Source organism: Halostella sp. PRR32 (genome assembly GCF_034808085.1).
GTDB classification, from domain to species: domain Archaea; phylum Halobacteriota; class Halobacteria; order Halobacteriales; family Natronoarchaeaceae; genus Halostella; species Halostella pelagica.
On the sequence record NZ_JAXHGL010000002.1, the window covers coordinates 502589 to 558549 of the forward strand.

General features: G+C 65.7%; 58 protein-coding genes and 1 tRNA gene (2 of these 59 running past the window's edge). 37 read left to right on the plus strand and 22 right to left on the minus strand.

Annotated features, from left to right (window positions below):
• Together SM753_RS07800 and SM753_RS07805 are read left to right on the plus strand one after the other, a co-directional pair.
• Positions 1-966: the 3' portion of a prepilin peptidase gene (locus tag SM753_RS07800; protein ID WP_323191159.1), read on the plus strand. 108 nt of this gene lie to the left of the window's left edge; the window shows 966 of its 1074 coding nt (coding positions 109-1074); its start codon lies beyond the left edge, outside the window; it ends in the stop codon at positions 964-966.
• A gap of 123 nt (positions 967-1089) precedes the next feature.
• The gene (locus tag SM753_RS07805; protein WP_323191160.1) at positions 1090-1608 is read left to right on the plus strand and encodes a DUF6789 family protein; all 519 of its coding nucleotides are present in this window, start codon (positions 1090-1092) and stop codon (positions 1606-1608) included.
• A gap of 46 nt (positions 1609-1654) precedes the next feature.
• On the opposite strand, the gene SM753_RS07810 is transcribed toward SM753_RS07805, so the two are convergent.
• Positions 1655-1924 carry a hypothetical protein gene (locus SM753_RS07810; RefSeq protein ID WP_202613859.1) on the minus strand — a complete coding sequence of 90 codons (270 nt, stop codon included), beginning with the start codon at positions 1922-1924 and terminating at the stop codon, positions 1655-1657.
• An 88-nt stretch (positions 1925-2012) separates the two neighbouring features.
• On the opposite strand from SM753_RS07810, the gene hisI reads away from it, so the two are divergent.
• Together hisI and SM753_RS07820 are read left to right on the plus strand one after the other, a co-directional pair.
• Complete coding sequence (gene hisI / locus SM753_RS07815) at positions 2013-2387, plus strand: phosphoribosyl-AMP cyclohydrolase (RefSeq protein WP_135535024.1); 375 nt, start codon at positions 2013-2015, stop codon at positions 2385-2387.
• A 9-nt stretch (positions 2388-2396) separates the two neighbouring features.
• On the plus strand, positions 2397-3512 hold the full coding sequence (locus SM753_RS07820; protein ID WP_323191161.1) for a hypothetical protein: 1116 nt from the start codon (positions 2397-2399) through the stop codon (positions 3510-3512).
• A 121-nt stretch (positions 3513-3633) separates the two neighbouring features.
• On the opposite strand, the gene glmM is transcribed toward SM753_RS07820, so the two are convergent.
• Positions 3634-4998: a phosphoglucosamine mutase gene (glmM, locus tag SM753_RS07825; protein WP_323191162.1), complete on the minus strand. Its 1365-nt coding sequence runs from the start codon at positions 4996-4998 to the stop codon at positions 3634-3636.
• 84 nt (positions 4999-5082) lie between these two features.
• Here glmM and SM753_RS07830 point away from each other — a divergent pair, with 84 nt between their 5' ends.
• The 3 genes from SM753_RS07830 to SM753_RS07840 all read left to right on the plus strand — a co-directional run bounded on the left by SM753_RS07830 (position 5083) and on the right by SM753_RS07840 (position 7434).
• Positions 5083-5892: a hypothetical protein gene (locus tag SM753_RS07830; RefSeq protein ID WP_323191163.1), complete on the plus strand. Its 810-nt coding sequence runs from the start codon at positions 5083-5085 to the stop codon at positions 5890-5892.
• A gap of 66 nt (positions 5893-5958) precedes the next feature.
• Positions 5959-6807 carry a ribose-phosphate diphosphokinase gene (locus SM753_RS07835; RefSeq protein ID WP_323191164.1) on the plus strand — a complete coding sequence of 283 codons (849 nt, stop codon included), beginning with the start codon at positions 5959-5961 and terminating at the stop codon, positions 6805-6807.
• A gap of 90 nt (positions 6808-6897) precedes the next feature.
• The gene (locus tag SM753_RS07840) at positions 6898-7434 is read left to right on the plus strand and encodes a heme NO-binding domain-containing protein (RefSeq protein WP_135535029.1); all 537 of its coding nucleotides are present in this window, start codon (positions 6898-6900) and stop codon (positions 7432-7434) included.
• Between the two features lie 63 nt (positions 7435-7497).
• On the opposite strand, the gene SM753_RS07845 is transcribed toward SM753_RS07840, so the two are convergent.
• From SM753_RS07845 to SM753_RS07855, 3 genes are all read right to left on the minus strand, one after another.
• A complete protein-coding gene (locus SM753_RS07845) occupies positions 7498-9678 on the minus strand; it encodes a PGF-CTERM sorting domain-containing protein (RefSeq protein ID WP_323191165.1) in 2181 nt (726 codons plus the stop codon).
• A gap of 151 nt (positions 9679-9829) precedes the next feature.
• On the minus strand, positions 9830-13051 hold the full coding sequence (gene ileS, locus SM753_RS07850; RefSeq protein ID WP_323191166.1) for an isoleucine--tRNA ligase: 3222 nt from the start codon (positions 13049-13051) through the stop codon (positions 9830-9832).
• A 274-nt stretch (positions 13052-13325) separates the two neighbouring features.
• Positions 13326-13538 (minus strand): hypothetical protein, encoded by a 213-nt coding sequence (locus tag SM753_RS07855; protein ID WP_135535032.1) that lies wholly within the window; start codon positions 13536-13538, stop codon positions 13326-13328.
• An 87-nt stretch (positions 13539-13625) separates the two neighbouring features.
• Between SM753_RS07855 and SM753_RS07860 the strand changes: the two genes are divergently transcribed.
• Together SM753_RS07860 and SM753_RS07865 are read left to right on the plus strand one after the other, a co-directional pair.
• Positions 13626-13853, plus strand: coding sequence for a hypothetical protein (locus SM753_RS07860; protein ID WP_323191167.1), 228 nt, complete (start codon positions 13626-13628; stop codon positions 13851-13853).
• Positions 13853-14470: a uracil-DNA glycosylase family protein gene (locus tag SM753_RS07865; protein WP_369335332.1), complete on the plus strand. Its 618-nt coding sequence runs from the start codon at positions 13853-13855 to the stop codon at positions 14468-14470. The genes SM753_RS07860 and SM753_RS07865 overlap by 1 nt, the downstream gene beginning before the upstream one ends.
• 7 nt (positions 14471-14477) lie before the next feature.
• On the opposite strand, the gene SM753_RS07870 is transcribed toward SM753_RS07865, so the two are convergent.
• A complete protein-coding gene (locus SM753_RS07870; protein WP_323191169.1) occupies positions 14478-15122 on the minus strand; it encodes a hypothetical protein in 645 nt (214 codons plus the stop codon).
• A gap of 147 nt (positions 15123-15269) precedes the next feature.
• Between SM753_RS07870 and SM753_RS07875 the strand changes: the two genes are divergently transcribed.
• Together SM753_RS07875 and SM753_RS07880 are read left to right on the plus strand one after the other, a co-directional pair.
• Entirely contained in the window at positions 15270-15698 is a 429-nt protein-coding gene (locus SM753_RS07875; RefSeq protein ID WP_323191170.1) for an HIT family protein, read from the plus strand.
• 98 nt (positions 15699-15796) lie between these two features.
• Entirely contained in the window at positions 15797-16528 is a 732-nt protein-coding gene (locus SM753_RS07880) for an AAA family ATPase (RefSeq protein ID WP_323191171.1), read from the plus strand.
• 86 nt (positions 16529-16614) lie between these two features.
• Here SM753_RS07880 and SM753_RS07885 read toward each other — a convergent pair whose 3' ends face one another.
• Complete coding sequence (locus SM753_RS07885; protein ID WP_323191172.1) at positions 16615-17118, minus strand: hypothetical protein; 504 nt, start codon at positions 17116-17118, stop codon at positions 16615-16617.
• Positions 17119-17288: 170 nt separating this feature from the next.
• Between SM753_RS07885 and SM753_RS07890 the strand changes: the two genes are divergently transcribed.
• Complete coding sequence (locus tag SM753_RS07890) at positions 17289-18176, plus strand: transcription initiation factor IIB family protein (protein ID WP_135535039.1); 888 nt, start codon at positions 17289-17291, stop codon at positions 18174-18176.
• Here the strand turns inward: SM753_RS07890 and SM753_RS07895 are convergent, their stop codons facing one another.
• Positions 18177-18602: an RNA-binding domain-containing protein gene (locus SM753_RS07895; RefSeq protein ID WP_135535040.1), complete on the minus strand. Its 426-nt coding sequence runs from the start codon at positions 18600-18602 to the stop codon at positions 18177-18179.
• Positions 18599-19168, minus strand: coding sequence for an AAA family ATPase (locus SM753_RS07900; RefSeq protein WP_135535041.1), 570 nt, complete (start codon positions 19166-19168; stop codon positions 18599-18601). Before SM753_RS07900 ends, SM753_RS07895 begins: the two co-directional genes overlap by 4 nt.
• A 98-nt stretch (positions 19169-19266) precedes the next feature.
• On the opposite strand from SM753_RS07900, the gene SM753_RS07905 reads away from it, so the two are divergent.
• Positions 19267-19370: transfer RNA gene (locus tag SM753_RS07905), tRNA-Arg, on the plus strand.
• 244 nt (positions 19371-19614) lie between these two features.
• Here SM753_RS07905 and SM753_RS07910 read toward each other — a convergent pair.
• Positions 19615-21081 (minus strand): S8 family serine peptidase, encoded by a 1467-nt coding sequence (locus SM753_RS07910; RefSeq protein ID WP_323191173.1) that lies wholly within the window; start codon positions 21079-21081, stop codon positions 19615-19617.
• Positions 21082-21572: 491 nt separating this feature from the next.
• A complete protein-coding gene (locus SM753_RS07915; RefSeq protein ID WP_323191174.1) occupies positions 21573-22667 on the minus strand; it encodes an aminopeptidase in 1095 nt (364 codons plus the stop codon).
• Between the two features lie 230 nt (positions 22668-22897).
• Here SM753_RS07915 and SM753_RS07920 point away from each other — a divergent pair, with 230 nt between their 5' ends.
• Positions 22898-23917 (plus strand): low specificity L-threonine aldolase, encoded by a 1020-nt coding sequence (locus tag SM753_RS07920; RefSeq protein WP_323191175.1) that lies wholly within the window; start codon positions 22898-22900, stop codon positions 23915-23917.
• A gap of 32 nt (positions 23918-23949) precedes the next feature.
• On the opposite strand, the gene SM753_RS07925 is transcribed toward SM753_RS07920, so the two are convergent.
• Positions 23950-24078: a hypothetical protein gene (locus tag SM753_RS07925; protein ID WP_259371287.1), complete on the minus strand. Its 129-nt coding sequence runs from the start codon at positions 24076-24078 to the stop codon at positions 23950-23952.
• Positions 24079-24159: 81 nt separating this feature from the next.
• On the opposite strand from SM753_RS07925, the gene SM753_RS21355 reads away from it, so the two are divergent.
• Positions 24160-25053 (plus strand): ArsR/SmtB family transcription factor, encoded by an 894-nt coding sequence (locus tag SM753_RS21355; RefSeq protein ID WP_369335333.1) that lies wholly within the window; start codon positions 24160-24162, stop codon positions 25051-25053.
• A 290-nt stretch (positions 25054-25343) separates the two neighbouring features.
• On the opposite strand, the gene SM753_RS07935 is transcribed toward SM753_RS21355, so the two are convergent.
• Positions 25344-25874: a metallophosphoesterase gene (locus tag SM753_RS07935; RefSeq protein WP_323191176.1), complete on the minus strand. Its 531-nt coding sequence runs from the start codon at positions 25872-25874 to the stop codon at positions 25344-25346.
• 78 nt (positions 25875-25952) lie between these two features.
• On the opposite strand from SM753_RS07935, the gene SM753_RS07940 reads away from it, so the two are divergent.
• The 4 genes from SM753_RS07940 to SM753_RS07955 all read left to right on the plus strand — a co-directional run bounded on the left by SM753_RS07940 (position 25953) and on the right by SM753_RS07955 (position 31382).
• Positions 25953-26549 (plus strand): hypothetical protein, encoded by a 597-nt coding sequence (locus SM753_RS07940; protein WP_323191177.1) that lies wholly within the window; start codon positions 25953-25955, stop codon positions 26547-26549.
• 40 nt (positions 26550-26589) lie between these two features.
• Positions 26590-27543 carry a cation diffusion facilitator family transporter gene (locus SM753_RS07945; RefSeq protein ID WP_323191178.1) on the plus strand — a complete coding sequence of 318 codons (954 nt, stop codon included), beginning with the start codon at positions 26590-26592 and terminating at the stop codon, positions 27541-27543.
• Between the two features lie 197 nt (positions 27544-27740).
• Positions 27741-28958 (plus strand): threonine ammonia-lyase, encoded by a 1218-nt coding sequence (gene ilvA, locus SM753_RS07950; RefSeq protein ID WP_323191179.1) that lies wholly within the window; start codon positions 27741-27743, stop codon positions 28956-28958.
• A gap of 204 nt (positions 28959-29162) precedes the next feature.
• Entirely contained in the window at positions 29163-31382 is a 2220-nt protein-coding gene (locus SM753_RS07955) for an ATP-dependent DNA helicase (protein ID WP_369335334.1), read from the plus strand.
• Between the two features lie 73 nt (positions 31383-31455).
• Here SM753_RS07955 and SM753_RS07960 read toward each other — a convergent pair whose 3' ends face one another.
• Positions 31456-31953 carry a 2'-5' RNA ligase family protein gene (locus SM753_RS07960; protein ID WP_323191180.1) on the minus strand — a complete coding sequence of 166 codons (498 nt, stop codon included), beginning with the start codon at positions 31951-31953 and terminating at the stop codon, positions 31456-31458.
• Between the two features lie 62 nt (positions 31954-32015).
• Positions 32016-32210 carry a hypothetical protein gene (locus SM753_RS07965; protein WP_323191181.1) on the minus strand — a complete coding sequence of 65 codons (195 nt, stop codon included), beginning with the start codon at positions 32208-32210 and terminating at the stop codon, positions 32016-32018.
• A 101-nt stretch (positions 32211-32311) separates the two neighbouring features.
• Here SM753_RS07965 and SM753_RS07970 point away from each other — a divergent pair, with 101 nt between their 5' ends.
• The 11 genes from SM753_RS07970 to argF all read left to right on the plus strand — a co-directional run bounded on the left by SM753_RS07970 (position 32312) and on the right by argF (position 44091).
• Positions 32312-33472, plus strand: a complete 1161-nt coding sequence (locus tag SM753_RS07970) for a hypothetical protein (RefSeq protein ID WP_323191182.1) — start codon at positions 32312-32314, stop codon at positions 33470-33472.
• 154 nt (positions 33473-33626) lie between these two features.
• Positions 33627-34607 (plus strand): hypothetical protein, encoded by a 981-nt coding sequence (locus SM753_RS07975; protein WP_323191183.1) that lies wholly within the window; start codon positions 33627-33629, stop codon positions 34605-34607.
• Positions 34608-34903: 296 nt separating this feature from the next.
• On the plus strand, positions 34904-36142 hold the full coding sequence (locus tag SM753_RS07980) for an argininosuccinate synthase (protein WP_323191184.1): 1239 nt from the start codon (positions 34904-34906) through the stop codon (positions 36140-36142).
• Between the two features lies 1 nt (position 36143).
• On the plus strand, positions 36144-37595 hold the full coding sequence (argH, locus tag SM753_RS07985) for an argininosuccinate lyase (RefSeq protein ID WP_323191185.1): 1452 nt from the start codon (positions 36144-36146) through the stop codon (positions 37593-37595).
• A 246-nt stretch (positions 37596-37841) separates the two neighbouring features.
• Positions 37842-38006, plus strand: coding sequence for a lysine biosynthesis protein LysW (gene lysW, locus SM753_RS07990; RefSeq protein ID WP_135535056.1), 165 nt, complete (start codon positions 37842-37844; stop codon positions 38004-38006).
• Between the two features lie 93 nt (positions 38007-38099).
• Positions 38100-38972, plus strand: a complete 873-nt coding sequence (gene lysX, locus SM753_RS07995) for a lysine biosynthesis protein LysX (RefSeq protein WP_138798421.1) — start codon at positions 38100-38102, stop codon at positions 38970-38972.
• Positions 38972-40018, plus strand: coding sequence for an N-acetyl-gamma-glutamyl-phosphate reductase (argC, locus tag SM753_RS08000; RefSeq protein ID WP_138798422.1), 1047 nt, complete (start codon positions 38972-38974; stop codon positions 40016-40018). The genes lysX and argC overlap by 1 nt, the downstream gene beginning before the upstream one ends.
• Before the next feature lie 47 nt (positions 40019-40065).
• Complete coding sequence (locus SM753_RS08005; protein WP_323191186.1) at positions 40066-40920, plus strand: acetylglutamate/acetylaminoadipate kinase; 855 nt, start codon at positions 40066-40068, stop codon at positions 40918-40920.
• Entirely contained in the window at positions 40917-42044 is a 1128-nt protein-coding gene (locus SM753_RS08010) for an aspartate aminotransferase family protein (protein WP_323191187.1), read from the plus strand. The genes SM753_RS08005 and SM753_RS08010 overlap by 4 nt, the downstream gene beginning before the upstream one ends.
• A complete protein-coding gene (locus tag SM753_RS08015) occupies positions 42041-43183 on the plus strand; it encodes a [LysW]-lysine hydrolase (RefSeq protein ID WP_323191188.1) in 1143 nt (380 codons plus the stop codon). Before SM753_RS08010 ends, SM753_RS08015 begins: the two co-directional genes overlap by 4 nt.
• Positions 43180-44091 carry an ornithine carbamoyltransferase gene (gene argF / locus SM753_RS08020; protein ID WP_323191189.1) on the plus strand — a complete coding sequence of 304 codons (912 nt, stop codon included), beginning with the start codon at positions 43180-43182 and terminating at the stop codon, positions 44089-44091. The genes SM753_RS08015 and argF overlap by 4 nt, the downstream gene beginning before the upstream one ends.
• Positions 44092-44144: 53 nt before the next feature.
• Here the strand turns inward: argF and SM753_RS08025 are convergent, their stop codons facing one another.
• The 3 genes from SM753_RS08025 to SM753_RS08035 form a co-directional block, all read right to left on the minus strand.
• Positions 44145-44345, minus strand: a complete 201-nt coding sequence (locus SM753_RS08025) for a hypothetical protein (RefSeq protein ID WP_323191190.1) — start codon at positions 44343-44345, stop codon at positions 44145-44147.
• A gap of 28 nt (positions 44346-44373) precedes the next feature.
• A complete protein-coding gene (locus SM753_RS08030; RefSeq protein ID WP_323191191.1) occupies positions 44374-44883 on the minus strand; it encodes a hypothetical protein in 510 nt (169 codons plus the stop codon).
• Between the two features lie 89 nt (positions 44884-44972).
• Positions 44973-45446 carry a histidine kinase gene (locus SM753_RS08035; RefSeq protein ID WP_323191192.1) on the minus strand — a complete coding sequence of 158 codons (474 nt, stop codon included), beginning with the start codon at positions 45444-45446 and terminating at the stop codon, positions 44973-44975.
• A gap of 148 nt (positions 45447-45594) precedes the next feature.
• On the opposite strand from SM753_RS08035, the gene SM753_RS08040 reads away from it, so the two are divergent.
• From SM753_RS08040 to SM753_RS08065, 6 genes are all read left to right on the plus strand, one after another.
• Complete coding sequence (locus SM753_RS08040) at positions 45595-45837, plus strand: hypothetical protein (protein WP_135535065.1); 243 nt, start codon at positions 45595-45597, stop codon at positions 45835-45837.
• A gap of 116 nt (positions 45838-45953) precedes the next feature.
• A complete protein-coding gene (locus SM753_RS08045) occupies positions 45954-46334 on the plus strand; it encodes a helix-turn-helix domain-containing protein (RefSeq protein WP_135535066.1) in 381 nt (126 codons plus the stop codon).
• Between the two features lie 77 nt (positions 46335-46411).
• The gene (locus SM753_RS08050) at positions 46412-47269 is read left to right on the plus strand and encodes a DUF5694 domain-containing protein (RefSeq protein WP_323191193.1); all 858 of its coding nucleotides are present in this window, start codon (positions 46412-46414) and stop codon (positions 47267-47269) included.
• 76 nt (positions 47270-47345) lie between these two features.
• Positions 47346-48599 (plus strand): threonine synthase, encoded by a 1254-nt coding sequence (gene thrC, locus SM753_RS08055; protein WP_369335345.1) that lies wholly within the window; start codon positions 47346-47348, stop codon positions 48597-48599.
• Between the two features lie 72 nt (positions 48600-48671).
• Complete coding sequence (locus tag SM753_RS08060; protein ID WP_323191195.1) at positions 48672-48947, plus strand: hypothetical protein; 276 nt, start codon at positions 48672-48674, stop codon at positions 48945-48947.
• A 476-nt stretch (positions 48948-49423) separates the two neighbouring features.
• Entirely contained in the window at positions 49424-51259 is a 1836-nt protein-coding gene (locus tag SM753_RS08065) for a hypothetical protein (RefSeq protein WP_323191196.1), read from the plus strand.
• 132 nt (positions 51260-51391) lie between these two features.
• Here the strand turns inward: SM753_RS08065 and serA are convergent, their stop codons facing one another.
• Entirely contained in the window at positions 51392-52981 is a 1590-nt protein-coding gene (serA, locus tag SM753_RS08070) for a phosphoglycerate dehydrogenase (RefSeq protein WP_138798431.1), read from the minus strand.
• 148 nt (positions 52982-53129) lie between these two features.
• On the opposite strand from serA, the gene serB reads away from it, so the two are divergent.
• A complete protein-coding gene (gene serB, locus SM753_RS08075) occupies positions 53130-53765 on the plus strand; it encodes a phosphoserine phosphatase SerB (RefSeq protein ID WP_323191197.1) in 636 nt (211 codons plus the stop codon).
• Positions 53766-53781: 16 nt separating this feature from the next.
• On the opposite strand, the gene SM753_RS08080 is transcribed toward serB, so the two are convergent.
• The 3 genes from SM753_RS08080 to metX form a co-directional block, all read right to left on the minus strand.
• Complete coding sequence (locus tag SM753_RS08080) at positions 53782-54558, minus strand: hypothetical protein (RefSeq protein ID WP_138798433.1); 777 nt, start codon at positions 54556-54558, stop codon at positions 53782-53784.
• A 248-nt stretch (positions 54559-54806) separates the two neighbouring features.
• On the minus strand, positions 54807-55541 hold the full coding sequence (locus tag SM753_RS08085) for a hypothetical protein (protein ID WP_323191198.1): 735 nt from the start codon (positions 55539-55541) through the stop codon (positions 54807-54809).
• Positions 55542-55736: 195 nt separating this feature from the next.
• On the minus strand, positions 55737-55961 hold the final stretch of the coding sequence (metX, locus tag SM753_RS08090) for a homoserine O-acetyltransferase (RefSeq protein WP_323191199.1). Its footprint extends 1035 nt past the window's final position; the window shows 225 of its 1260 coding nt (coding positions 1036-1260); its start codon lies off the right edge, out of view; the stop codon is at positions 55737-55739.

Sequence of the window (55961 nt, forward strand, 5' to 3'; positions counted from 1 at the left end):
CGCCGAGTCCCGAACTGGACGTGGGCACCGCTCGCGCTCCTCGCGCTGGCGTTGCTGGGCTGGGACGCCTGGACAGCCTGGACCGCGAGCGAGTTCGCCTGGCGGCGCTTTCTCGTCCCGGCGGCGGTAAGTGCCGGCCTCGTGATCCCGATAGCCTACCTGTTCTGGCGCACGGGCGGGTTCGGCGGGGCCGACGCCAAGGCGCTGATGGTGATCGCCTTGCTCTTTCCCGTCTATCCGGTCTATCTGCTGCCGAGTGGCACGCTCCCGCTTCAGGCGACGAACATCCGGGTGTTTTCGTTCACGGTGCTTACGAACACGGTGCTTTTCGGCCTCGCCGCACCGCTCCTGCTCGCCGCGCGGAACGCCGCCGCCGGGCGAGTGTCGTCGGTGATGTTCGTCGGCCGTCCCGTCGCTGTCGGGAACATCCCCGAGACTCACGGCCGACTGCTCGACGGCCCGGCGGGCGCGACTCGGCGCGGGCTCGACCTGGACGCTCTCAGGATGTATCTCCGGTGGCGTGGGATCGACTTCGAGACGCTCCGGTCCCGCGCCGACGCGTTACGCGACCCGGCGACGCTCCCGGACGAACCGAACCCGCCGACGGACGGCGCAGTCAGCGCCGTACCGACCGACGACCCGGCGGCTAGTGACGACCCGCTCGACGGTGCCGCCGACGGTGCGACGCGTGACGGCGCGGCTGAAGACTCCGGGGGCGATAGCCCCGAAGATGCCGACGCGTTCGACGACCCGTGGGGCGCAGAGGCGTTCCTGACGGACGTCGACAGCGCGTACGGTGCGACGGCCGAGGACCTGCGCGACGGCCTCGACGTTCTCGCGGCCGAGGACTCGGTGTGGGTGTCGCCCGGCATCCCGTTTATCGTCCCAATGTTCGTCGGCCTCGTGGTGGCACTGACCTACGGTGACGTGCTGTTCGGCCTGTTCGCGCTCGTCGGTACCGTGTAGCGAGCGGATCGGCTCGGTACCCACTGTGTCGTCTCTTTCTGATCCTCCAAACAGCGAGAGCGTCGCGGCCGCCCCGATAACCATCATGGTTTATTGTGATCGAGAGGCTACGTTAGGGAAGTCATGAGCAGTGAACGACCATCCGAAACCGGAACGTTACCTGCCGAGGAAATGGGGGTCGCAGCGGAGATCCCGATCACGCTCCGTCTGATCGGGACGGCCATGTTCAGCGGATTAGTCGGGATGGTTCTGATGATCCCCGTACTGGTCGGACTGCCGGTGGCGCTCGACCTGTTCCAGACCGAACCGATCGTGCGGTTCGCGTCGTTCGCGTCCTTCCTCGGGTTCGAACCGAGCCTGGCGGTGGGCGTCGCGCTATTCGTCCTCGGTGGGACGCTGTTCCTCCCGGTCCAGTTCCTCGTCGTCGGCGCGTTCCTCCCGCCGGAATCGCCTCGGTACGCCCGCGGCGCTAGCTTCGGACTCATCTACTGGATCGGCTTCCTGATGGCGTTCTGGCCCCCCGGTGGTACGCTCGCGGTCGGACTGTTCGTCGTGGTTTCGTTCCTCTATCACCTGTTCTACGGCCTCGCGCTGGGCTACCTGATCGACAGGTGGGCTGAGATACCGCAACACGGGGTGTGACCGCCACGTTCCCGGCCGCGATAGAATTCGCGCGGGGGCACCGATATTATAACGCGTCGTAGACGGGATAGACGAGGGTCCAGAGCGCCGCGAACGCCGCGCCGACGACCACGACGGCGGCCAAGATGTCCGTCGACGCGCGGGGACCGGAGAGGAGCGCCCAAAACGTCGCGATGGGGAGACAGACCGTGACGGCGAGACTCCCGAGTTCGACCGCCGCGATCGTCGGGTTCGCCCGCAGTTCCGCCAGGATCCCGTCAGTGTCGGCCGCGCCGTCGTCGGCCGTCCCGTCCGCCGCGCTCGCCTCGTCGTCCATATCGTCCCGTGCGCGCCAGACCACTAAAACAGTCCCGGCGTCGGCACGAACAAAAGACCTATTCGCCGCAACGACGTGTTTCCCGGATATGACCGCCGCCACCGCCGTGGAGATGGATTTCGGCGAGAACGGCCGTATTCCGGCCGTCGCCCAGGACGCCGAAACGCGCGAGGTGTTGATGCTCGCGTACGTCACGCCCGAGGCCCTCGAACGCACCCGCGAGACGGGGCGCGCTCACTACTACTCGCGGAGCAGGGACGAACTCTGGGAGAAAGGGGCGACCAGCGGCCACGTGCAACGCGTCGAGGAGGTACGTGTCGACTGCGACGGGGACAGCGTCCTCTATCTCGTCGAACAGGAGGGCGGCGCGTGCCACACCGGCTTCGCCTCGTGTTTCTACCGCACCGCCGACGGCGAGCGCGTCGGCGAGAAGGTGTTCGACCCCGACGATGTCTACGAGTAACACTTGTTCATGAGTGAGAACCCCATCGCCGCGCTCGAATCCGCCGACGAAACGGTTCGGTCCGTGGAGCGAGAGATCGAAGCGTTCGGCGAATCGAGCGTGACGACCGTCGCGGACGCGTACGGCGACATGGTCGACCTGTTCGAGCGCTACGAGGACCGCGCGACCGGCACCGGCGACTTCCAGGCGTTCGTGGAGTTTCAGGACGCCGTTGCCCAACTGGTCGAAGGGCTCCCGGACGACATGACCCACCGCGACGCCTTCGAGGAGACGCTCGACGTGCTCGACAAGCGCCGCCTGAGCGAGAGCGATTTCGCCGCCGCGCGCGAGACGCTCGCCGACGTCGGGTCCGTCGCGGAACTGCCGGAAGAGCGCGCGAACGCGCTCGAAACGTACCGCGACGCCCGAAAGGCGGCGGCCCGCAGGAAAGGGACAGTCGAAGACCGGATCGACCACCTCGAACGCCTGCTCGAACTCGGCGACGCCGACCTCGACGCGCCCGTCGACACGCTCCGAGACCCGATCGAGGCGTACAACGAGGCCGTCCGCGACGCGTTCCGGACGTTCCGGAACGAGGAGAGCGCCCGCACGGTGCTCGGTCTCGCCGTCGACGCCGACAAGTACCCGCTGGTCGACCTCGACCCGCCGCCGTCGGACCTTCTCGACTACGTCCGCGAATCACCGGCCGGCGAGGAGCCGATACCGACGCTGCTCTCGTACGCCGACTACTCGAAGTCGAAACTCGACCACTACGTCGACGACGCCGCGACGCTCAAACGGCAGGTCGCAACGCGCCAGACCTACCTCGAACGCTTCGACGCTGACCCGCTCACGGTGGAGTGGCCGCCGACGGACGCCGACCGACTATGGTGGCGTACCCGGGAACTGATCTCGCTCGTCTCGCGGTTCGCATCCGAAGAGGTCGTGGCGCGGCTCCGCGACGTGCGTACACTGACCCGCGAGGACGACTACGAACGCCTCCGGAACGCCGCCGTCGCACGAGAACGACTCGGCCCCGAGGAACGCGACCGCCTCGCCTCCGGCGACGTCGCTGACGAACTGGATGACCTGCGCGAGGAACGCGACCGCCTCGCCGACGCGCTCGGCGAGTATCCGGACCGCTAGTCCTCGCTACGCCGGGGCAGTTCAAACGCGCCGCACTCCACGCCTCTGGCCTCCTACGCCTCAGCCTTCGCTGTGTCGAGCGCTCTGGCACGCACTCCGCTCCACTACTCGAACACGACGCTCACGCGTCGGTTCTCGCTGCGTCGAGTGCGGCGCGCATCCCCTCTGCCAACTCCTCCGCTCGCGCCTGCTCGCGGGCTTCAGCGTATATCCGGACCAGCGGTTCGGTGCCGCTCGGGCGGGCGAGCACCCAGGCGTCGCCGTAGTCGAGGCGGTATCCGTCGGTCGCGTCGAGCGCCGCTTCGGACCCCTGAGCGCGGGCCTCGGCGGCCGTTAGCATCGCACGGCACTCGTCGTCGGTGTCGTACTCGATGTTCAGCCGGACGTTGTAGTAGTCGTCGTAGGGTGAAACGAGTTCACTCAACGGGCGCTCCGCGACGAGTTCGAGAAATCGCGCGCCGATGTACGCGCCGTCGCGGGCAAGGCGGTAATCCGGGAAGAAGACGCCGCCGTTGCCCTCCCCCGCGATGGGCACCGTTGCGCCCTCGGCGCGCAGGTCGCGGATGCGCGAGATGATGTTCGTCGAACCGATGGGCGTGAGTTCGAGATTCGCGCCGACCGACTGAACCACGTCGACGAGGCGCTGGGAGACGTTGACCGCCGACACCGTCGTGTCGTCCTGAGAGAGCTCCGCAGCGGCCAGCGCGGCGAAGGTCGCGTCGCCCTCGACGTACTCGCCGCGTTCGTCGTAGAAGATGGCGCGGTCCGCGTCGCCGTCGTGAGCGATTCCGATGTCGGCGTCCGTCGACGCGACGAGGCGGCCGAGGTCGTCCAGGTTCTCCGGCACCGGTTCGGGGTCGCGTCCCGGAAAGTGCCCGTCCGGCTGCGAGTTGACCGTGACGACGCGACAGCCCAGTTCGCGGAAGAACTCCGGGCTGGTGAGTGCACCTGCACCGTGGCCCGGGTCGAGGGCGACGGTCAGGTCGGCGTCGGCGATCAGGTCGCCGTCGACGGCGGCGTGGAGTTGGTCGATGTACTCGCGCTGAGCGCCGTCGACGGACCGCGCTCGGCCGGTCCGGTCCCACGACACCGTCTCGAAGCGCTCGGCGAGGAGGTGTTCCTCGACGCGTTCGAGGTCGGCGACCGATAGCTCGACGCCGTCGGGACCGATCAGTTTCATGCCGTTGAACTCTGGCGGGTTGTGCGAGGCCGTGATCATCAGCGCCGGAACGCCCTCCCGCTCCGCGTACGCCTGCAGTCCCGGCGTCGGGACGATACCGAGACGGTCGACGTCAGTGCCGACACTCGCCAGGCCGCTGGCGGCGGCGTCTGCGAGCATCCGCCCCGTCTTCCGCGTGTCCCGAGCGATAGCGACCCTGTCAGCGTTCCAAACCGTCCCCGCCGCTTTGGCGACCCGAAGGAGGAACTCGGGCCCCAGCGACTCGTTGACCACGCCCCGCGTTCCGCTCGACCCGAACACTTCCATTACCTGTATCTATCTGTATGCGTTCCCAAAGTGGTTCCGAAGAACGCCGGAACGCTTTCCGTGGTGGCACGCCACGCCACCCACATGGTCAGCATCGACGAGAAGCGGGTGTACGGCGACAAGACCGGGCAGACGACGGCCTACGTCGCCGCCGGCCAGGGGGTCGCCAGCGTGTCCGTCTCCGCCGACCGGGTCGGACAGTACGGCATCGACCACGAGTGTACCGCGCTCGACGTTGCCGCGACGGACGGCCAACTCGCCGTCGCCACCCCCGGAGACGTACTCGTCAAGGACGAGGAGAGCTACGATCCGGTCGGCTTCGGACCCGCCGTCGCAGTGGGGTTCGACGGCGACGCGCTGGTCGCGGTCGCGCCGGACTGGTCCGTCGCGCGCGCCACCGAAACGGACGAGTGGACGACCGTCGGGACCGTCGGCAGCCCCGTCCGCGCCGTCGACGGCGACCTGATCGCCGCGGAGGACGGCGTCTACCGTCTCGCAGACGGCGAACTCGCACACTCGGGCCTCGACGACGCCCGCGACGTCTCCGCCGCCGGCACGCCGCTGGCCGGGACGGGCGAAGGGCTGTTCGAACTCGGTGCCGGATGGATGAAGCAGATCCGCGGCGAGTGCGCGCTGGTCGGCGCGGCCCGCGACACGCCCCCCGGCGAACTGGACCGCGCCCACGCCGCGACGGCGGAGACGTGTTACGTCCACAGCGACGGCGAGTGGACTCCGATATCCGTACCCGCCGACGGCGCGGTAGCCGACGTCGGCTACGGTGACGAGGCGGTGTACTTCGTGACCGGCGACGGGACCTTCCTCGCGGACGCCGGCGACGGCTGGCGGTCGCAGCCGCTCGGACTGACGGAGGTCGGCGGCGTCGCGGTCCCGTAGCGGTCGGGGACCTGACGCCACTCGCATAACGAAAACGGGTTTAAGCAGGCTCGCGGATACCCGACCATGATAGTCAGCGGGTCCACGTCGCAGTCGCTCGCGGCCGCACTGGCCGACGAGTTAGACGAACCGCTCGCTCCGGTCGAGTTCGAACGATTTCCGGACGGCGAACAGCTCGCCAGCATCGGCGAGGTCTCCCCGGACCGGGCGGTGATCGTCGCGTCGACGCCGACCAGCGACGCCCACGTCGAACTGCTCCAGTTGCAAGACGCGGCGCGCGAAGCCGGGGCACGGGAGGTCGTCACCGTCATCCCGTACATGGGCTACGCACGTCAGGACGACGCGTTCAACCCCGGCGAGCCCGTCTCAGCGCGGGCGATGGCGCGGGCCATCAGCGCCGGGTCGGACCGAACGCTGGTCGTCAACCCGCACGAGGACGCAGTGTGTGACTTCTTCGACCCGCAGGCGACGGCCGTCGACGCCGCGGCGCGACTCGCGGACCCGCTTCCCGATGCCCTCACGGACCCGCTCTTTCTCTCGCCGGACGAGGGCGCGCTCGCTATCGCGACGACGGTGCGGGACGCATACGGAACGGGCGAGACGGACTTCTTCGAGAAGACGCGCCACTCCGGGTCCGAGGTCGAAGTTTCGCCCAGTGACGCCGCGGTCGACGGGCGAGACGTGGTCGTCACCGACGACATCATCGCCACCGGGTCGACGATGAGCGAGGCCGTCGGAATTCTGGACGAACGCGGTGCGGCGCGGGTGTTCGTCACCTGCGTACACCCGCTCCTTGCTCGAAACGCACCGACGAAACTCGCGCGGGCGGGCGTCGAGGCGGTCTACGGGACAGACACGCTCGAACGCGCGTCCAGCGCGGTCAGCGTCGCGCCGGTTATCGCGGGCGAGTTATAGCCGGACGAACCTCTCAGCCGGGGGTTTTAAGAACCGGTCCGCATTGGTAAGTGTGTGGACAGTACGCGTGCGTGGGGGGCGAAGTGAGATATGCACGGGATCATTCACAAGTCGCTGAAAGGGTTCGTCGAAGACCGGATGACTGACGGCGCCTGGGAGGTGATCATGGACGAGTCGGGTATCGAACCGAAGCTCTACCTCCCGGTGTCGCACTATCCTGACGAGGAGTTAGACGCCATCTTCGATACCATCGCCGACCGGACGGACCAAACTGAGGCGTCGCTCCAGCGCACCTTCGGCGAGCATCTCGCACCGGCGCTGCTCGACACGTTCAAGGCCCACGTCCGGGACGACTGGACGACGCTCGACCTTCTCAGCAACCTGGAGACGATCTACGAACAGATACGGACCGGCAACGACGAAACGGATCCGCCGGCGGTCGACACCGAACGCGTCGACGAGGAGACGGTGACGGTCACGTACCGATCTGACCGCGAGATGTGTCCGCTTGCGAAAGGGATCGTTCTCGGCATCGCCGGCGAGTACGACGAGACGGTCACCATCGAGGAAGACGCGTGCCTGCTCGACGGCGACGACCGCTGTGACCTGACCGTCGTCCGCGAGTGAGTGTCACTTCGGCGACCGTCGAGTGACGGCGGGCCGCGCCCGGATATACGGCCGCACGCCGTTCTATCGGACGCTACGACCGAGTAAGAGCGCAGTCGCGAGTATCGCAAGCGCCGCGAGCATCGCGCCGAATCCGGGTGTGTCGACGGTGCGTTTCCCCGCGACGTCGACCGTTCGCTCCGCGTCGCCGGCGCTCACTCGCACCTCTCCGGACGGGAGAGTGACGTTCGCCGTCACGGTATCTTCCTCGTCGACATCGAGCGCGACCGAACGCAGCGCGACCCGTTGACCGTCGACGCGGAAAGCAACGTCCCCGTCGGCGGGGCGGTCGGCACCGTTCGACACGGTCGCGATCAGTCGGACTGACTCGCCAGCCGTGGGTGACGCAGGGTCGACCCGGATATCGGTGACAGCGGGCGTCGCCGACTCTCGGACCTCGACGGTCCGTTCGGTGCCTTCGACCTCGATACGATACGTTCCAGGTCGGTCGAACACGGTCGCCAGAACGACCGCCGCGCGCTCACCCGGGTCCAGCGTGACGTGTCTGGCGGCGACGCGCTCCCCGTCGACGGTCATCGCGACGGCGAACTCGCCCGTCCGGCCGCCGTCGTTTTCGACGGATACGGTCGCGGTGAGGCGCTCGCCGGGGACGAGCGTCGGGGGCGCGGTCACGGTCCGGTTTCGCGACGGGCCGTCGACCCGGAACGAGTCGATAGACGCCGAGAGGATCGCCGGCGAAGAGTCGAACGTCGCGGCGTGATCCGCTGCGCTCCAGACTGTCGGAACTGCGTCCGTCTCGACGAACTCGCGAGTCCGCTCTCGAACCGCGGGGCCGCCGGAGGCATTCACCGCGTCGTAGAAGTCGCCAGACGTGACCCGCTCGTACTCGTTGAGTCTGCGAAACACCACGCCGAAGTTCCGGCGTCGGTCGCTTGCAACGCGAGCGTGGTAATCGACCGCGCCGACCGCGAGCGCCCCCTTCACGTAGTTCGCGTTGGTTCGCTGCCAGGTCGTCGGGTCCGCGAGCACGGATCCGGCGTACGGGCTCCGTTCGCCGTTCCGCAAGTGGTCGCGGAACGTCCGGAAATCGATGCGGCCCTGCTCGAACGCGTAGAGCGCGGCGTAGTACTCTGCGCCGCCCTCGATCAGCCACTGCGTCTCCGCCGTTGTCTGGTACGCCTGCCGGGTGTGGACGTACTCGTGGATCCAGACGTTGTCCGGCGAGGCGAGTCGCGAGTCCGCGAGCACCCAGGCGTCGTCCGGGCCGAACTGGAGGCCGCGGGCCGCCCAGTTCGTAGTCGTCGGAGCCGCGACGAAAAACGGCTCCTCGTCGCGCGCGCCGACGCGGAGGCGGCCGCTGGCGTCGTCGAGCGAGTCGAGAACGGCCCCTGGCGACTCGGCCATCGACGCCGCCTCGGGAACGATCAGCCGGATCCGCTGACCGTCCACCTCGCGGACGTACTCCTCGGACGGACCGAGAAAGGCGACTTCTCCGCCGGTCGCGCCGTCGCCGTCGACGACAGTTCGCCTGTCGAGCGTCACGTCCTCGCCGCGGTAGTTCCAGCCCGTCCGCAGTTGGGGTACCCGCACCACGGCCCAGTCGCCGGTGTCGACGAACACGTATCCCGCGTCGGCGAGGTCTCCGTCGAGGTGTGTGTGGGTCGCCACGCGCGAGCGGTCGGCGGTGCGTGTCCTTTCGCCTTCCTCGTAGTGGCCCGACCCGTCCACGTGGTTGCCCCCGCCGTCACCGCCCTCGCTCCCTGTGACGTTTATCGCGCGCCGCGTCTCGCCCGTCTCGTTCGCCGGGTGGTCGAAGGTGACCGCGGGGCGAGATGTCCTCCCGTCCCACTCGTACTCGTTGCCCTCGGCCCGACTGAATCCGCGGGTCGACGTCACCGTGGCCTCGTCCGGGATCGCGACCGTGACGCCGCTCACCCGGTCGGGCACTTGAAACCGAACCCTCGCTTCGATGCTCCCTGGGTCCGCCGGCGTGAGGCCGAGCGAGAGCGTCCGAACGAGTGGATCGGCGGCCGAGGCGTTCCGCGCATTCGACGCGTTCGACGCGGTACTCGCACTCGCCGGACTCCGAACGTTCCCGGCGGACGACGGGGCAGCGTCCGCCGTCGCGGCGGGCGACGCGTCCGCGGCCGGCACGTCCGCACGGGCTGACGGCGCACCCCCTGCGGCGACAGTTGCCGGCAGTGAAACGAGCAGCAGGAAGACGACGACGCCTCTCAGATACACGTACGTATACGAAAACGGATAGAACAAGGGCTTTGTGGACGAGCGTTTCCCGCTCGTACGACACTCACGGCGAACTACTCGACCGCAGTGAAAGGCCGGCGACACCGCCGTCCGTTTAGTCCGACGCTTCCGCGGTCGCCAGCGGCTCCCGTCAGTCGCCGCTCGCCCGTTCCGAGGCCTCGCGCTGGTCGGCCTCGCACGGCTCGATCGCTATCTCCATCTCTACGCCTTCCACGTCCCATTCCTTGCGGTGGCCGTCCTCGACGGGACCGAGTTCGTCGGCGCGGACCTCCTCTCGAACGAGGTCCTCGCGGCGTTCGATCAGGTCGGCGACGCGGGCGTCGTCGACGGCGAAGTCGAGGCGGATGCGCTCCTCGATGTCGAGTTCGAGGTCTTTGCGCATCTCCTGAACCCGGCGGATAACCTCGCGCGCGTAGCCCTCGCTCTCGATGTCCTCGGTGAGTGCGGTGTCTACGTAGACGACGCCGCGCTCGTCGCCGTCGTCCTCGACCGCCGTTCCGGTGACGCCGTCCGGCGTCTCGGTGACGAACTCGACCATCTCCGCGGTGAGTTCCTCGCCCTCCAGCACGTCGCTGACGGCGGATTGGAGCGCGTCTAACGAGGGGTCGTCGATGCGGGCCTCGTTAAGCGCGTTCATCACCTCGCCGGCGCGGTCGCCGAAGGCGGGGCCGAGTTCGCTCATATCGGCGCGGGCGCTGTACTCCAGTTCGCCCCACTCCTCGTCGGCACGGACGAGTTCGACCGCGCGAGCGTTCAGACGGTCGGCGAGCAGGTCGCGGTGGCGGGAAACGGCCTCGGCGAGGCGGTCGTCGTCCGCCGCGACGACGATCCGCTGGACGGGCCAGCGGAGTTTTCGCTCGGCCTGCTGACGGGCGTTCGACCCCGCCTCCTCGACGGCGCGCAGGAGACCGACGTCAGTCTCTAACTGTTCGTCGTGCCAGCGCTCGTCGACCTCGGGCCAGTCGGACATGTGAACGGTGTCGTGGCCGTCGTCGCCCGTGAGCGTGCCGTATATCTCCTCGGCGGCAAAGGGCGCGTACGGCGCGAGCAGTTTGACCACCGTCGACAGCACCTCGTAGAAGGTGGCGTACGCCGCCTGCTTCGAGGCGCTGTCCTCTTCTTCCCACATCCGTTCGCGGACGACCTGGATGTAGAACCGGGAGACGTCGTCGACGACGAACTCCAGGAGCGCGTCGAGCGCCTTGTCCTGCTGGTAGTCCTCCCAGTGGTCGCTCATCTCGGCGACGACCGACTGGAGGCGAGCGAGCACCCACTCGTCGACAAGGTGGAGGTCGTCCCCGACCGAGTCGAGCGTGGTCACCTCGGGGTCGAAGCCGTCGAGGCGCATGTACGGTAGCGGGAACCGGAACACGTTCCAGAGGATGTTGAGGTCCCGCTGCATGTTCTCGGTCTCGTCCCACGAGAAGCGCATGTCGTCGCCCTGCGGGTTGACCGACAGGAGGAACAACCGCATCGGGTCCGCGCCGTACTCCTCGATGACCTCGTTCGGTTCGACGGTGATGCCCTTGGACTTGGACATGCCGCGGCCGTCGGGCATGTTGGCGTAGCCGTGCATCAGCACTTCCTTGTACGGGATCTCGCCCATCGCTGCGGTGGCCATCCCGAGTTGCGACCAGAACCAGCCGCGGGTCTGGTCGTGGGCCTCCATGATGAGGTCGGCGGGCCACAGTTCCTCGAAGTCGTCCTCGTTCGACGGGTAGTCGAGGGTGCCCCACGTCGCCACCGAGGAGTCCAGCCACACGTCGAACACGTCGCCGACGCGGCTGTAGGTGGTGCCGTTCTCCGAGATGGTGAGGTCGTCGACGGTACCTTTGTGGAGGTCCACGTCCTCGGGGTCGACGGACTGGTCGACGCGCTCGGCGAGTTCCTCGCGGTCGCCGACAACGACCACGTCGTTCATGCTGCCGTCCCAGTCCTCGGGCGTCCAGATCGGGATCGGGATCCCCCAGTAGCGCTGACGGGAGACGTTCCAGTCGGGAGCGTCCTCGACGAAGTCCCGGAAGCGGTTGTCCCGCGCCCACTGCGGGTGCCACTCGCTGTCCTCGATGTTAGAAAGCAGTTCGTCCTTGATGTCGGTGATCGTGATGAACCACTGGTCGGTGACGATCTGGATGATGCCGGTGTCACAGCGCCAGCAGTGGCCGTAGCTGTGGTGGGTCGTCCCGGCGTCGAGCATCAGCCCCTTCTCCTGCAGGTCGGCGATGATGTCGTCGTCGGCGTCTTTGACGAACTGGCCGGCGTAGTCGCCGCCGCTGCCGTCGTACACGCCGTCGCCGTCGACCGGACAGAAGATGTCGAGGCCGAGTTCGCGGCCGCGCTCGAAGTCCTCCTCACCGTGGCCCGGCGCGGAGTGGACGAGGCCGGTCCGGTCGACCTCGACGTAGTCGGCGGTGTACACCTGTAGCGCGTCCTCGCCCGATGGGTGGTCGGGCACCTCGTCGGCGAGCGGGTGGTCGTACTCCCAGCCGACCATCTCCTCGCCGGTGACCTCCTCGACGACCTCGTAGTCGTCGTAACGGCCCTGACGGAGCACGTCCTCGACGCAGTCCTCGGCCAGATAGAGGACCTCCTCCTCGCCGTCCTTCTCGGCGCGGACGCCCTGGTACGTCACGTCGCCGTCGACCGCGACGAACGTGTTCGCCGGGATGGTCCACGGCGTCGTCGTCCAGATGACGAGCGACCCGTCGCGGTCTTTCAGCGGGAACTTCACGTAGACTGAGGGGTCCTCGACGTCGTCGTATTCGACCTCGTTGTTGGCGATAGCGGTTTCACAGCGCGGACACTGCGAGATGGAGCGCTGGCCCTGCTCGACGAGACCACGCTCGTGGGCCTGCTTGAACCCCCACCACGCGGCCTCCATGTACTCGGGGTTTACCGTCTTGTACGGATCGTCCCAATCCATCCAGACGCCGAAGGACTTGAAGTCGTTCTGGAGGCCTTCGAGTTGCTCGTTCGCGTACTCCTTGCACTCCTGGATGAAGTTCTCCTCGCCGAACTCCTCGATGTCTTTCTTGTTCTCGAAGCCGAGTCGCTCCTCGACTTTCGTCTCGATGGGGAGGCCGTGCATGTCGTAGCCCGGCCGGTCCGTCACGTCGTACCCCTGCATCCGCAGGTAGCGGATGTAGGCGTCTTTCAGGGTCTTGTTCCAGGTCGTTCCCATATGCGCCGCCCCGGAGGTGTACGGCGGGCCGTCGACGAAGAAGAACGGCTCCTCGCCCGCTCGGTGCTCAGTTGTTTGCTCGTACGCGTCGACCTCGTCCCAGTAATCGAAGACGCGGTCCTCGACCACGTCGGGGTCGTACTGGTCGTCTACCGCCGCGAACCTGCTCATGGATCAGACGTGCGCCTCCACTGATAAAGGCAAACCGGTTCCACAGAAAGCCCTTGCTCGACTCTGGCGAGTCTCGCTGCGCCCTTTCAATGACCGCCAGGTCCGCTAGTTTGCGCGGCGCTGACGGTCGTCAGCGCACGCTCCGAGGGCCTGCCCTCCCCCGTTCGCTGGCGATGGCTCACTGTCGCTCGCCACGCAAGCGTGGCCGTTTCAAGAAATGGAATACAGCGAGAAATCAAACGGACATCGTTCGAGTCGTCGTATGCGGTCGGTCTTACGCGCCGACGGCTTCTTTCAGCACCTTCTCGTAGCCCAGCAGGTACGTCCCGCCGTACAGCAGGATGAGGCCGAATCCGGCGAACCAGAGGCCGAGGATGGGTTCGCCGCCGGTGAGATGCTGGAGACCGCTGTACTCGGCCAGAACGCCGAGAACCGTCAGGACGCTCGCGCCGAGAACGTACGCGAGCAGTTCGAGGAGTATTTGCATGTCTCCCAGAAGACTACTGGTCGTTATGGGCTTTTCGCTCTCGGGCGTGACGCAATCCTTTTGTTCGTTTTCGGCGACAACAGAGTCATGGGACGATACGGAACAACTGACTACCCCCGCTACGCCAAACTCGGATTCTTCGCCGGCGTCGCCATGTTTCTCATCGGCGGCATCGGGTCGGCCGCCGGGAACGCCTTCTTCGGACCGCTCCCCGCCTGGGAAACGACGCTGCTTTTCGACCTCGAACTGTTCGGGATCCTGACCGCGCTGTTCAGTCCGCTCGTTTTCGGTATCGTCATGCCGCTCACGGAGTGATGCAGTTCCCCGACTCCCGGAACGTTCTCGAACCGAACTGTGCGCGCTGTCCCGCGCTCGCGGAGAGCCGAGAGCGCATCTCGTGGGGGACGGGACCACTCGACGCGACGCTGATGGTCGTCGGCGAAGCCCCGGGAGCGGGCGATCCGGACGCCGACGAGTGGCGCGGCGGCAACTGGACGGGCAAAGCGTACACGACGCACCACTCCGGGCGGCGCGTGCGCGAACTGATCGCCGAGATCGGCTACGCGAACGACTATTACTTCACCAACGCCGTCAAGTGCTTCCCGGCGGGCGAGGACGGAGCCAATCGCGAACCGACGCCCGACGAGCGAGCGAACTGTCGGACCCACCTCGAAGCGGAGATCGAACAGGTAGACCCCGAGGTCGTTCTCGCGACGGGAAAGCACGCGACCCAGACGATGCTCGCGTTCGACGGCGGCGGCCTCGACGGGTTCGTCGACAGCGTGCTCGATCCGATACACTGCGACTCGCTCGGGGTCACTGTCCTCCCGCTTTTGCACCCCTCGTATCAGGACATCTGGATCGCCAGACTCGGCTACGACCCCGACGAGTACGTCGACGCCGCGGCCGACGCGCTGGACGACGCTGTGTGACGCGGTATCAGGTGCTGGCGAGTTCTCCCACCAGTGCACCGGCGTAGACGCCCACGAACGATGGGATTATCAGGTACAACAGCGCCAGAAGCCCCACGGCGATGATGACGACGAACGCGCCGGTCGCGATGGCGACGATGACAGCCGCGATGACGAGGTAGATAGTCGCGGTGATGAGGTCGCCGGCGAGTGCGAAGTGGACTGTCGGCCAGAACACCGCAACGAGAACGAGTAGCGCCATCAGCGCGCCGGTCGGGAGTACGAGTCCGATCGCCATCTCCGATTTGTATCCGTCGTACCGCTCCTTGTTAGACATCGGGTACGCGAGGCCGGTCGCCAGTCCGACGAGCAGCGTGGTCCCCGAGATGTAGGGTATCGGACCGTACCCGCTGTCCTGGAGGGTGTCGAACAACATCTCCCCGCCCAGCGAGAGTTCGAACATCGGCGACGGCCCGACGAACAGCAGTCCGACCGCGACGACCGCCAGCGGCGCGCCGAACTTGAGGCCGAACGTCTCCGCTGGACCGCTCTCGTCGTCCTCGTCTTCGACGGAGTCGTCCGCCACGGTACCGTCGTCCGTGTCGATGACCTCCTGAAACTCCTCGAGAGAGTCGTCAGCCCGTTCGTCGGAGCCCCTGTCGCTAGTTCTCATTAGATATCAGTTATAACTCATGCTGATAAATTTATGGGATATATCATCACGTCCGACGCGCTGTGGTCCCGACCAACGGGGTTTCGGCGGCCGCTCGACGGTTTCGGGCGGGAAACTTTCATGGCCACTGCGGGTGATCGTTCGCCCATGTCCAACGACTGTATCTTCTGTCAGATCGTCTCCGGGGACATCCCCAGTCGAACCGTCTACGAGGACGACGATATCGTCGCCTTCCTCGACGCGAACCCGCTCGCTCCGGGCCACACGCTCGTCATCCCGAAAGACCACTACGAGACGCTGGGCGACCTGCCCGACGGCGAAGCCGAGGGCGTCTTCGGGGTGCTCCACGCTCTCACGCCCGTCGTCGAGGACGCCGTCGACGCCGACGCCTCGAACGTCGCGTTCAACAACGGCGAGGCGGCCGGTCAGGAGGTTCCGCACGTTCACGGCCACGTCATCCCGCGGTTCGAGGACGACGGCGGCAAACCCATCCACGCCGTCGCCGGTCCCAGACCGGACCTCTCCGACGACGAACTCGACGATATCGCGGACGACATAGCGGCCGGCGCGGAGTAAGCGGGACCGCGCCGCCTGCCCGACGCCGATCTGTACCACCGGACTGACGCCGATCCGCACCGCGTATTTTTTATACGATACCGGGAGGAATTATTCCCATGCCTACCGAGACGGCCGCACTTGTCGGCGCGACTGGCGGCGCAGGGTCGACCCGACTCTCAGTCGAAGTCGCCGCGACGCTCTCCCGCGACGACCGCGACGTCGCGGTGTTCGACGCGGCGTTCGCTACGCAGGGACTCGCACACTACGTCGACGACCGGGTCGAGCCGGACGTAACGACGCTCGTAACTGACGAAGACACGGCGCTCGACGACGCGCTGGTCGAGATAGACACGCCTCAATCCGGTCGGGTCGCCGTCTGTCCGGCCCGTGCCGCGTTCGCCGCTCTGGCCCGAGCGAAAACCGCCGGCGCGGCCGAGCGGTTCGGCGACGTAATCGACGCCGCCGCCGAGACGTTCGACCACGTGCTGGTCGACGCGCCGCCGGTGTCGACCAACCCGGCGGTCGCCGCAGTTACCGACGTGAACAACGTCGGCGTCGTGATCCCCGCCTCGCACCGCGGCGTCGATTCGCTGCAGCGTCTCCGTGGACGACTGGCCGACGTCGGTACCGACGCTGACCTCGTCGTCTCGAACCGCGGACGCGACCCGGTCGGCGAGGCGGACATCGCAGTACCCGAAAGCGAGGTCGTCCGCGCCGAGAACGCCCCGGCGTGTGCGGATCCCGACCACGAGTTCGGCCCCGCAGTCGCCGATGTCGCCGAGGAACTGTTCGAGGTGATGCTACATCTCGATTTCCCCGAGGAGTCGATGCTGTCGGACGTACTGTGAGCCCAGTACTGTCGAATGCGCCGTGATCGCTGTGGGGAAAACTGCTGTGAGCAAGCGACGGCGGCCCGGAACGCCTACGAGAACCGCTACAGGAGGTCGTCGACCGAACTCATCGTCTCGTCGAGCGGATCGTCGCCGCACCCGCTGTCCGAGAGAACGCCCTCGACCGCGTCAGCGGCCGCCGGTATCGGGTCGTGGGTTTCGATGTATGCGGCCAGTGCGAACTCCGTCTCCGACCCTCCAGTGAGCGTCAGCGCGTCCGCGCGGGGTAGCTCTGCGGCGATCCAGTCCCGGACCACGTCGCGCTGGCGCGGCGTGAGCGGCGACACCCCCTGTACCCCGAGGCGGTGGAGCGCCTTCGCCGCCGTCATCGGCGCGATGCCAGCAGATCGTCCCGCCGACCCGACGCTCGCCCCGTCGGCGTACGCTTCGACGACGGCCGCCGCCGCGGCGGGATCACACGGGAGTTCGGCCTCGTAGTCCGACAACTGCGCCGCCAACGTGTCCCCGGTGTCGTCGACAGTGGCCACGCCGCGGTCCCGCTGCTCGGCGGTGACCTCTATCCCGGCGGCGATATCCGACAGCGCCATAGCCGAACTGCTCGCCCCAGCCGTTAAAAATCACCGATCGACCTTCCGGAATCTACCGCCCGGCGCACCAGAACGTACCGGTAACCGGTACGTTCAACTCGCCGATATCCAGGTTCGTTCCCGTGATAGTCGTTCTTTAAATAAGTCATCCGAACGAAGTTCCGACTGTAATGAGCACCACAGGTTCGACGCGAGGCTGTCCGGAGTGCGACGGGCGGTTGAACGAGAGCGGCGACGAGACGGTGTGTGACGAGTGCGGACTGGTAGTCGCGGCCGACCGGATCGACCGCGGGCCGGAGTGGCGGTCGTTCAGCGACGACGAGACGAACCGCAAGCGGACGGGCGCGCCGCTGACCCGCTCCAGACACGACCGCGGCCTCTCGACCGAGATCGGCTACGGGACGGGGTCGAGCACGCGACTGACCGGTCGGAAGCGCCGGCAGGTCGCCCGGATGCGCCGGGAGCACAACCGGGCGCGGATCCCGTCGAAGTCCGACCGCAACCAGGTGTACGGATTCACCGAGATCCGACATCTGGTCAGCGCGCTCTCGCTTCCCGACAGCGTCCGCGACCGCGCGTGCACGCTGTTCGAATCCGCCCAGTCCGAGGACCTACTTCAGGGGCGTTCTATCGAGGGGTTTGCGGCCGCGGCGGTGTACGCGACCTGCCGTGTCGAGGCGGTCTCGCGTACGCTCGCCGAGGTAGTGGCCGACGCCCGCGCTGACGAGGACGAACTCAAAGCCGCATACGACGCACTGAACCGCGACTTAGGGCTACCGACCGGACCGATCGACCCCCGCGAGTACCTCCCGCGGTTCGCCAGCGAACTCGGCTGCTCGCGCGCCGTCGAGCGCCGCGCACGGGAGTTCGCGGACGACGCTCGCGACCGCGGCGTCGTCGGCGGGCGCAATCCAGGCGGCGTCGCGGCGGCCTGCCTCTACGCCGCCGACCGCGAACGTCACGCTAGTCTAACCCAGGCCGAGGCCGCCGAGGCGGGCGGCGTCTCGCCCGTGACCCTTCGCTCGGCGTACTACGCTGTGACCGGAAAAGAGAACTAACTACTTCTCGAATTCCTCGGTTATCGGCTCGCCTTCCTCCGTCGGCGGGGCGACGTGGTCGACGTACTCCTCGGGAGTTGGCTGGGTGACGGTGACTCGTACCTCGATGTCGCCGAGTTCGTCCGGGCTACCGACGGAGAAGTTGATGACGCCCTGGAACGCCGCCTGTTTCTTCAGCGAGAACGAGAAGCTGTCGCCCTGCAAGGTGTCGAAAAACTCCCGCCGCGCCGTGTCGAGTATCTCCTGCCGGTGAAGCAGTTCGGAGAAGTGCTCCATCGAATGCCCCGTGCCGACGACCTCGCCGGGCCGGGACTCGGTCTCGGCCTCGGGAAAGAGGTTCGTCACCGCGTCCGTGACGCGGTCGGTGACCTCGGTGTCGTTGACGGGCGCGACGATACGGACGTCGACGCTGTACACCGTGCTCATGCTTCCCCCCGAGTCGCTTCGGCACCGTCGGTGAGGAGGGACCGTACCTTCCGGTGGAACGACGCCAGCGAGTCCGTGTTCTCGATGAGCACGTCCGCGCGCTCCATCGCCTCGCCCATGCCGAAGCCGAGTTCGCGCTCGTCGCGCGCTTCGAGGCTCTCGCCGCCCTCGTCCGCGCTCTTGTCGCGGCCGCGCTCCTCGATACGCTCGGCGCGAACGTCGAACGGGGCCTCGATGCTTACAAGCGTGAAGTCGTCCCCGAACGCCTCCTCGAAGCGGTCGACCTCGACGCCCGACCGGATCCCGTCGACGACCACGGTGTCGCTGTCGTTCAGAGCCTCCTCGACGACCGGCAGCGACCGTTCGACGATGGCGTCTGGCCCATTTTCCTCGCGTAACGCTTTCGCGACCGCGCCGTGGTGCGTGGCGGGGTCGAGTCCGCGGTCCCGACACTCCTGACGGATGACATCACCCATCGTGACGACGGGGACGTTTAGCTCTTCGGCGACGGTCGCGGCCTCGTTCTTGCCGCTTCCGGGCAGGCCGACGGTCCCGATAACTCTCATTGTACCGTGATACTCCTGTGGCGCGCTTAAGAGCTTTGAAGCGCGGTATCGACGCGAAACACAACATACTTTGAACGCTGTGCCGGAGACGTATCCGAGGGCACGTAGCTCAGTCTGGATAGAGCGTCGGACTTCTATCCCCGAGACGACAGTGTCGGGGGAAGACATCCGACGGTCGTGGGTTCGAATCCCATCGTGCCCGTCTGCGACGAACGGACGTGAGGAGCGACGGGTGGTGGATTCGAGCCCTGCGAGACGAGCGGAGCGAGTCTCGCTTTGGTTCGAATCCCATCGTGCCCGCTCCTACGAACGACAGTTAGTTCGAACTCTCATCGTGCCCGTTATCTCCGAGCGTAGCGACCGGGTCCATCTTCGCGTCGGACGGACTCGCCTCGGACCAGCGCACAACAGAAAAGCGCGTTTGCGAAAGCGGCGAAAGGTCGCCGTTACCGGGCGCGCTTGACGAGTCGGCGGAGGTCGAGATGGCCCGCGCCGTGGTACGTTTCGCCTTCCTCCGGCATGCGTGCGGTCTCCTGGATGAGCGACTCGATTTCGTCGACGCTCGCGTCCGGGCGGAGCGACCGTACGAGCGCGACTGCCCCGGTGACCTGCGGTGCGGCCATCGACGTGCCGGCTTTCCACCCGTACGACGGTTCGGTATCGACGATTTCGCTGGGTTTGCTCCCTTCGTCGTCGTCGTCCGGCCCGTCCTCGTAGTGGGTCGTTACGGTCGTCGAGTAGACGAGGTCGTTGTACGCACCGTCGACGCTCCCTATCGCGTCGAGGTCCGCGTTGCCGCCTGCCGCGCTGACGTCCACGGCGTCGCCGTAGTTCGTGTAGAACGCCGGCTGAGTGGTCGGCTCTTCGAGGCGGTCCCCGGTGAGCCACTTCTCCTCGTTGTCGGAGTGTTTGTCCCCCCAACCGCAGCCGATGGGTCCGGTCGCGGAGACGCCGAAGACGCCTTCGGCCTCCGTCGGGAGGCTGAGAACGTCGTCCGGACTCATATCCAGGCTGTCGTTTCCGGCGGAGTTCACGAAGACCATCCCCTTCTCGCGGGCGTACGCGGCGACGCGTTCGTACGACGCCTTGATGTCGAGCAGCCACGGGAACTGTTCCGGGTCGACGTACGGGAGCGGGTAGCCGACGCTGAAGTTCGCGGCGTCACAGCCCTTGTCCGCGGCGGCGGCGAGTGCGGCGAGCGAGTCGCCCGTCGCTCCCTCTACGCCGGAGAACACGCGGTGGGCGACGATTTCGGTCTCGGGCGCGGTACCGAGTACGCCGCCGTCTGGCCCGTCGTTGTCGTTCGTCGCCGCGATAGTGCCGGCCACGTGCGTTCCGTGGTCGCCCGCCCCGTTCGGCCGGAAGTCGTAGGGGTCCGTGGTGAAGTTCTCGGATAGCTCCGCGTTGACCACGCCTTCGAGGTCCGGGTGTGCGTCGTAGACGCCGGAGTCGACGACCGCGATGCGCGTCCCCTCGCCTTTCGTCGTGTCGTGGACCGTCCGTCCGTTATCGGGCTGATCGGTCAGGTTTTCGACGTCCTGAACGCGCTTGTCCCACTGGAGTTCGGCGTTCGACGCTGCACCGTCGTGGTTGTGGCTGTTCGCCCGCGGCCCGGCCTGTTCCACGGCCGGTCCGCTGTCGTCCTGATACACGGCGACATCCGGCGTCGTCGACGATGCTCCCGGCACTGCCTCGGGATCACCCCGCGCCGCGAGGATGTCGATCTGCGAGATGTCGTGGATGATCTCTACGTCGCTCGGTACCTCACTGCGTGAGACCTCGCGAAGATCGACGAGGAATCGCTCGTTCGTCTTCCCACCCCCACCGGCAGTAGCCGGTCCGCTTACGAGCGCCGCACCGCCGACCACACACCCTGTCGCTTTGAGGAACGATCGTCTGTTATGGTTTGACATTGCATACGATTTGTATACAACTTTACCCATAAATATTTCCCAACTTACACCCGGGTATAGTTGGATTAACTAGGTTTATTAACCAGTGATTTCAAAAAACCAACTTTTGAGTGGGTGGGAAGACTCTTCTAGGGACTGGTTTATGCCGATAGCTACGCTCGGATGATGCGTCAGAAAAAACCCCACAGCGACCGCTCTACACCATGTTATCGTTGATATCGTCGAAATCAGCACGACAGAACGGACAGCGGTAGTTCGTGGCGAATCCGGATGTCTGGGTGACGGTCCGGGCTTCGATCTCGTGCATGGCGATGTTTTGACCGCAATCCGGACAGGCAACCTTCGGCATACTTCACGAACAATCAATCCATATACTTAAGGTAATCGATGTATGATACCACATATCACAGCAGAAGGAAGCGGTTATCCTGTACGAATCCAGAAACAAAAGTCGACCGCCTCAGCCGAAACCGAATCAAAAAGCGGCTAACTCAACCGTCGAACCCGTCTTCGAACCGGAACGTCCCGTTTCGCTGAACTACTTCCCCGTCGACTTCGATGTAGGAGTCCTCGCTCATGTCGACGATCATGTCGACGTGAACGGCGCTTTGGTTCTGAACGTTTTCCTCGCCGACGTTGGCCTCGTAGGCGCGGCCGACAGCCATGTGAACGGTGTCGCCCATCTTCTCGTCGAACAACATGTTGTAGGTGAACCGGTCGATGTCGCGGTTCATTCCGATGCCGAGTTCGCCGAGGCGGCGCGCTCCCTCGTCAGTGTCGAGTACTTCCCTGAGAGTGTCCTCGTTCTTGCTCGCCGAGTGGTCGACGACTTCCCCGCCCTCGAATTTGAGGTAGGCGTCGAGCACTTCGCGGCCCTGATGGTAGAGCGGCTTGTCGAACACTACCTCGCCCTCGACGGTGTCGGGGACGGGCGCGGTGAACACTTCGCCGCCGGGGACGTTGTTGGTGCAGGTGTCGTTGATCGTATGGTTACCGGCGATGCTCATCGAGATATCGGTCGTCTCGCCGCTGACGATGCGGACCTCGTCGGCATCGTCTAGGATCTCGACCATCTGCTCTTGGAACTCGTGCTGTTCGTCCCAGTCCTTGTTGACCGCGTCCCAGACGAAGTTCTGGTAGGCCTCGGTGCTCATCTCGGCGAGCTGGGCGTTGGCTGGCGCGGGGTACTGCGTGAGAGTCCAGTTGTCGGTCAGACGCTCGTTGAGGATGGGCCGCTGGGCCTGCTCGTAGGCGGCGTTCTGTTCGGGATCGACGTCGCTTTTCTCGGTAACGTTCTCGTTGGCGCGGATGTGAACGTGCGCGTCGGCCGCCTCGACCATCGCCTGTTCGTGGTCGGGCGTCTCGAAATCGCCGTCGTGAGAGCGGAGATACGCGCGGAGGGCGCGGCCGTCACGGTTGGTGTACTGGGCGAGCGGGTTCGCCCCGACATCGCCGATAACCTCGTGGAGCGCGACGACGAGGTCTTCGGCGACGGGCGGAGCCTTGATCACCACGTCGTCTCCCTCGTCGAGTTCGAGCGCCTGATGAACGATGAGCGAAGCGTGCTCGCGGATCCGTGGATCCATACCACCGTCTGGTAGCGGTGTGTCCAAAACCGTTTGGTTTCCGAACCGGACGAGCGCCACACGTTCAGTTTCTCGCGGATCGTGGAGACGAACCAGAACATCGGCCATCCTACCGGTTCGGGGACTGCTTCGGCGTAGTATCGGCAACGCTTCGAAGAGCAAAGCGAACTCGTGCGGTCCGTTCGCTGCCGACCACGACGTATTTCCCCACCGGCCTCCAATCTCGCGCCGTGATAGATCTTCGCAGCGATACGGTGACGAAACCCGGGGAATCGATGCGGGAGGCCGCGGCGAACGCGGCGGTCGGCGACGACGTGTACGGCGAGGACCCGACGGTGAACGAACTCGAACGTCGCGCGGCCGAGGCAACGGGAATGGCGGACGCGCTGTACGTCCCGACGGGGACGATGGGGAATCAGATCGCCGCTCGCACGCACACTGACCGCGGCGAAGAAGTTCTCGTCGAGCGCGAGAGCCACGTGTACAAGTGGGAAGTCGGCGGCCTCGCACAGCTATCGTCCCTCCAGGTTCGCACGATAGACGGAGGCGACAGGGGCGTTCCGACGCCCGAGCAGATCCGCGATGGTTTCGTCGAGGAAGACCTTCACCGGCCGGGGACGGGACTGCTCACGCTGGAGAACACCCACAACAGCAAGGGCGGCATCGCTATCGATCCCGAGACCATCGACGCCGCGGCCGAGGCCGCCCACGGTTTAGACGTTCCCGTCCATCTCGACGGCGCGCGACTGTTCAACGCGGCCGTCGCGCTCGACGTACCGGCGTCTCGGATCGTCGACTCTGTCGACTCCGTCATGTTCTGTCTCTCGAAGGGACTCGGCGCGCCGGTCGGGTCGATGCTAGCGGGGAGCGAGGAGTTCATCGAGCGCGCGCGCCGGAACCGCAAGCTGTTCGGCGGGGGAATGCGGCAGGCGGGTATCGTTGCGGCCCCCGGGATCGAAGCTCTGGAAAGCGTCGACCGCCTAGCCGACGACCACGAGAACGCCCGCCGGCTCGCGGAAGGACTGGACGCGCTCGACGGGCTCTCAGTCCAGCCGCCCGAGACGAACATCGTTCTGGTCGACACGTCGGACGCGGAGATGACCGCCGAGGAGTTCTGCGGGGCCTGCGAGACGGAGGACGTGCTGTGTTCCGAGTTCGGCGAGACTGTCGCGCGCTTTTGCACGCACCGGAACATCGACGGCGAGGACATCGAGGAGACGATAGCGCGGGTCGAGGCGGCGCTCGCGTAGTCGAGCGGAAAGCGACCGGGACCGCGCCGCGCTTACTGTCGGCCGTCTTCCATCCCCTCCTGAAAGCCGTGGAGGGTTCGACGGACCATCAGATAGAGAAAGAAGATGAGCGTCAGCAACGCGCCGACGATGAGGACGATGAAGGGGTCGACCGAAGCCATGTCGCGGCCTACTCGCGGGGGGCGCAAATACGTTTCGCCGCCGATCAACTGAGAGATTCCCGCTGCCGAGGGAGAAAGTTCATGCCGACCGACAGGGATCAGGGGTATATGGCCGACCTCCTGCCCTCCACCTCGGACGCGACGCCGGCCGAGGACTCCGAACCCAGGGTCGTCGGCGTCGACAGCGACGCGGCGGACGACGTCCTCGCCGCGCTCTCCTCGACGACGGCCCGGGAACTGCTCGCCGCCCTCCACGAGGAGCCCGCGACCCCGTCGGAGCTGTCTGACGCTGTCGACACCTCGCTCCAGAACACCCAGTATCACCTCGGCAACCTCGAAGACGCGGAGGTCGTCGAGGTCGCGGATACGATCTACTCCGAGAAGGGTCGCGAGATGAAAGTGTACGCTCCGGCGGACCAGCCGCTTGTCCTGTTCGCCGGACAGGAAGAGGAGACATCGACGCTGAAGACGGCTCTGTCCAGACTGCTCGGGGGCGTCGGTATCGTTGGGGCCGCGAGCCTCGCACTCCACAGCATCGTCGGAGAGACGGCCGTGGCACCGCCGACGAGCGGCGGTGGCGAAAGCGACCAGGGCGGTGGGGCTGTCGCCGGCGATGCAGACGACGCTGGTGGCGGTCTAAACGGCAGCGAGGACACCTACACGGTCGAAGGCGGAGACAGCGAGACTTCCGTGGAGTTCACGACCGAAAACGACGTCTCGATCAACAGCAACGGGGGGAACGAAACGACGGAAACGGTTCAAACCACGACCGATGCAGAATCCATCCAGGACTCGGTGACCGATGCTGACCTGACCACCACTGTCGCCAACGAGACGGTCGAAGCCGCGAACGACAGCGCGTCCTCCGCGGTCGACCTGGGGACGAACGCCGGTCTGCCGCCTGGACTCTTGCTGTTCGTCGTGGGAACGATCCTCGTGACAGTGTGGGTCTTCTTCCGCTACGTCGACCGATGACGCGGGCCGCCTCGAACTCTTTTATCCGCGGATAGGTAAAACAGGGATTTGAGTTTACGTTGCGTATATTGGGTGTCCATCCGAAGGTGTAGATGCGGTATCCGGGATTGCCTCCCTGGCACCCCTACCCGAAGTCCGAGCCCTCCAGCCCTCCACCAGCCTGCTTCGGCCCTCCAGTCGCCTGCCGTCCACCGTCGTCAGTGGGATGTGGCGGCACCGTCATTCTCCGAGACCTATTCAGTCGACGCCAGTCGAGAGACGGATCAGTAGCGTCGATCCGCGGACAGCGATCAGCTATCGCCCGCGTCCCCGCCTCTTCTGACCTCGAAACTGTCGACGACCGTGCCGCCCGGGTCCAGCAGCCGACCGCGGACGACGTTGTCCCCTGGGACGAGTTCCGCGTACCCCGGACGCGAGCCGCGCGGGTCAGCGTGACTTCCGGGGTTCAACAGCGTCACGTCGTCGGCGTGCGTAACGGACGGACGGTGGGTGTGACCCGAAACGACGAGCGACGCGCCCCGCGAGCGACCGAACATCGCCAGCGCGGTCGCCCCGCCGTGCTGACGATGGGTCAGTGCCGTCGTCACGCCGCCCACGTCGAACGTCCGGGCCGACGGGAGGTGTTCACGGACCTCTGCGTCGTCAGCGTTGCCGTGAACCGCGAACAGTCGGTCGCTCTCGGCCCGGAACGCCGACAGCGCGGCAGTCGTGGTGAAATCGCCGGCGTGGACGACCAGGTCGGCCTCGCGGACGGCTTTTAGCATGTGCTCCGACAGTTCGTGTCCCGTCCGGCTGTGCGTGTCCGAGCAGACGACGATCATGGAATCCCGTTCACACTCCCGGGCCACCACTCTTTCGGCAGGGCAACACCCTTCAGGGACCCCTTCCTACGGGCGAGCATGAGCGAGGAGGCGAGCGACGACGCCGGCGCGTCCGAAGCGGGAGGCGTCGGCGGTGCGTCCGGGGCCGACAGTGCAGAGAGGAGCGACGTCACCCCGGAGTCAGTCCGCGACGCGTTCGTGGACGCCGCCCCACGAACGGCGGCGGACGTGGCCACCGCAGTCGGGGCACCTCGGGACGCCGTCACCGATGCGCTCACTTCACTCGAAGCGGCGGGCGACCTTCGCCGGAAGGAACTCGGAGACGACGATCCGACGACGCTCTGGTATCTGCCGGCGGCGACGCTTCGCGACCGGGAGACGGAGGGGATCGCCGAAGCGGACGACGACATTGACAGAGCGCTCGCCAGAATGACCGTTCCCGGAGCCAGCAGAATGATGCGGGACTGGCGGCGCGACGCCGTCCGCGCCGTCGTCGAACACCTGCGCGAGGGCGGGCCGGCGGTCTCCGACGAGATCACGGAGAACGTCTACCCGTCCCATTCGGCGGGATACGACGACCCCGAATCCTGGTGGGGTTGCGTTCGACCCCGCCTGCTCTCGGTGCCTGGCGTCGTCCACGAGGACGGAGCGTGGCGATACGAATCTGACAGCTGATCCCGTACTTCTTTCATAGCCGCGAACGCGGGTGTGTACAATGGCAAGTAGCAAATCGGTCGTCATCGCCGCGCTTATCGCCAACGGCGCTATCGCGGTGCTGAAGTTCGTCGGCTACCTGCTGACGGGTAGCCCGTCGATGCTCTCAGAAACGTACCACTCCATCTCCGACACCGGGAACCAGGTGTTTCTGCTCGTCGGGATCCGCTACGGCGGCCGCGAGGCGACCAGAACTCATCCGTTCGGATACGGGAAGGCGCAGTTCTTCTACAGTTTCCTCGTCAGCGTGTTGCTGTTCGGGATCGCTGGATGGGAGAGCGCCACCCACGGTTACAACGCGCTCCAGCACGGCGTTCACCGCGCCAGCGAACCGACCAGTCTGCTCGGCGTCACGTTCGACCCCATCTACGTCAACTACGCCGTGTTGGTGGGGGCTATCCTCTTCGAGTCGTACGCGTTCAAGAAGGCGTACGAGGCGATCACGAAGCAGATGGAACAGCACGGCTGGAACAGTTTCCGCGAGGCGTTCCGGAAGACGAGCGACGTGACGACGCTGACGGCGCTGACCGAGGACTTCATCGCCCTCGCCGGTGCCGGTATCGCGCTGTTCGGCATCTACCTGAGCCGGGTGACCGGAAACCACATTTACGACGCCGCGGGCGCGCTGATCATCGGGCTCATGCTGATGGGCTTCGCCCTCGCGCTGGCCTGGGAGAACAAGCGCCTGCTTCTGGGCGAAAGCGTACCGAAAGAAGAGGAGCGCGAACTCCGCGAGATCGTCGAAAACGGCCGGGACGTCAAAGATATCGTCGACTTCCGGACGGTGTATTTCGGCACCGAGCAGATCCTCGTGGCCGCGGACATCGCCTTCGACGCATCGCTGGACACCGAGGAGATAGACACACGGATAACCCAACTGGAGGACGAACTCATCGCGCACAATCCGGGTGTGAAGAAGGTGTACATCGAACCGGAGACGATAGCGTCCGCGTAAGGACACGCCTTTTCTGCCGGGGACGCGTTCGAAGGAACTGACGCGCGAAACGCCCGTTCGAGCGGGAACAGCGCCGGAACTATCGAACGAAAGTAACCGAACAGAGACACCGACGGATATAATACGTGCGGTAGAGTCGCACATATAAGCAAAGTTTCGCCGGCGCGGTGCGATGAATACACAGACCCAACGGAACCATGACCATTTCAGTGTCCGACATACGGGAAGCGCGCGATAGATTCGACGACGAGGCGGTCGTTCGGGAAACGCCGATCGAGACGAGCCGGTCGCTCGAAGCGGAGACCGGAGCGACGGTCCGACTCAAGATGGAACACCTGCAGCGGACGGGGTCGTTCAAGACCCGAGGGGCGTACAACAAGTTACAGCAGGTCAAATCCTCGTCGAACGACGCGACCAGAGCGGTCGCGGCGAGCGCGGGAAACCACGCGCAAGGGGTCGCGCTCGCCGCCTCGAAGACCGGGCTCGAATCGACTATCGTCATGCCGAAGAACGCGCCGCAGACGAAAATCGACGCGACGGCGGGCTACGGCGCGGACGTGGAACTGCACGGGCACAACTTCCGCGAGGCGATGGCACACGCGAAATCGATCGTCGGCGACGACAGCGTTTTCGTCCACGCGTACGACGATCCGGAGATCGCCGCCGGACAGGGAACGCTGGGGCTCGAAGTCGCCTCGCAGGTCCCCGACGCGGACACGGTGATCGTCCCGATCGGCGGCGGCGGACTCATCGGCGGCGTCGCAACGGCGCTCGCCGAGACTTCGCCAGATACCCGGGTCGTCGGCGTGCAGGCAGAGGACGCTGCAACCGTCCCCCGGAGTCTAGAGAAAGGGGAACCGCACACGATAGATTCGGTGCAGACGATCGCCGACGGGATCGCGACCGGCGGGATCTCGGAACTCACTCACGGGTTGATAGAGGAGTACGTGGACGAGGTCATCACGGTTTCGGACACCGAGATCGCCGAGAGCGTCCTGTTCATGCTGGAACGAACCAAACAGATGGTAGAGGGCGCGGGTGCGACCTCGGTCGCGGCGATGCGAAGCGACCGACTCGACGTCAGCGACGAGGTCGTCGTCCCGGTCCTGTCCGGCGGCAACCTGAGCATGACTGACCTGCGGACGGTGCTTACACACGGACTCACCCACCGCGGGCAGGTCGTTCGACTGCGGGTTCACATCGTCGACCAGCCGGGCGAGATGAACCGCGTTTCGGAGATCATCGCCGACTGCGGCGCGAACATCTACGAGGTGAACCACGAGCGGTCGGTCGAGGAACTCGACGTCGGCAACGCGTACCTGCAGTTCCGTATCGAGACGAGCGGGACGGACCAGACGGACCGCATCGTCGAAGCTATCCGCGACGCCGGCTACTCCGTCACTCGGGTCAGTTGAGGCGGGAGGTTATCCTTCTCTCGGAAGCAGAGCTCCGGTCGACGCCGAAACGAGCGGACGAGGAGCGGCGCGCCCAAGCCGTGCCTCGTCCCGGAACGTCCCCCACGAAACGACTTACAACAGCCCCTATGAAACGGGGATCCCGACAGTCCACTTTCACCGCGGTGGCCGAGACTTTTTGTCGGGCCGAGCGAAAGAACGGATGTGCCAGAGACGAACGGGTACATGCGGTTCTTCCCGTACGACGAGCCGTACGGCGCACAGCAGGAGGCGATGGACCGCATCTACAACGGGCTATCGCGCCAGCAGGACGTCCTCTTCGAGGGGGCCTGTGGCACCGGCAAGACGCTGTCGGCGCTCGTCCCGGCGCTGGAGTACGCCCGCGAGGAGGACAAGACGGTCGTCATCACGACGAACGTCCACCAGCAGATGCGCCAGTTCGTTACCGAGGCGCGCCAGATCACCCGTCAAGAGCCCATTCAGGCCGTCGTGTTCAAGGGGAAATCGTCGATGTGTCACATCGACGTCGGCTTCGAGGAGTGTCAGGTGCTCCGGGACAACACCTACGAACTCGTCGACGCCGAACGCGACATAGAGCAACTGGAGCGCCGCCAGGAGGAACTACTCGAAGAGAGCCAGGAGGGCGACGAACGCGCGACCGAGGCGCGCTCCGCGGTGATGGACGAACTCGAAAGCGTCGAGGCAGAGGTCGAGGACCTAGAGGAGCAAAACACCTGCGAGCACTACTACAACAACCTCACGCGGGACGACGACGAGTTCTACGGGTGGCTGTTCGAGGACGTGCGCACCCCCGAGGAGATCTACGAGTACGCCCACGAGCGGACGCTCTGCGGCTACGAACTCCTCAAGGACGGCATCGAGGGCGTCGATCTGGTCGTCTGTAACTACCACCACCTGCTCGACCCGGCCATCCGCGAGCAGTTCTTCCGGTGGCTGGACCGCGACCCGGAGGACGTGATCACCGTCTTCGACGAGGCGCACAACATCGAAGGGGCCGCGCGCGACCACGCGACGCGCACGCTCACGGAGAACACTCTCGATCAGGCGCTCGACGAACTCGACGACTGCGACGACGCGCGAGCGCCGGGCGCGGAAAACGTCATCCGGGCGTTCCGGGACGCGCTCGTCGAGACGTACGAGGACTCGTTCGGCTTCGGCAGCGAGGGACGAAGCGCCTCGGGCAACGCGAGCGGGCAGGGCCCGCGAGCGCGGGAGCGCGTCGGTGAGGACTGGGAAGACGTCCCCGTCGCTAACGACGAGGGGCGCGACGATCTCACGCGGGCGTTCCTCCAGCAGTACACCGGCCCGGGCATCGACTCGGACCTGGAGGCCGCCGCGAACCTCGGCCTCGAACTCGACGAGGAGTACGAGGAGGCGTACAAGCGCGGCGAGACGACCACGCGCACCGAGTGCCAGACGCTACAGGCGGCCTCGTTCGTCTCCTCGTGGATCGACGAGGGGACCGAACTCGGCCAGTTCCCCGTGGTCTCGGTCCGCCGCGACTCGGGGACGGAGGAGGTGTACGGTCGCGCGGAACTGTACACCTGCATCCCGCGGGAGGTGACGGGGCAGTTGTTCGACGAGGTGTACGCGAGCGTCCTGATGAGCGCCACGCTTCGCCCGTTCGACGTGAGCGAGGACGTGCTGGGGCTGGAGAGCCCCGTGAGCCTGGCCTACGGACTCCAGTTCCCCGAGGAGAACCGCCGGACGTTCGCCGCCGGGACGCCCGCGCTGTTCGCCAGCGAGCGGGACGACCCCGAGACGCAAGCCACCATCGCGAGCACGCTGTCCGACGCGGTCCGCTTTACGCCGGGCAACACGCTCGCCTTCTTTCCGAGTTACGCCGAGGCCGAGCGGTACGAGGAGTTACTCGACGTGGACGCGACGGTGCTCCGGGACCGGCCGGGCGACTCCGTAGAGGACCTCAGACAGCGGTTCACCGACAGCGACGACGCCGTTTTGCTGACCTCGCTGTGGGGGACGCTCGCCGAGGGCGTGAGCTTCGACGGGGACGACGCACGGACCGTCGCGGTCGTCGGCGTCCCCTACCCGCGCCTCGACGACCGCGCGAAGGCAGTCCAGGACGCCTACGGCGCGGCCTTCGCCGACCGCGGCGAGAACGCGGGCTGGGAGTACGCCGTCGAGATTCCGACCATCCGAAAGACGCGTCAGGCCATCGGCCGAGTCATCCGCTCGCCCGATGACTTCGGCGTCCGCGTGTTGCTCGACAAGCGCTACACCGCCGCTGCGGAGGGGGAGATGGGCAAGTACAGCGTCCACGGAACGTTCCCGAAGGGGGAGCGTGATGAGATGGTCGACGTCACCGCCGAGAAACTAAAATTCGCGATGCTGAACTTCTATCAGGGGCAGGACGCGTACGAGGGCGGGCCGCCGTCTCCGTGATCGGTTGGTGGCCAGCGCGAGAGCGCGACGCTCCGACGCGTCGCGTGCGAGCGGCCGGAACGAAAAAAGGTCGCTACGGAAGACTGACCGTACTCACGGACTCGCCGTACGTTCCGTCCCAGAACTGTAGTTCGGAGACGGTCCATGTCACGGGCTCTATCTCGCGTTCCGCGAGGCGTCGAGCGTCCGCCTCGCTGCCGTCGCGGGCAAGCGTCACGTGCGGGGTGTAGTCGTCGCCTTCGAGCATGTCGACTGCGCCGAATCGCTCGACGAGACGGTCGTGGATCTGGCGGAGACCGGGGCTCTCGACGGTCAGATACACGACCGGAGCCGATCCCTCCGGCGGATCTGAGAAGTAGTCCACGCCGGTCACTGCCGCCTCGAACGCCGGGGCGTCGTTCATCGCGCGCCGGGCCTCGTGCTGCAGGGAGGCGACGTGGTCAGGATCGCCGAAGCGTTTCACCAGCAGCGAGTGGTGTTCCCGGATGCGGTCGAACCCGACGAGGGAGGGATGCAGGTCGGACGCGATCCGGGCAACTCGCCCGGGGACCGGGGCGTTGATGCTGAACACGGCGGTGCTAGGGGGCGGCGTGGCAAGAGGATGGCGGTCGATCTCGACACCAGTGCCGCGCGTTAGAGTCGGTCGAGCAACCAGAGTACGATCAGCGCCAGGATGACCAGACTGACCAGCGGGCGGAGGGGACCGAGGAGAGACATGACACCGTCGACGATGAGCCCCAGGATTTCCAGAACGAGCAGCAGCGCCACTAGAACGAGCACCACCTTCAGGAGCGTCTCCACCCCGAGGTCACCACGGTTGTCGAACATATTTGATTAAATCAGAGCACGCGCATAAATATCCTGTGGCTTCTGCGGGGACACGACTCGGTGGTAAGACCTTTCACCCCTAGGAGCCACCGTTCGGCAGAATGCGAGAGAGGACACGAGGGGCACTCGCGGTCAGTCTCGTTGCCCTGCTGATCACGGTTTCCCTCGCTTCCAGCGCCGGAGCCGCCGGTTCCGCCTCGGGTGCCGTCGGGACTGTCGCGGGCGGCGCTGGCTCCGAGCACCAGTCAGCCAACCCGGACCCGGAGGTCGCCGCCGCCCAGGAGGTCGAAACCGATGAGATACGCCTGCTCGTTTCGGTCGACGAGAACGGGACGGCGACGTGGGAGATGCAGTACTGGACGCGCCTCGACGACGACAACACGACGCAGGCGTTCGAGGACCTGCAACGGGACGTGGAGGCGAACCCCGACAACTACACCGCGCGCTTTCGCGACCGGATAACACGCACCGTCCGGTCGGCCGAAAACGAAACCGGTCGCGAAATGGCGGTACGCGACGTGAGAATCGGCACCGAGACGCGCTCGATCCCGCAGGAGTACGGCGTGATAACGTACACGTTCGACTGGGAGAACTTCGCCGCCGTCGACGGCGACCGGATCCTGGTCGGCGACGCGATCCGCGGGTTCTTCCTGAGCAGCGAAACCCGTCTGACTGTCGAGTGGCCCGACGGCTACGAGGTCGAGTCCATCTCGCCGGATACCGACAACAGCGGCGACACCTCGGTCGGCTGGCGCGGGACCCAGACCGACTTCACTTCCGACGAACCGAGCCTGGTTCTCGCGCCCGCGGACGGCGGCCAAGGCGGCAGTGGCGACGGGGACGGGTCCGCCGGTTCCGGAAACGGGACCGACCCGCTGCTCGCGGCGCTCGTCGTCGTCGGTGTCGCCGCGATAGCGGGTCTGGCGTATTGGGCACGGAGTCGCGGAAGCGGTGCGGCCGGGGCGGCAGAGACGAGCGACGGGTCGACCGAGGAGGCTGGCGCGACGGCCGGTCAGGCCGGCGGCGATGCGGACGACGACGGTCCGCCGCCGGAACTGCTGAGCAACGAAGAGCGCGTCCTGCGGCTGCTCGAACAGCGCGACGGACGGATGAAACAGCAGGAGGTGGTCACGGCGCTCGACTGGACGGAGGCCAAAACCAGCCAGGTGGTCGGCGACCTGCGAGACGAGGGGAAAATAGAGAGCTTCCGCCTCGGCCGGGAGAACGTTCTCTCGCTCCCCGACGAAACCGACGAAATATGACCGGGCAGGGCAGTCACGCGATTCGCACCCGTACCTTCGGAGGAACCGCACGACGTAGCCGGGATCGAAACCGCGTGAATTCGAATTAATCGTCGTTGATCGGGATTGAGAGCCTATCGTTTATATGAGAGTAGAGCGGTACAGTAGTGATACGATGCGTCGCAAGACCCTGGTTGCACTCGCCCTCCTCGTCCTCGCTCTGGTGGTAGCTCCGGCCGCCGCCATGGCCGGTGGAAGCGCTGGCACACCGGTTCAGAGCAACGAATCGAACGATTCGGTCGCACCCGGCGAACGACTCGCCGGCGTCGTCGGCGTTCAGGCCGCCGAAATCGACGGCGAGATGGAAGAGCGGACCTTTCAGCTCCGCGTCAGCGGCGCGGGGAGCAATACCGCCCGTGCCGCAGTCGTTACCGGGCGGATAACCGACATCGAGACCCGCCTCGAAGAACTCGAAGAGCGTCGCTCCGAACTCCGGAAAGCACGGGCGAACGGGTCCATAACCGAAGGCGAATACCGTGCACGGATGGCCCAGATCGTCGCGGAGGCCCGGACGGTCGAGCGGATGGCGAACGCGAGCGAGAACGCCCGCACTGACGACACCATCGGCGTACTCGATCAGAACGGCGGAGACGCGGTTCAGTCGCTCCGTACCCGAGCCAAGGACCTGAGCGGCGGCGAGGCGGCCGATATGGCACGCTCTATCGCCGGCGAGAACGCTGGCAAACCGATAGCCGCCGACCGCGGTTTTAGCGCAACGAACGGCTCCGATAGCCGCAGTACCGACGCCGCGAACGGTTCTAACGGACGCGACGCTGACGGGACGAACGACAGTGACCCCGAAGCCGTAAATGTGACCGGGAGCGTTGAAACGGCCGGCGAAGACCACGTGACGGATGCGACGAACAGTTCCGAACAAGGAGTCGTTGACGCGGAAAACACCGCTGAGGAACGCGCCGACGGTGCCGCAAACGACAGCGACCGCGGAAGCAGTGTAGACGTAAACGGCGACGCTGAGGCGGCTGGCAGCAATGGTGACGCCGCCGCCACGACTACCGCCGGAGCCATCGAGAACGTGACTCGGAGTGGGTCCGCGGACGGCGAACCCTCCGAGGACGACTCGACCGCCGAATCGTAACTTTTGCCTCGCCGGAAGGGTTTAATAGCCCAGTTCCACTACTGACGGGTACGATGGACTGGACTCGCCGCCGTTCCGCGCTCTCGGACGCCGTGAGCGCCGGGTCCGTCTCCTTCTCTCCGCGACTGCGACCGCGACGACCGGGCCTCTTCTAGGCCCATCATTACTCTCCATTCCGACCGGATTCGAACGAAGTCTTGAGAACTCTTTAGCCCGCCTACGGACGCGTCTGTGCTTTTTATTCACTATCTAAAAGGAAGGATTTAATACCCTCAAGCGGGTCTCTTCGGTTACAGATGGAACGCGTGGCACTCGCCTTCTCAGGCGGATTGGACACGACAGTATGCGTCGGACTACTCGAAGAGGAGTACGGCTACGACGAGGTCGTCGGCGTCACGGTCGACGTCGGCCAGCCCGACGAGGAGTTCGAAGAAGCGGAGGAGACCGCCGACGCGCTCGGCGTCGAACAGTACGTCGTGGACGCACGAGAGGAGTTCGCCACGCTGTGTCTCGACTCGCTGAAAGCGAACGCGACCTATCAGGGCTACCCGCTCGGCACCGCGCTGGCGCGCCCCGTCATCGCGAATGCGATCCTCGAGACAGCGAAGGAACACGACTGCGACGCCGTTGCCCACGGCTGTACCGGAAAGGGCAACGACCAACTACGGTTCGAGGCCGTCTGGCGCGACTCGGAACTCGACGTCATCGCGCCCGTCCGCGAACTCGAACTCACCCGCGAGTGGGAGATGGAGTACGCCGAGGAGCGCGGCCTCCCCGTCGAGAGCGGTAACGAGGGCGACTGGTCCATCGACACGAACCTCTGGAGCCGCTCGGTCGAGGGTGCGAAACTGGAGGACCCGGGATACGTCCCGCCGGAAGAGATCTACGAGTGGACCGACGCGCCCGGTGAGGCCGGCGAGGCCGAACTCGTCGAGATCGAGTTCGAGGACGGCGAACCCGTCGCCGTCGACGGCGAGGAGTACGGCCCCGTCGAACTCATCGAGTACCTCAACGATCTGGCGGGCGCGTACGGCGTCGGTCGCACGGACATGATGGAGGACCGCATGCTCGGTCTCAAGGTCCGCGAGAACTACGAGCACCCCGCCGCGACTGTCCTGCTGAACGCCCACGAGTCGCTCGAAGGTCTCGTGCTCACCCAGGAAGAGCGCGACTTCAAGACGCAGGTCGACCAGCAGTGGTCGAACAAGGCGTACCAGGGCCTGATCGACGCGCCGCTCGTGGGTGCACTCGAAGGGTTCATCGACGAGACGCAGTCCCGCGTCACCGGCACGGTGGCGGTCAAACTGGAAGGCGGGAGCGCCCGTCCGGTCGGTCGCGAGAGCGAGTACGCGGCCTACTCCGAGGACGCCGCCTCGTTCAACACCGAAACCGTCGAGGGCCAGAATATCACCCAGAAGGACGCCACCGGCGTCGCGAAGTATCACGGCTTCCAGGGTCGTCTGGCGAACAAGGTCATCGACGCGCAGGACAAGAAGACGCTCGCCACGGACGGGAGCGGCGACGGGGACGAGTGAGATGACCGAGGGGAACTCAGGCGACGTCGTCCGCCGGGACCGCTTCAGCGGCGGCCCCGCCCGCGAGTTCCTCTCCTCGCTCGACGCCGACCGGCGCATCTTCGACGCCGACCTCGCGGTCGACCGCGCACACGTCGTGATGCTCGCGGAACAGGGGATCGTCGACGACGACACGGCCGGCGAAATCCTCTCCGCGCTGGACGACGTGGAGGACGCCGGCCACGGCGCACTCCCCGAGGGCGAGGACGTCCACGCCGCAATCGAGACGGCGGTCATCGACCGCGTCGGCGAGGAAGGCGGTAAGATGCACACCGCCCGGTCGCGCAACGACGAGGTAGCGGCCTGTATACGCTACCGCCTGCGCGAGGACGCACTGGACGCCGCGGAGGCGACGCTGGGATTCCGCGAGGCCCTGCTGTCGGCGGCCGAGGCCCACGCGAACGCCGTGATGCCCGGCTTCACGCACCTCCAGCCCGCCCAGCCCACGACCGTCGCGCACTGGTTGCTGTCGTACGAATCGGCGGTCGCGCGCGACACCGAGCGCTTACTCGATGCCTACGACCGGGTGAACCGGTCGCCGCTCGGCGCGGCGGCGTTCGCGGGCACGCCGTTCGACATCGACCGCGAACGCACCGCCGAACTGCTCGGGTTCGAGTCGGTCGTCGAGAACTCGATGGACGCGAGTTCCGCCCGCGACTTCCTGCTGGAGACGACGAGCGCGCTCGCGAACCTAGCGACGACGCTGTCGGGCCTCGCCGAGGACCTGATCGTCTTCGCGAACAAGGGCTATGTCGACCTGAGCGACGACTACTCGTCGACCTCGTCGATCATGCCCCAGAAGAAAAACCCCGACACGCTGGAACTCGTCCGCGCGACCGCCGGCGACGCCGCGAGCGGTGTGAACGGCCTGCTGACGACGCTTTCGGGGCTGCCGCGCGCGTACAACCGCGACCTGCAGCGCGCGACGCCGCACGCCTGGGAGACGGTCGACGCCGTCGTCGAGGCGGTGGACGTGGCCGCCGGTGCGGTCGCCACCGCCGACTGGGACGAGGCGGCGCTCGCGGACGCCGCGGGCGAGGGCTTCTCGACGGCGACCGGCGTCGCGGACCTGCTGGCGATGCACGGTCTCCCGTTCCGCACCGCACACGAGATGGTGGCCGTCGCAGCAGAGTCGGGTGCTGATTACGACGCGCTCGACGCCGCCGCCCGCGAGGTGCTCGGCGATTCCCTCGACGGGTACGTCGAACGCGCGGCCGTGGAGGCCGCTCTGGACCCCGCCGAGAGCGTGGCGAGTCGGGACTCGACCGGCGGTCCCGCCGCGACCGCGGTGGCCGACGCGCTCGACGCCGCCGAGGCGACGCTTACCGCCGACACCGAGGCCGTCGAGGCGGAGCGGTCCGCGCTCGCCGACGCCGATGACGCCCTCCGCACGGAGGTGAGCGAGTATGCGTGATCGACCCGTCGGACCGCGACCACTACCGCCGTCCACGGGTGCACCACCGGGAACCCGTGGGCGAGCGACGGCGACGCCGTCGCCGCCGTCCCCGCGAGGGGACAGATAACACATTCCGAAACTGATACTCGGAACGCGATTTCGGCTTGAGCGGATTTTTGAAGCGATTAGAGGAGAGTATGCTTATTTAATTTATCTGGTAAGTTCGAAGGTTTTAAGGTGTACTGGCGTCGAGTAGAGGGTACAATGGCAGAATGCGTTGAGTGTGGGGCGGACGTGGCCCTGCACGACGACCTCGAAGTCGGAGAGATCATCGACTGTACGACCTGCGGTGCGGAGCTCGAAGTGACCGACACCAACCCGCCAGTCCTCCAGAAGGCCCCCGAGCTGGAGGAGGACTGGGGGGAGTAAGGTGACGGACGAGACGACTCTCACCGCAACGCGAACGCGCGGTACGACCCTGACGGCGGCGGATACGAACACGGCAGTTACGGAGGAACACAAATGAACGTCGGAATGCTGTACTCCCGGATCCGCAAGGACGAGAAGCTCCTGCTGTCGGAGCTGCGTGACCGGGACCACGACATCACCAAGATAGACGTCCGGAAACAGCAGTTCAACATCGAGGACGCCCCGGAGGCGTTCGACGACCTGGACATCGTGCTGGACCGCTGTCTGGCGACCAGCAGGAGCCTCTACGTCACGCGGTTCTGCGAGGCGTACGACGTGCCCGTGGTCAACACGCCGGACACCGCGGAAGTGTGTGCGGACAAGGTGAAAAACAGCCTGGCGCTGACCCGCGAGGGGATCCCCACCCCGAACACTGACGTGGCATTCACGAAAGACGCCGCGATGCAGACCATCGAGGAGTTCGGCTACCCCTGCGTCCTGAAGCCGGTCATCGGCTCGTGGGGCCGTCTGATGGCGAAGATAGACGGCAAGTCGGCCGCCGAGGCCATCCTCGAACACAAGGCGACGCTCGGCCACTACGAGCACAAGGTGTTCTACGTCCAGGAGTTCGTCGAGAAGCCCGGCCGCGACATCCGCGTGCTGGCGACCGACGGCGAGCCCGTCGCCGCGATGGTCCGCTCGTCGGACCACTGGCTCACGAATGCGGCCAAGGGGGCCGAAACCGCCGAGTTCGAACTCGACGACGAGGCGAGAGACCTCGTCGAGCGCGCGAGCGACGCCGTCGGCGGCGGCCTGCTCGGCGTCGACCTCATGGAGACCGGAGACAGCTACACCGTCCACGAGGTCAATCACACGGTCGAGTTCAAGGCGCTGAACGACACGACCGACATCGACGTTCCCGGGGCCGTCGTCGACTGGCTCGAAGCCAAGGTCGAGGCCGAACAGGGGAAAGAGGTGACCGCCTGATGGCGGACGAGTCGCTCTCGGCGTCGGTCGTCGGCGGCAGCGGTTTCACCGGCGGCGAGCTACTGCGGCTGATCGACGCGCACTCCGGCCTCGAAATCCAGCAGGCGACGAGTCGGAGCTACGACGGCAAGAGCGTCGGCTCCGTCCACCCGAACCTCCGCGGTACCGACCTGCGCTTCTCCGACCCGGAGGACCTAGAGAGCGTGGACGTGCTCTTTACGGCGACGCCCCACGGCGTCTCGATGGAACAGGTCGACACGTTCCGCGAGGTCGCTGACACCGTCGTCGACCTCTCGGCGGACTTCCGCCTCGACAGCGAGGCGCAGTACGACGAGTGGTACGACGGCCACAGCAGGCCCGAACTGCTCGACGAGGCTGAGTACGCCCTGCCGGAGATCAACCGCGAGAACCTCGCGGGCGCGGACCTGATCGCCTCCGGCGGCTGTAACGCCACGGCGACGATCCTCGGCCTCTACCCGCTGTTCGAACACGGCGTCCTCTCCGGGTCGGAGCAGGTCGTCGTCGACGTGAAAGTCGGCTCCTCGGAGGGCGGCGCTGGCGGCGGCGAGGCGTCCAGCCACCCCGAACGCTCGGGCGTCGTCCGCCCGTACGCGCCGAAGGGCCACCGCCACGAGGCCGAAATCGAGCAGTTCCTCGGCACGTCGGTGTCGTTTACCTGCCACGCCGTGGACATGACCCGCGGCGCGTCGGCGACCTGTCACGTGTTCCCGGACGGCCCCGTCTCGAAGGGAGACCTCTGGGGCGCGTACCGCGAGACCTACGAGGACGAGCCGTTCATGCGCATGGCCGCGGGCGGGTCCGGCGTCTACCGCTATCCGGAACCGAAGGCGGTCGCCGGGACGAACTACGGCGAGGTCGGCTTCGAACTGGACCCCTCGAACAAGCGTGTCGTGGTGTTTTCCGCCATCGACAACATGATGAAAGGCTCCGCGGGCCAGGCGGTCCACGCGGCCAACGTCGCGCTCGGCTTCGAGGAAACGGCGGGCCTGGAGTTCCAGGGACTCCATCCTGTCGGCGCACCCTGATTCGTTTTCATGATTTCCACAGACACGACGGAGGTTTCCGTACCAACATGACGGTAGTAGTCAAGATCGGCGGCGCTCGCGCCGTCGAACCGGAAGGCGCACTGGCAGACGTCGCTCACCTCACGGCCAACGGAGAGGACGTCGTCGTCGTCCACGGCGGGTCGACCGCAGTGGACGAGACGTTAGAAGAACTCGGCGAGGAACCCGAGTACGTCGAGACGCCCGGCGGCGTCGTCGGGCGCTTCACCGACGAGCGGACGATGGAGGTGTTCGAGATGGTGATGCCCGGGAAGCTGAACACGGACCTCGTCGCCTCGCTCCAGAGCGAAGGGGTCGACGCCGTCGGCCTCTCGGGCGTCGACGGGAAACTGCTCACCGGCCCGCGCAAGTCCGCCGTGCGGGTCGTCGAGGACGGCACGAAGAAGATCAAACGCGGGGACCACTCCGGCACGATCGAAGACGTGAACGCCGACCTGCTGGAGACGCTCCTGGCGAGCGGCTACACGCCGGTCGTCACCGTCCCGATGCTGTCGAAAGAGGGCACGCCAGTCAACGCCGACGCGGACCGCGCCGCCGCGGCCGTCGCCGGCGCGCTTGAGGCGGATCTGGTCGTCCTGACCGACGTCGCGGGCATCTACGAGGACCCCGACGACGAGTCGACGGTCATCGACGAGGCCGCGACGCCCGCGGCGTTCGAGCGCGTCGAGGACGCGGCCGAGGGGTTCATGACGAAGAAGGTGATGGCGGCGACCGAGGCGTTAGAGGGCGGCGCGGCCTCGGTCACCGTCGCCGACGCGAACCTCAACGACCCCATCGTCGGCGCGCTCGACGGGCAGGGCACGACGATCACGCCAGGTGCGCTGGCTGACGACGGCGACGCGGACGAGGAGGGGGACGCATGACGGGGTTCGTCTTCTCCGAGAAACCGATCGGGATCGAACGCGGCGACGGCGCGTACGTCTACGGCGACGACGGCACCGAGTATCTCGACATGGGCGCGTCGTACGCCTGCGTCCCCCTCGGTCACGGCCACCCGGCGGTCACCGAGGCCGTCACGGAGCAGTTCGAGAAGCTGACGTTCGTGCAGGCGTCGTACCCCAACGCCGCGCGGACGGCGGCGTACGAGACGCTGGCCGAGACCGCGCCGGACCCCATCGACAAGGTGTGGCTCAGTAACTCCGGCACGGAGGCCAACGAGGCGGCGCTGAAGTTCGCGCGGGCGGCGACGGGCGATTCGAAACTCGTCGCCACGATGCAGGGCTTTCACGGCCGCACGATGGGGTCGCTGGCGACCACCTGGAAGAACAAGTACAAGGACCCGTACGAACCGCTGATCGGCGACGTTGAGTTCGTCCCGTACGACGACACGGAGGCGCTCGACGACGCCGTCGACGAGGATACCGCCGGGTTCATCGTCGAACCCGTCCAGGGCGAGGGCGGGATCAACCCCGCTTCGACCGAGTACCTGCGGGCCGCGCGCGACATCACGGAAGACGCTGGCGCGGCGCTCATCTTCGACGAGGTACAGACTGGGATGGGACGGACCGGCGCGCTGTGGAGCGCCCAGCGCGCGGGCGTCACCCCTGACATGATCACCAGCGCGAAGGGCCTCGCCAACGGCTTCCCGGTCGGTGCGACGCTGTGTCGCGACTGGATCGCCGAGAACTACGGCTCGCACGCCTCGACGTTCTCCGGCGGGCCGGTTATCTCGGCCGCCGCGGGGACCACCGTCTCGACTATCGTCGACGAGGGGATCCCGGAACACGCCGCGGCGATGGGCGAGTACCTCCACGCCGAACTCGACGCGGCCGTCGGCGACGAGGTCCGCGAGATCCGCAGCGAGGGCCTGATGGTCGGCGTCGAGGTCGGCCGCGGTGCGAACCGCGCGCTGAAGGAACTCGCGCTGAACCACGACGTGCTTGCGCTGCCGGCGGGTCGGACCGTCGTGCGCCTGCTCCCGCCGCTGACCATCGGCGAAGCGGAGGTCGACCACGTGGTCGACGCGCTGGCGGAGGTCGTGGAATGAGCGCGACCGCGACCGTCTCGGACGACGAGGCCCGCGAACTGCTCGTCGACCTCGTGTCGATCCCCTCACCCACAGGCGAGGAGGCGGCGGCGGCCCAGCGTCTCGCCGACTTCTTCGAGGCCCACGACCGCGAGGTGTGGATCGACGAGGTGGGTAACGTCCGCGCCCCCGCCGACGACGCGGTGTTGCTGACCTCGCACATCGACACCGTGCCCGGAGAGATCCCGGTCGAAGTGGACGACGACGACCAGTTGTGGGGCCGCGGCTCCGTCGACGCGACCGGCCCGCTCGCGGCGATGGCCGCCGCGGCGGTGCGTGCCGGCGTCTCGTTCGTCGGCGTCGTCGGCGAGGAGACCGACTCCCGGGGAGCGCGTCACCTGATCGCCGACCGCGACGCGCCCGAAGCCGTCGTCAACGGCGAACCCAGCGGCTGGGACGGGATCACGCTTGGCTACCGTGGCTTTCTCGCCGGCACGTATCTCGCGACCAGCGAGTCCGGCCACACCTCCCGGCCCGAACCGAACGCCATTCAGGACGCGATCCGCTGGTGGTCCCGCGTCGAAGACGCGTTCGACCCGGACGAAAGTAGCGTTGCGCCCGAGGCGCAACGAGATGAAGACGGTGAAACCGCCGAAATACCCGTCTTCGAACAGGTGACGACGAAGCCGGTCAGCGTCGAGGGCGGGTTCACCGCGGACGGCCTCTCGGTCGAGGCGACGATGGACGTTCAGTTGCGGATCCCGCCGAACAGGACCGCGGAGGGTATCAGAGAGATCGCGGAGAGCGAGCTATACGGTCGCTCGAACACGTCGAGCGGACAAGACCCGCGGGACGGCGAGCTAGAGACGGGCACGGTCACGTGGGAGGAGCCCACTCCGCCGGTGATGGAGAACCCCCGGAACGAGGTCGCACGGGCGTTTCGAGCCGCGATCCGAGGCGAGGAGGGCGACCCCCGCCTCCTGCGGAAAACCGGGACGAGCGACATGAACCTCTACGCGCAAGCCTGGGACTGTCCGATGGCGACGTACGGACCCGGCGACTCCGACCTTGACCACGCACCGAACGAACATCTCGACCTCGGCGAGTTCGAGCGCTCGATCGCCGTGCTCGAACGCGTCGCGAACCGCCTGCAAGCATGACCAGACACTACCTCGACGTCGACGATCTGACGCCCGACGAACTGGAGTCCGTCCTCGACAGGGGGGCGGAGTACAAAGAGCTGCTGAACGCCGGTGAATCCCACCGGGACCTGCAAGAGCGGACGCTCGGCATGCTGTTCCAGAAACCCTCGACTCGGACTCGTGTCTCGTTCGAGACGGGGATGACGCAACTGGGCGGCCACGCCGTCTTCCTCGGCGAGAACGACATCCAACTCGGCCGCGGCGAACCGCTCAAGGACACGTCGCGAGCGCTGTCACGGTACGTCGACGTGCTGATGGCCCGCGTGTTCAAACACGCCAACGCCGAGGTGCTCGCCGAGTACTCCGACGTTCCCGTCATCAACGGCCTCACCGACGACGCCCACCCCTGCCAGACGCTCGCCGACCTGCTGACGATCCGGGAGACGAAAGACGGGTTCGACGACGTCTCGGCTACCTGGGTCGGCGACGGGAACAACGTCGCCCAGTCGTTCGCTATCGGGTGCGCGCTGGCAGACGTCGACCTCACCGTCGCCACACCCCCGGGCTACGGCATCGACGACGACGTGGTCGAACGAGCCCGTGAACTCGGCGGCGACCCGACAGTCACACACGACCCGGTCGCAGCCGTCGAGGACGCCGACATCATCTACACGGACGTGTGGATCAGCATGGGACAGGAGGACGAACGCGACGTCCGAATGAACGATTTCGAGGGGTTTCAGGTCCGTGCGGACCTGCTGGACCACGCAGCTCCCGACGCGTCCGTGATGCACTGTCTGCCCGCTCACCGCGGCGAGGAGATCACCGACGACGTCATCGAGAGCGACCGTTCGGTCGTGTGGCAGCAGGCGGAAAACCGGATGCACGCCCAGAAAGGCCTGCTCGCCTGGTTGCTGGAGAACTGACTGCCGGACGGTCGCGGTCGCGAACGGACTCGTGAGACAGAGTGTACCGCCGCTCACTCTTCAGTTCCGTTGACGCGTGAGATCATGTAGGGGCTCACGAGAGCGATTCCGAGGATAGCGAACAGCACGGGGCTCCCCTGGCCGAACGGAGTCGGCCACGATCCGAGCGTATCTTCGATCACGAACGATAAAACTGCGACGCCGAACGTCAAACATCCGACGACGAGAGACGCCTTTGGAGATGATCCGACCATTGCGCTTCCGGGTACGTCACAGCCGTGGTTAACCACCACCCCGAAACAGAGAGGTATGCTCTCCGCGGTCGCCGGTCGTCAGGGTGAACAGTAGCCCCGTCAGACCGCCGTAGATGACGTGACCCAAAAGCGGCATGACGCCCAGAAACGGGAGTTCCGGCGCGTTGGGGACGCCGACGCTGTTCAGCCACAGCGGCCAGAGAAAGACGATGTTTATCCCCCAGAGAAGGACTCCGAAGGCGAGACCCTGCCCGGCGTTCGTCAACGGATTGCGACCCCACGACCGGAGCGGTTCGCGGTCGATGACCAGTCCGAACAGACCGCCGAAGAGCGCACTGTGAAAGACGTGTGCGACCCATCCAGCGGAGAGACTCGGTTCGCCCAGCGTGTACATCGCACCGATCGCGGTCATCCGTTCGAGTCGGAACTGTATCAGCAATCCGAACACGAGACCGGCGATAACGCCGGTAATAGCACCGTATAGTACGTAGGAGTTGTTGCGCTCCGGTTTCGGCATCGTCCGGTCCGTCTTCGACATACGGGAGGATGTGTCGTGTAGTTTAAATTAGTATCTCGCTAATGTGTCGTATCCGCACAGAAGAAAAACGCGTCGGGTACGGCACTCCGTCAGCGTAGCAGCGGGTACACAACCCCCAGAACTACGCCGTACGCGACGTGACCGACGAGGCTCATCGGATTGAAGTTGGGAACGGCCGGAGCCATACCGAAGCCGACAGCGTCCAGCCAGATCGGCATCACGATCGCGGCGAGGACGACCCACAGGACGACGCCATACGCGATTCCGAGGGCGGCACTCGTCCCGGGGCTGTCGGCGTACTCGCGGAAAGCGCCGGCGCTAGCGATAGCGGCGAAGACGACGCCGAGGACGGCCGAGTTCGACATGTGGATCACCCACCCTGCGAGTCCGCCGGAGAGCCCCCACAGTGCGGGAATGGCGTTTTCGATGACCGGCGTCATCTGCATCGTCAGCATGATACCCATCACGAACCCCCCGGCGAGACCGCCGAGGACGCCCGCCTGCCACGTTTCGAGCCGTGTTCTGGTGTCAGTTCGACGGTCGGTGGAAGTCTCCTGTGCCATGGTAATTGTTCGCATTGTCGTCCGTATAGAGATATCTCGGCGCGGCGTCACGGACGCACAGGTGCGTAGCTCTTATCCATGGTAACGTCTAACTCGGCCGGAGCCGAAAACACTCAATAGCGCCGGGTCGAAACTCGACATACCCGAGATGAACGACCCACTGCGTGCCACCGCCGGCGAACTCGACGCCGACGTGATCCTCGATGTGCTGAACGACGGCGGTCGCGTCATCATCGAAACGGAGGTGCTCGGCTCGGAGTACGAGGTGACGTTACGTCACGACGGCACGGTGTACTACTGCGACACGCCCACGACGTTGCACAAACATGAAGCGGAAGCTGAGATGCGCAAGTGCATCAAGAACCAGGGGTACATCAAAACCATAGACTGATACTGTCGAACGGAACTGCGAGACGATAGTCGACACTCCAGTCGAAAGTCGTCACAGGCCTCCGTCCGGCAGGATGAGTCATCGCTTTTAACCCCTCACCGCTCGAACGTCTGCCTATGGCGGATTCCGAACCGGCCGGGGAGATGGGGGAGCTAATGGAGACGGCGGATCCATCGTTCTCCGAGGTGATGACCTGTGTGTTCGGCATCCAGGCCCACGAGACACGGACGTATCTGACACTGCTCGACCACCCCGGAAGCACCGTCGAGGAACTCGCGACGGAACTGGACCGCGACCGGAGCAACGTCAACCGCTCGCTGACCACGCTAATGGAGAAAGGACTCGTCGACCGGGAGCGTCGCTTGCTCGACCCCGGCGGATACGTCTACCAGTACACCGCGAAACCGCTCCCCGAGGCCAAGTCGATGCTCCATGCCGCGCTCGACGACTGGGCCGAGATCGTCCACGGCGTCATCGACGAGTTCGGGGACGATTGAGGTACATCGCAGTTCAGTTGGATTCTTTTCACCAGCCTCGAAGCGTTTTTAACCCCGCCGTGTGAGGATGCCGCACGATGGTCGAGATCAGCGAATCGGGGGAGACGGAACCGCCGACAGGGTGGCCGCGCTACGAGGCTGGCCAGGTCCGCGTGATGCTGTTCGGCACGTACCACATGGACAGTCCGGGACTTGACGAGGTGAACGTCGACGCGGACGACGTGCTCGCACCGGAGCGCCAGGAGGGTCTCCGGGACCTGACCGGTCGGCTCGGACGGTGGAACCCGGAACGAGTCGCCGTCGAGCGACCGTACGACCGGACCGAAGACCTGAACGACCTGTTCGACGCCTACCAGTCCAGTGAGTACGCCTACGACCAAGAAGTAGAGATAGATCCGCTACACCCGCGGCGGAACGAGCCAACGACCGAGTGCCGGAGCGAAGTCGTGCAGGTCGGCTTTCGGCTGGCCGACCAGTTAGGTCACGACCGAGTGTATCCCGTGGACGCCCCGGCCTCGCTCGGTAACGACGGGCTGACAGCGCTCGAAGAACGCGACTTCGAACCGGAGACGAAGGCGTCGTTCTCGCTCCGGGACCCCGAAACTATCGAGCGCGAACTGAACGAGCGCCTCCGGGAGTCGACGCTCGTCGAGTACCACCGATATCTGAACGGAGAAGAGCATCTGGCGATCAACCAGCGCGGTATGTTCGGGACCTACCTGCGCTACGGCGAGGGCGAGAACTTCGGCGGGCCGCGGGCGCTCTCGACCTGGTACGACCGGAACATCCGCATCGCACACAACCTGTGGCGGGCGGTAGAGGCGGGCGACGAACGCGTGCTGCTGATCATCGGAAGCGGCCACGTCCGCGTCCTCCGACACCTTCTGGACGAAGCGCCGATGTTCTGCCCGACGAGTCCGCTCCCGTATCTCTGAGTCGCGAGCGGGGCCAGTTTCGCGCAGAGCGGGCAGTTTTTCCCGGCCCGGATCCTTGAAGCCGGTAATGAGCTCCATGACGCTCGCTGCCGAGCAGGACGCCGCCCCCGAAGACGCCGAGGACGGCGTCTGGCTGGCGTGTATCGAATGCGGCGCGACGTTCGCGCCGTTCGACGCGGTCCGGTACCGCTGCGACGACTGCGACGGACTGCTGGAGGCGCGCTACGCCGACCCGCCGACGTTCGAGGACTTCGAGGGCGAAGGAGTATGGCGCTACAGCGCCGCGCTCCCGTTCGACGAGGGCGTGACCCTTCCCGAAGGGAACACGCCCCTTCATTACGTCCCGCGGCTGGAGGAATCGGTCGGCGTCAACACCCTCCGCGTCAAGCACGAGGGGATGAACCCGACGGGGAGTTTCAAGGACCGTGGAATGACCGTCGGCGTCCGCGTCGCCGAGAAACTCGGCGTCGACCGCCTCGCCTGCGCCTCGACCGGGAACACCAGCGCCGCGCTGGCCGCCTACGGCGCTCGCGCCGGTCTTGAGACCCTCGTCCTCCTACCCGCTGGCAAGGTCGCCGCGGGCAAGGTCGCCCAGGCGAGTCTCCACGGAGCCCGCATTCTCGAAGTCGACGGCAACTTCGACGCCTGTCTCGACATCGTACAGGACCTCGCCGAGCGCGGCGAGGCGTACCTGCTGAACTCGCTGAACCCGTTCCGCCTGGAGGGTCAGAAGACGATCGGTCTCGAAATCTTAGAGGAGTTCCACGCGGACGAAGGGCGCTACCCCGACCGCATCGTCCTACCGGTCGGCAACGCCGGCAACACTGCGGCGCTTTTCAAGTGCTTCCGCGAACTCGTCCGGAGCGGCCAACTCGACGCCGACGAGGTGCCAAAGCTCACCGGCGTCCAAGCCGAGGGCGCGGCCCCGATGGTCGAGGCCGTCGAGAACGGGTGGGACCACACCGAGCGCTGGGACGAGGTCGAAACCCGCGCGACGGCCATCCGCATCGGCAATCCCGTCAACGCGCCCAAGGCACTGCCGGGCATCCGCGAGACGGGCGGCACTGCGGTCGCCGTTTCCGACGAGGAGATCACGGACGCCCAGCGCTCGCTCGCCGCGGAGGGTGTCGGCGTCGAGCCCGCCTCCGCCGCCTCCGTCGCCGGGCTACGGAAACTCCGCGACCGGGGCGTCGTCGGCGACGACGAGGACGTGGTCTGTCTCACGACCGGCCACCTGCTGAAAGACCCCGACGCCGCGGCAGAGGCAGGCGGCGACCCGGAACCCGTTCCGAACGACACGGACGCAGTTCTCGAACACCTCGGCAACTAGATCGTCGTCATACGGGCGACAGACGCCCGTCTGCCGGGTTATTTTGGGAGAGCGTCTCGTAGAGATGTGCGCATGGCGACCAATCAGTCCACCCCTCCCGAACAGTCTCCCCCGCGCTCGAGCGGCGACTGCGCCGCCGTCGACCACGCCGACGGCGAATCCGCCCGCATCGCCGACTTACGGGCCGAGATTAACGACCTCGAAGCGGAACTCGAACGCGAGCGGCGGCGACGACAGTCGGTGATACAGCGGTACGAACGTCTCCTCGACGAGCGAGGGTGCGAGGCGGACGGAGAGCAAGAAGAGACCGGCCGAGCGTTCGGCGAGTTACTCAGCCGCCTGCGCTGAGCCGGCTCCACAGACGCTTTCCATCCGGCCGCGGACCCCACCGCCGCTTCGGTAGGACGTTACTTCGACCAGTAGTAAACGAACGAACATTCGGACGGCACTGCGTTAAGCGACTGTTTGTGTCGCTCACACTGACGACGGACGAGCCACTCAACTATCAGAACGTCAACTATCCAGAAGTTGTCGATAATGCGACTTCTTCGAACCGCCTACGTTGATATTCAACAGCAATTAGCCACCTGTGTTCAGGAATATCTCGCACCCCGTGAGTAGCACTAACTCCGCCCCCTAAGTCAATCAGTATCTCTGGTAATCTGTATTCGAAAGCGAACTAATCAGAATTACTCAGACGGTTGGGTACGCTAGTGCGCCGTAAGTAAGACGGTACTTCAGCGGGCACCGCTGAAAGTTTCGAAACAAGGTTTTCGCTTTAATAACAGCCCTCTTGACCGTGTTTGCGGAGGTTCAGACGATACATGACACACCGTACAATAACTGTAGTGTTCGTCGTCGGTCTCGTCGTATTGGGTATGACGGGGATCGGCGTCGCCAGCGCAACACCGGCCGAAGACTCTAGTGAGCTGTCTGCCGGAGACGCTGGAGACGGGGTTTTCCTGCAGGAAGATCCTGACAACGAATCCGACAACGAGACCGACGATTCCCTCGACGACCAAGCGGATAACGAGACTGACGATGCCGATGACGAGGACATCGCCGATAACGACACCGAAGATTCGGTGAACCAGACCACAGCAACGAACGTAATAGTCGCGGACCAGGCCTCGAACGGCTCGTCAATCGTAGTTAGCTCGGTGGACCTGCCGGAGGGTGGCTTCGTCACAGTCTACAATACGACAATGGCGTCGCCACTCGGTAACTCGTCGTTCATCAACGGCAGCCAAGAGATCGTGAACGTGACGTTCGACCAGCCGCTGACCCAGAACCAGACGCTCGCCGTACTCGCGTTCAACGACACGAACGGTAATCAGCAGTTCGACCTCGGCACCGACGAGGTCTACGTCTCCGGCGGTCAACTGGCCGCCGCCACGGCGATGGTCAACATCACCGGACAGAACGCGACCAACGCCACTAACGCCACTAACGCCACCAACGCAACCAACGCCACCAACGCGACCAACGCCATGCTGGCGAACCAGAGCGCCTCGGCCAACCTGTCGATGGTGAACCAAACCTCGAACGGCACGTCAGTCATGGTCAACTCGGCGAACCTGTCACAGGGCGGCTTCGTCGCGGTCTACAACACGACCCTCGCGTCACCGCTCGGTAACTCGTCGTTCGTCAACGGCAGCCAGCAGAACGTCAGCGTTACACTGGATCAGTCGCTGACGCAGAACCAGACGCTCGCCGCGGTCGCGTTCAACGACACGAACGGCAACCAGCAGTTCGACCTCGGCACCGACCGGATCTACGTGTCCGATGAGCAGCCAGTGACCGCCACAGCGATGGTCAACGTCACCGAACAGAACGCGACCAACGCCACCAACGCTACCAACGCTACCAACGCTACCAACGCAACCGCCGCCGCTAACGCCACTAACGCTACCAACGCCACTAACGCTACCAACGCCACTAATGCTACCAATGGAACCGCCAACGTATCGATGGCGAATCAGACTTCAAACGGTAGTTCAGTCGTGGTCAACTCGACGACTCTACCGGAGGGCGGTTTCGTCACGGTTTACAACGCGACGCTCGCATCGCCGCTCGGGAATTCGTCGTTCGTCAACGGCAGTCAGCAGAACGTGAACGTAACGCTGAATCAGTCGCTGACGCAGAACCAGACGCTCGCAGCGATCGCGTTCAACGACACGAACGGTAATCAGCAGTTCGACCTCGGCACCGACGAGGTCTACGTCTCCGGCGGTCAACTGGTCGCTACCACGGCGATGGTCAACGTCACTAACGCGACCGGAAACGCTTCGATGGCGAACCAGAGCGCCTCGGCCAACCTGTCGATGGTGAACCAGACCTCGAACGGCACGTCAGTCATGGTCAACTCGGCGAATCTGTCACAGGGCGGCTTCGTCGCGGTCTACAACGCGACAATGGCGTCGCCACTCGGAAATTCGTCGTTCGTCAACGGCAGTCAGCAGAACGTCAGCGTGACGCTGGATCAGTCGCTCACAGAGAACCAGACGCTCGTCGCGGCCGCGTTCAACGACACGAACGGTAACCAGCAGTTCGACCTCGGCACCGACCAAGTCTACGTGTCCGGTGGTCAGCCAGTGACCACCACGGCGACGGTGAACGTCACGAGCCAGAACACCACGAACGCGTCCGTAGCCGGGTAAAAACCGGCTCCTTTTTCGTTCCTTCCGGATACTCCCAGAGAGTCCAATCGGACGTTGCCGAGCCTGATTGGCGCGGGGAAGAAAGCCGAACAGTAGCCGGCAACGCCGAGACCGTAGACGGGAGCAACCGCTCTACTCTTCGACGCCGTTCAGCGCGATGTAGCGCATTCCGATGATCCGGTCGTCGTCCTCAAGCGTCCGGACCGCCTCGTCGGGAACCGGGCTGTCGACGTTGTACACGGTCAGAGCCTCTCCACCGATGGTTTCGCGGGCGTTGTACATGCCGGCGATGTTGACGTCGTGGTCGCCCATGACGCTCCCGATGAGTCCGATGACGCCGGGTTCGTCCGTGTTTCGCGCGACCATCATATGACCGCCGGGGATAGCGTCGACGCGGTAGCCGTCGATGCGGACGATACGGGCGTCGCCGTCCGCAAACAGCGTCCCGTCGACGCTCACTTCGTCCTCGCCGTCAGTGACCGTGACCGTGACGAGGCTCTGGAAGTCCTCGGCCTGCCGGGTTTTCGACTCGGTGACCTCGATGCCGCGCTCCTCGGCGATCTGGGGAGCGTTGACGGCGTTGACCTGCCACTCCAGGGGTTGGAACACGCCTTTGAGGCCGCTCGCGGTGACGAGTTCGACGTCTTCCTCGGCGATGTCTCCCTCGTAGCTGACCTCGACGGTGGAGATCCGGCCGTCGAACAGTTGAGCGGCGATCTTGCCGGCGGTTTCGGCGAGGTCGATGTACGGTTCGACGCGGGGGAACGCGCTCTCGTCGATAGACGGCGCGTTCAGGGCGTTCACGACGGGTTCCTCGTCGAACGCGGCGGCGACCTGCTCTGCCGTCGAGACGGCGACGTTTTCCTGTGCGGCCTCGGTGGACGCGCCGAGGTGCGGCGTGACGACAACGTTCTCCACGTCGAGCAGGGGGTTGTCCGGAGAGACGGGTTCGTCGGCGAACACGTCGACCGCCGCTCCGGCGAGAACGCCATCCTCGACGGCCGCGGCGAGTGCGTCCTCGTCGACGACGCCCCCGCGGGCGCAGTTGACGAGATAGCCACCCTCCAGTTTGGCGAGTTCGTCGTCGCTGATCATGTCTTCCGTCTCGGAGGTCAGCGGCGTGTGGACCGTCAGGAAGTCGGCGCGCGCCAGGCAGTCGTCGAGGTCGACCAGTTCCGCGCCGAGTTGCGAGGCGCGCTCCTCGCTGATGTAGGGGTCGAACGCGACGAGGTCCATGCCAAGCGAGTCGAGTTTCTTCGCGACTTCCTGGCCGACGCGGCCGAGGCCGACGACGCCCAGCGTCTTGCCGTTTACCTCCGTCCCGAGGTAGTCGCCTTTCGCCCACTCGCCGGCCTTGAGGCGGACGTGGGCCTGAGGGATAGAGCGCGCGCTGGCGAACGCCATCGCGACGGTGTGTTCGGCCGCCGCGCGGACGTTGCCCTCCGGCGCGTTCGCGACGATGACGCCGTGTTCGGTCGCCGCGTCGATGTCGATGTTGTCGACGCCGATGCCGGCGCGGCCGACGATGACCAGGTCAGAGGCGACGTCTAACACCTCTTCGGTCACCTCGGTGCCGGACCGAACGATGAGTCCGTTCGCGTCGGCGACCGCGTCTAACAGTTCGTCACCCTCCACGTCGTAGGCCGTCTCGACCTCGTGGCCCGACTCCCGCAGGCGGGCGAGGCCCGCGTCCGCGATGGGATCGGTTACGAGTACCTTCATACGAAGGGGGTTTCGCCCGGTCGGGTTAACGCTTCCTGTGTCGGCATGTGTGGCGAAAACTGCCGGATCGGGACCCCCGCCGGGCGGCGACCCGGCGAAAAAACGCGGGATCGCTTTCTTTTCAACACCCCCGGACGAATCCCGCGGCATGACGATCGTCGCGTTCGATTTCGATGGAACGCTCTCGGACTCGGAGATGACCGTCCTGCTCGGGCAGCGCCGCGGCGTGGCCGACGAGATGGCTGCGATCACCGAGCGGGCGATGAACAACGAGATCGACTACGCCACCAGCCTGCGCGAGCGCGCGGCACTGCTCGACGGACTCCCGGCGGTCGAGGCCGCCGCGGCGTTCGACGAGGTTCTTTTGCGGCCCGGTGCGGCCGACCTCATCGCGGCGCTTCGCGCTGCCGGCGTCCACGTCGCTATCCTCACCGGCGGGTTCGAACGCGGCGTCGAGGCCGCACTCGAACGCGAGGGCGTCGGCGTCGACACCATCGTCGCGAACAGGTTGCCGATGGCCGGCGACGAACTGACCGGCGAGGTCGAGGGACCGCTCATCGAGGGGACGAAAGACGACGCCCTCGAATCGCTGACCGACGACCTCGGCGTCGAGATGGGAGACGCCATCGCCGTCGGCGACGGCGCGAACGACCTGCCGATGCTCCAGGTCGCGGGCCAGGCTATCGGCTTCGAGCCGAAAGACGCCGTTCGCCCCCACTGTGACACGGTCGTCACGACGATGGGCGAGTTGCAGGACCTGCTCGAAAAAGACGACGTGCTGTAACGGGTACCGCTACCGATCAGGCCTCCGGCGGGCTGTAGTTCCGCACTACGTAGACTGTCGCCGCGGCGACCGCCCCGACGGCGATGCCGATGAGGACCGCGTTCGTCAGGAGATCGCCGGTCGAGAGGTCAGTGCCGCCGATGAGGATAGCCGACGGAATACCCTCGACTGCGCCGAGTCCGGCCTCGGCCATTCCCGCACTCTGTGACGCCTCGTCAGTCAACTCGGGGGCCGGGACGGGGTCGATCTGCGTGGAGGCGAGGAACCCGACGAGCGTCACCAGCACGGCGGAGCCGACACCGGCGCTGAGGCCGGCGGTGACGTACGCTTCGCGGTCTGGTGCGCGGAGACGACTCCCGACGTAGCCACCGGTGACGACACCGAGTACGGCCGCGAGCAGCGGCGCGCCGTTGATCGCCGTCGCCGCCAGACGATTCAGGTGCATCTGGGCGAGCATCTCGTCGACGTTGTCGACGTTGCTGTCCAACTGATTCTGCACCGTCGAGTCGAAGTCGGGCGAGAGCGGCGATCCCCCGAGCGCGCCGACGAGGATAACGCTCAGTCCGACGGCCAGTCCGACGACGGCGAACAGTCCGACGAAGAAGGTGAGATACTCCTTCGTCCGCGGCTTCGTCGCTACGTCGACGATACCCTCCTGCCTGCTCTGTGCGCCGCCGACGGCACCGGGTTGCTGTCCGGCCGCGCCGTCGTTCGGCTGACCCTGCACCTGCCCGCCCCCCTGTTTTCTCCCCTGTTCGCCACGGTTCTGCTGGTTGCCACCTCTGTCTGCCATTATCCGTACGTTACACGACAGCGATTTATAATTATCCACTGAATTTTATGTTCTGCGGACGTGAAAGGGTTCGATCTCGCGCAGCATCGCGGCGGCGTGACACTCGATCGTCGCGGTCTCGTCGTCGCCTACGACGGACGACAGACGCCGACCGCGTCCCTAATTTGGGCGTGATCTGCGTTCTGTAACGGTTGAGTCGCTGGCGGAGAACCAGGCGACTCCGGAAAACATCGATCGCGGAGAGCAGGCTACAGCGAGCCGACGAGGTAGTTGCGGTAGGCGTACGCGGCGGCGACGGCGATGATAGCCGCGACGACACCGGTTCCGACGCTGTTGATCACGAGGTCGACGGCTTCGACCGTATACTCCTCGGTGAACGAAGTTGCCTGCGTCAGCCCTTCAGTGTCTTCCACTTCGGCGAGGGCCTTGTTGGCCGCCTCGGCCTCGTCCTGAACGTTGGACACCTGCGAAGCCGCGAGATAGCCACCTGCGACGACCATCAGGACCGAACCGACCAGCGAACTCACGCCGGCGGCGATGTACGACGTCTTGTCGTCGACGTTGAGCGAGCGTGCCGCATAGAGGCCGACGGGAAGCGCCGCCGCGACGGCCAGAAGGGGCAGTATCATGACCACGATCTGACCGGTCTGGTTGACGAATTCGGCGGCCATGTACGTCCCGTACTCCGGGACCTCTGCTGCGGTATCGGCCTGCGTCCCACGGATAAGGACGGGCTTGCCGACGAAGCCGAACACCACTACCAGCAGTCCGAGACCGATACCCGTAATGGCGTACAGCGCGCCGATTCCTTTCGTGAACTCCTGTACGAGCGGGTCTTTGAGTTTGTCAGTGACGGACTCCTGCGTGGCAGGCGGTGCCTGTCCAGCGGCTGGTTGTCCCTGCGGTTGGCCCTTCGGCTGTCCACCGTCCTGAACAGCGTTCTGTGCGTCCTGTTGTCCGGAATCGTCTCTTGACCCTGACATCATCGGAACACAGAGACTTCAGGGGTTTATAGTTATCTATTTAACTAACATTGGTTTCGGGAATAAAATCTGTGCGGAGAGGTCGGACGTGATAACACGCGATCAGCATCCAGTACGCCAGTTCGCTTTGGTAATCGGAACTCGATGGATACGTCGCTTCCGCGAGGAATCGAATGGGTAGTCTGTCGAGGAGAGTTACGAGAACAGGCTCGTGTGGACCGGCGCGAAGTCGGAGCCCTCGTCCTCGTCTTCGGCTGTGTCGGTGACTGCGCGGCCCTCGACGCCATCGGAGAGGAAGTCGGCGACCGGCGGGCCGACGTTCTCGGGTTCGACGAGGAACGCGTCGTGGCCGTGGTCGGAGTCGATGACGTGGTGTGCGACCGGTACGCTCGCCTCGCGGAAGGCGTCCGCGAGTGACTC

Bases quoted from the DNA above. Each gene is read 5' to 3' on its own strand.
- SM753_RS07935 (WP_323191176.1), bottom strand. From the start codon at position 25,874: ATGATCGTCGTCTGCTCGGACACGCACAGCCGGACGGGACACGAACTG.
- ileS (WP_323191166.1), bottom strand. From the start codon at position 13,051: ATGAGCAGGTTCGCGGCGGTAGACGACCAGTACGACCCCGACGTGGTC.
- SM753_RS07900 (WP_135535041.1), bottom strand. From the start codon at position 19,168: ATGAGAGTTATCGGGACCGTCGGCCTGCCCGGAAGCGGCAAGAACGAG.
- SM753_RS08060 (WP_323191195.1), top strand. From the start codon at position 48,672: ATGGCGACCAATCAGTCCACCCCTCCCGAACAGTCTCCCCCGCGCTCG.
- lysW (WP_135535056.1), top strand. From the start codon at position 37,842: ATGGCAGAATGCGTTGAGTGTGGGGCGGACGTGGCCCTGCACGACGAC.
- SM753_RS08010 (WP_323191187.1), top strand. From the start codon at position 40,917: ATGACGGGGTTCGTCTTCTCCGAGAAACCGATCGGGATCGAACGCGGC.
- argF (WP_323191189.1), top strand. From the start codon at position 43,180: ATGACCAGACACTACCTCGACGTCGACGATCTGACGCCCGACGAACTG.
- hisI (WP_135535024.1), top strand. From the start codon at position 2,013: ATGACCGCCGCCACCGCCGTGGAGATGGATTTCGGCGAGAACGGCCGT.
- SM753_RS08025 (WP_323191190.1), bottom strand. From the start codon at position 44,345: ATGGTCGGATCATCTCCAAAGGCGTCTCTCGTCGTCGGATGTTTGACG.
- SM753_RS08065 (WP_323191196.1), top strand. From the start codon at position 49,424: ATGACACACCGTACAATAACTGTAGTGTTCGTCGTCGGTCTCGTCGTA.
- SM753_RS07895 (WP_135535040.1), bottom strand. From the start codon at position 18,602: ATGAGCACGGTGTACAGCGTCGACGTCCGTATCGTCGCGCCCGTCAAC.
- SM753_RS07820 (WP_323191161.1), top strand. From the start codon at position 2,397: ATGAGTGAGAACCCCATCGCCGCGCTCGAATCCGCCGACGAAACGGTT.
- SM753_RS07970 (WP_323191182.1), top strand. From the start codon at position 32,312: ATGCGAGAGAGGACACGAGGGGCACTCGCGGTCAGTCTCGTTGCCCTG.
- lysX (WP_138798421.1), top strand. From the start codon at position 38,100: ATGAACGTCGGAATGCTGTACTCCCGGATCCGCAAGGACGAGAAGCTC.
- SM753_RS08005 (WP_323191186.1), top strand. From the start codon at position 40,066: ATGACGGTAGTAGTCAAGATCGGCGGCGCTCGCGCCGTCGAACCGGAA.
- SM753_RS07965 (WP_323191181.1), bottom strand. From the start codon at position 32,210: ATGTTCGACAACCGTGGTGACCTCGGGGTGGAGACGCTCCTGAAGGTG.
- SM753_RS07915 (WP_323191174.1), bottom strand. From the start codon at position 22,667: ATGGATCCACGGATCCGCGAGCACGCTTCGCTCATCGTTCATCAGGCG.
- SM753_RS07860 (WP_323191167.1), top strand. From the start codon at position 13,626: ATGGGACGATACGGAACAACTGACTACCCCCGCTACGCCAAACTCGGA.
- SM753_RS07835 (WP_323191164.1), top strand. From the start codon at position 5,959: ATGATAGTCAGCGGGTCCACGTCGCAGTCGCTCGCGGCCGCACTGGCC.
- SM753_RS07925 (WP_259371287.1), bottom strand. From the start codon at position 24,078: ATGGCTTCGGTCGACCCCTTCATCGTCCTCATCGTCGGCGCGTTGCTG.
- SM753_RS07980 (WP_323191184.1), top strand. From the start codon at position 34,904: ATGGAACGCGTGGCACTCGCCTTCTCAGGCGGATTGGACACGACAGTA.
- SM753_RS07880 (WP_323191171.1), top strand. From the start codon at position 15,797: ATGCCTACCGAGACGGCCGCACTTGTCGGCGCGACTGGCGGCGCAGGG.
- ilvA (WP_323191179.1), top strand. From the start codon at position 27,741: ATGACCATTTCAGTGTCCGACATACGGGAAGCGCGCGATAGATTCGAC.
- SM753_RS08035 (WP_323191192.1), bottom strand. From the start codon at position 45,446: ATGGCACAGGAGACTTCCACCGACCGTCGAACTGACACCAGAACACGG.
- serB (WP_323191197.1), top strand. From the start codon at position 53,130: ATGACGATCGTCGCGTTCGATTTCGATGGAACGCTCTCGGACTCGGAG.
- SM753_RS07885 (WP_323191172.1), bottom strand. From the start codon at position 17,118: ATGGCGCTGTCGGATATCGCCGCCGGGATAGAGGTCACCGCCGAGCAG.
- SM753_RS07940 (WP_323191177.1), top strand. From the start codon at position 25,953: ATGAGCGAGGAGGCGAGCGACGACGCCGGCGCGTCCGAAGCGGGAGGC.
- thrC (WP_369335345.1), top strand. From the start codon at position 47,346: ATGACGCTCGCTGCCGAGCAGGACGCCGCCCCCGAAGACGCCGAGGAC.
- SM753_RS08045 (WP_135535066.1), top strand. From the start codon at position 45,954: ATGGCGGATTCCGAACCGGCCGGGGAGATGGGGGAGCTAATGGAGACG.
- SM753_RS08040 (WP_135535065.1), top strand. From the start codon at position 45,595: ATGAACGACCCACTGCGTGCCACCGCCGGCGAACTCGACGCCGACGTG.
- SM753_RS07805 (WP_323191160.1), top strand. From the start codon at position 1,090: ATGAGCAGTGAACGACCATCCGAAACCGGAACGTTACCTGCCGAGGAA.
- SM753_RS07875 (WP_323191170.1), top strand. From the start codon at position 15,270: ATGTCCAACGACTGTATCTTCTGTCAGATCGTCTCCGGGGACATCCCC.
- SM753_RS07830 (WP_323191163.1), top strand. From the start codon at position 5,083: ATGGTCAGCATCGACGAGAAGCGGGTGTACGGCGACAAGACCGGGCAG.
- SM753_RS07945 (WP_323191178.1), top strand. From the start codon at position 26,590: ATGGCAAGTAGCAAATCGGTCGTCATCGCCGCGCTTATCGCCAACGGC.
- SM753_RS07840 (WP_135535029.1), top strand. From the start codon at position 6,898: ATGCACGGGATCATTCACAAGTCGCTGAAAGGGTTCGTCGAAGACCGG.
- glmM (WP_323191162.1), bottom strand. From the start codon at position 4,998: ATGGAAGTGTTCGGGTCGAGCGGAACGCGGGGCGTGGTCAACGAGTCG.
- SM753_RS07855 (WP_135535032.1), bottom strand. From the start codon at position 13,538: ATGCAAATACTCCTCGAACTGCTCGCGTACGTTCTCGGCGCGAGCGTC.
- SM753_RS08085 (WP_323191198.1), bottom strand. From the start codon at position 55,541: ATGTCAGGGTCAAGAGACGATTCCGGACAACAGGACGCACAGAACGCT.
- SM753_RS07910 (WP_323191173.1), bottom strand. From the start codon at position 21,081: ATGTCAAACCATAACAGACGATCGTTCCTCAAAGCGACAGGGTGTGTG.
- SM753_RS07975 (WP_323191183.1), top strand. From the start codon at position 33,627: ATGCGTCGCAAGACCCTGGTTGCACTCGCCCTCCTCGTCCTCGCTCTG.
- SM753_RS08050 (WP_323191193.1), top strand. From the start codon at position 46,412: ATGGTCGAGATCAGCGAATCGGGGGAGACGGAACCGCCGACAGGGTGG.
- SM753_RS08015 (WP_323191188.1), top strand. From the start codon at position 42,041: ATGAGCGCGACCGCGACCGTCTCGGACGACGAGGCCCGCGAACTGCTC.
- SM753_RS07810 (WP_202613859.1), bottom strand. From the start codon at position 1,924: ATGGACGACGAGGCGAGCGCGGCGGACGGGACGGCCGACGACGGCGCG.
- SM753_RS07865 (WP_369335332.1), top strand. From the start codon at position 13,853: ATGCAGTTCCCCGACTCCCGGAACGTTCTCGAACCGAACTGTGCGCGC.
- serA (WP_138798431.1), bottom strand. From the start codon at position 52,981: ATGAAGGTACTCGTAACCGATCCCATCGCGGACGCGGGCCTCGCCCGC.
- argC (WP_138798422.1), top strand. From the start codon at position 38,972: ATGGCGGACGAGTCGCTCTCGGCGTCGGTCGTCGGCGGCAGCGGTTTC.
- argH (WP_323191185.1), top strand. From the start codon at position 36,144: ATGACCGAGGGGAACTCAGGCGACGTCGTCCGCCGGGACCGCTTCAGC.
- SM753_RS21355 (WP_369335333.1), top strand. From the start codon at position 24,160: ATGCCGACCGACAGGGATCAGGGGTATATGGCCGACCTCCTGCCCTCC.
- SM753_RS08080 (WP_138798433.1), bottom strand. From the start codon at position 54,558: ATGGCAGACAGAGGTGGCAACCAGCAGAACCGTGGCGAACAGGGGAGA.
- SM753_RS08030 (WP_323191191.1), bottom strand. From the start codon at position 44,883: ATGTCGAAGACGGACCGGACGATGCCGAAACCGGAGCGCAACAACTCC.
- SM753_RS07870 (WP_323191169.1), bottom strand. From the start codon at position 15,122: ATGAGAACTAGCGACAGGGGCTCCGACGAACGGGCTGACGACTCTCTC.
- SM753_RS07890 (WP_135535039.1), top strand. From the start codon at position 17,289: ATGAGCACCACAGGTTCGACGCGAGGCTGTCCGGAGTGCGACGGGCGG.